This window comes from Bacillus massiliigorillae, assembly GCF_000380245.2.
GTDB lineage: Bacteria > Bacillota > Bacilli > Bacillales > DSM-1321 > Bacillus_AD > Bacillus_AD massiliigorillae.
The window spans coordinates 198,501-251,014 of the sequence record NZ_HG428745.1; the positions used below are offsets into that span (position 1 = coordinate 198,501).

The 52,514-nt window shown below is 35.5% G+C and carries 50 protein-coding genes and 12 tRNA genes (1 of these 62 only partly in view); 17 read left to right on the forward strand and 45 right to left on the reverse strand.

Features of this window, described 5'->3' with window-relative positions; all coding sequences use genetic code 11:
* The 5 genes from TX86_RS22510 to TX86_RS22530 all read left to right on the forward strand — a co-directional run.
* On the forward strand, positions 1-1,703 hold the 3' portion of the coding sequence (locus TX86_RS22510) for an MMPL family transporter (protein ID WP_042352360.1). The gene continues 478 nt to the left of window position 1, outside the view; the window shows 1,703 of its 2,181 coding nt (coding positions 479-2,181); the start codon falls outside the window, past its left edge; it ends in the stop codon at positions 1,701-1,703.
* A gap of 525 nt (positions 1,704-2,228) precedes the next feature.
* A complete protein-coding gene (katA, locus tag TX86_RS22515) occupies positions 2,229-3,698 on the forward strand; it encodes a catalase KatA (RefSeq protein WP_042352361.1) in 1,470 nt (489 codons plus the stop codon).
* A gap of 182 nt (positions 3,699-3,880) precedes the next feature.
* Entirely contained in the window at positions 3,881-4,594 is a 714-nt protein-coding gene (locus TX86_RS22520) for an ABC transporter ATP-binding protein (RefSeq protein WP_052343850.1), read from the forward strand.
* Positions 4,591-5,340, forward strand: coding sequence for an ABC transporter permease (locus tag TX86_RS22525; RefSeq protein ID WP_042352364.1), 750 nt, complete (start codon positions 4,591-4,593; stop codon positions 5,338-5,340). The genes TX86_RS22520 and TX86_RS22525 overlap by 4 nt, the downstream gene beginning before the upstream one ends.
* A 58-nt stretch (positions 5,341-5,398) precedes the next feature.
* Complete coding sequence (locus tag TX86_RS22530; RefSeq protein ID WP_042352366.1) at positions 5,399-5,944, forward strand: PadR family transcriptional regulator; 546 nt, start codon at positions 5,399-5,401, stop codon at positions 5,942-5,944.
* Positions 5,945-6,072: 128 nt separating this feature from the next.
* Here TX86_RS22530 and TX86_RS22535 read toward each other — a convergent pair whose 3' ends face one another.
* The 11 genes from TX86_RS22535 to TX86_RS22585 form a co-directional block, all read right to left on the reverse strand.
* Complete coding sequence (locus tag TX86_RS22535) at positions 6,073-6,849, reverse strand: sulfite exporter TauE/SafE family protein (protein ID WP_042352368.1); 777 nt, start codon at positions 6,847-6,849, stop codon at positions 6,073-6,075.
* Between the two features lie 84 nt (positions 6,850-6,933).
* On the reverse strand, positions 6,934-7,167 hold the full coding sequence (locus TX86_RS22540) for a sulfurtransferase TusA family protein (RefSeq protein WP_081707808.1): 234 nt from the start codon (positions 7,165-7,167) through the stop codon (positions 6,934-6,936).
* A 211-nt stretch (positions 7,168-7,378) separates the two neighbouring features.
* Entirely contained in the window at positions 7,379-8,500 is a 1,122-nt protein-coding gene (locus TX86_RS22545; protein ID WP_042352477.1) for an MBL fold metallo-hydrolase, read from the reverse strand.
* 67 nt (positions 8,501-8,567) lie between these two features.
* A complete protein-coding gene (locus tag TX86_RS22550) occupies positions 8,568-8,963 on the reverse strand; it encodes a DsrE/DsrF/DrsH-like family protein (RefSeq protein ID WP_042352370.1) in 396 nt (131 codons plus the stop codon).
* Between the two features lie 70 nt (positions 8,964-9,033).
* Positions 9,034-9,591, reverse strand: a complete 558-nt coding sequence (locus TX86_RS22555; protein ID WP_042352373.1) for a sulfurtransferase TusA family protein — start codon at positions 9,589-9,591, stop codon at positions 9,034-9,036.
* 30 nt (positions 9,592-9,621) lie between these two features.
* Positions 9,622-9,918, reverse strand: a complete 297-nt coding sequence (locus tag TX86_RS22560; RefSeq protein WP_042352374.1) for a rhodanese-like domain-containing protein — start codon at positions 9,916-9,918, stop codon at positions 9,622-9,624.
* Positions 9,919-9,940: 22 nt separating this feature from the next.
* Positions 9,941-10,300, reverse strand: coding sequence for a rhodanese-like domain-containing protein (locus TX86_RS22565; protein WP_042352375.1), 360 nt, complete (start codon positions 10,298-10,300; stop codon positions 9,941-9,943).
* 22 nt (positions 10,301-10,322) lie between these two features.
* On the reverse strand, positions 10,323-10,802 hold the full coding sequence (locus TX86_RS22570) for a DsrE/DsrF/DrsH-like family protein (RefSeq protein ID WP_042352377.1): 480 nt from the start codon (positions 10,800-10,802) through the stop codon (positions 10,323-10,325).
* 179 nt (positions 10,803-10,981) lie between these two features.
* Positions 10,982-11,242 carry a metal-sensitive transcriptional regulator gene (locus tag TX86_RS22575; protein WP_042352378.1) on the reverse strand — a complete coding sequence of 87 codons (261 nt, stop codon included), beginning with the start codon at positions 11,240-11,242 and terminating at the stop codon, positions 10,982-10,984.
* Positions 11,243-11,264: 22 nt separating this feature from the next.
* On the reverse strand, positions 11,265-11,603 hold the full coding sequence (locus TX86_RS22580) for a rhodanese-like domain-containing protein (RefSeq protein WP_042352379.1): 339 nt from the start codon (positions 11,601-11,603) through the stop codon (positions 11,265-11,267).
* A gap of 194 nt (positions 11,604-11,797) precedes the next feature.
* A complete protein-coding gene (locus TX86_RS22585) occupies positions 11,798-14,953 on the reverse strand; it encodes an efflux RND transporter permease subunit (RefSeq protein ID WP_042352380.1) in 3,156 nt (1,051 codons plus the stop codon).
* Positions 14,954-15,372: 419 nt separating this feature from the next.
* Here TX86_RS22585 and TX86_RS22590 point away from each other — a divergent pair, with 419 nt between their 5' ends.
* The 6 genes from TX86_RS22590 to TX86_RS22615 all read left to right on the forward strand — a co-directional run bounded on the left by TX86_RS22590 (position 15,373) and on the right by TX86_RS22615 (position 21,716).
* A complete protein-coding gene (locus TX86_RS22590; protein ID WP_042352382.1) occupies positions 15,373-16,230 on the forward strand; it encodes a TetR/AcrR family transcriptional regulator in 858 nt (285 codons plus the stop codon).
* Positions 16,231-16,536: 306 nt separating this feature from the next.
* Complete coding sequence (asnB, locus tag TX86_RS22595) at positions 16,537-18,429, forward strand: asparagine synthase (glutamine-hydrolyzing) (RefSeq protein ID WP_042352383.1); 1,893 nt, start codon at positions 16,537-16,539, stop codon at positions 18,427-18,429.
* 149 nt (positions 18,430-18,578) lie between these two features.
* Complete coding sequence (locus tag TX86_RS22600) at positions 18,579-19,625, forward strand: LytTR family transcriptional regulator DNA-binding domain-containing protein (RefSeq protein WP_042352385.1); 1,047 nt, start codon at positions 18,579-18,581, stop codon at positions 19,623-19,625.
* A 154-nt stretch (positions 19,626-19,779) separates the two neighbouring features.
* Positions 19,780-20,628, forward strand: coding sequence for an ABC transporter ATP-binding protein (locus TX86_RS22605; RefSeq protein WP_042352386.1), 849 nt, complete (start codon positions 19,780-19,782; stop codon positions 20,626-20,628).
* Positions 20,625-21,332, forward strand: a complete 708-nt coding sequence (locus TX86_RS22610) for an ABC transporter permease (RefSeq protein ID WP_042352388.1) — start codon at positions 20,625-20,627, stop codon at positions 21,330-21,332. Before TX86_RS22605 ends, TX86_RS22610 begins: the two co-directional genes overlap by 4 nt.
* A gap of 84 nt (positions 21,333-21,416) precedes the next feature.
* Entirely contained in the window at positions 21,417-21,716 is a 300-nt protein-coding gene (locus tag TX86_RS22615) for a TIGR04104 family putative zinc finger protein (RefSeq protein WP_042352389.1), read from the forward strand.
* Positions 21,717-21,851: 135 nt separating this feature from the next.
* On the opposite strand, the gene TX86_RS22620 is transcribed toward TX86_RS22615, so the two are convergent.
* The 3 genes from TX86_RS22620 to TX86_RS22630 all read right to left on the reverse strand — a co-directional run bounded on the left by TX86_RS22620 (position 21,852) and on the right by TX86_RS22630 (position 24,352).
* Positions 21,852-22,712 carry a helix-turn-helix domain-containing protein gene (locus TX86_RS22620; protein ID WP_042352391.1) on the reverse strand — a complete coding sequence of 287 codons (861 nt, stop codon included), beginning with the start codon at positions 22,710-22,712 and terminating at the stop codon, positions 21,852-21,854.
* 111 nt (positions 22,713-22,823) lie between these two features.
* Positions 22,824-23,099 carry a hypothetical protein gene (locus TX86_RS22625; RefSeq protein WP_042352393.1) on the reverse strand — a complete coding sequence of 92 codons (276 nt, stop codon included), beginning with the start codon at positions 23,097-23,099 and terminating at the stop codon, positions 22,824-22,826.
* Positions 23,100-23,371: 272 nt separating this feature from the next.
* Entirely contained in the window at positions 23,372-24,352 is a 981-nt protein-coding gene (locus TX86_RS22630; protein ID WP_042352396.1) for a 2-hydroxyacid dehydrogenase, read from the reverse strand.
* A gap of 418 nt (positions 24,353-24,770) precedes the next feature.
* Between TX86_RS22630 and TX86_RS22635 the strand changes: the two genes are divergently transcribed.
* The 5 genes from TX86_RS22635 to TX86_RS27100 all read left to right on the forward strand — a co-directional run bounded on the left by TX86_RS22635 (position 24,771) and on the right by TX86_RS27100 (position 28,532).
* A complete protein-coding gene (locus TX86_RS22635) occupies positions 24,771-25,571 on the forward strand; it encodes a gluconate 2-dehydrogenase subunit 3 family protein (protein WP_042352398.1) in 801 nt (266 codons plus the stop codon).
* A gap of 19 nt (positions 25,572-25,590) precedes the next feature.
* Positions 25,591-27,309, forward strand: a complete 1,719-nt coding sequence (locus TX86_RS22640; RefSeq protein WP_042352400.1) for a GMC family oxidoreductase — start codon at positions 25,591-25,593, stop codon at positions 27,307-27,309.
* Positions 27,310-27,328: 19 nt separating this feature from the next.
* On the forward strand, positions 27,329-27,523 hold the full coding sequence (locus TX86_RS22645; RefSeq protein ID WP_042352402.1) for a twin-arginine translocase TatA/TatE family subunit: 195 nt from the start codon (positions 27,329-27,331) through the stop codon (positions 27,521-27,523).
* Between the two features lie 5 nt (positions 27,524-27,528).
* Entirely contained in the window at positions 27,529-28,263 is a 735-nt protein-coding gene (tatC, locus tag TX86_RS22650; RefSeq protein WP_042352404.1) for a twin-arginine translocase subunit TatC, read from the forward strand.
* A gap of 131 nt (positions 28,264-28,394) precedes the next feature.
* A complete protein-coding gene (locus TX86_RS27100; RefSeq protein ID WP_195892943.1) occupies positions 28,395-28,532 on the forward strand; it encodes a hypothetical protein in 138 nt (45 codons plus the stop codon).
* Positions 28,533-28,600: 68 nt separating this feature from the next.
* Here TX86_RS27100 and TX86_RS27355 read toward each other — a convergent pair whose 3' ends face one another.
* The 19 genes from TX86_RS27355 to TX86_RS22740 all read right to left on the reverse strand — a co-directional run bounded on the left by TX86_RS27355 (position 28,601) and on the right by TX86_RS22740 (position 49,613).
* On the reverse strand, positions 28,601-28,774 hold the full coding sequence (locus tag TX86_RS27355; RefSeq protein WP_230203708.1) for a hypothetical protein: 174 nt from the start codon (positions 28,772-28,774) through the stop codon (positions 28,601-28,603).
* 170 nt (positions 28,775-28,944) lie between these two features.
* Positions 28,945-30,219 (reverse strand): collagen-like domain-containing protein, encoded by a 1,275-nt coding sequence (locus tag TX86_RS26480; RefSeq protein WP_042352405.1) that lies wholly within the window; start codon positions 30,217-30,219, stop codon positions 28,945-28,947.
* 151 nt (positions 30,220-30,370) lie between these two features.
* Positions 30,371-30,535 carry a Fur-regulated basic protein FbpA gene (locus TX86_RS26485; protein ID WP_154663212.1) on the reverse strand — a complete coding sequence of 55 codons (165 nt, stop codon included), beginning with the start codon at positions 30,533-30,535 and terminating at the stop codon, positions 30,371-30,373.
* A gap of 69 nt (positions 30,536-30,604) precedes the next feature.
* A complete protein-coding gene (ssuE, locus tag TX86_RS22665) occupies positions 30,605-31,156 on the reverse strand; it encodes an NADPH-dependent FMN reductase (RefSeq protein ID WP_042352406.1) in 552 nt (183 codons plus the stop codon).
* Between the two features lie 48 nt (positions 31,157-31,204).
* Positions 31,205-31,462, reverse strand: coding sequence for a glutaredoxin family protein (locus tag TX86_RS22670; protein ID WP_042352408.1), 258 nt, complete (start codon positions 31,460-31,462; stop codon positions 31,205-31,207).
* 200 nt (positions 31,463-31,662) lie between these two features.
* Positions 31,663-33,387 (reverse strand): CotH kinase family protein, encoded by a 1,725-nt coding sequence (locus tag TX86_RS22675; protein WP_052343857.1) that lies wholly within the window; start codon positions 33,385-33,387, stop codon positions 31,663-31,665.
* 50 nt (positions 33,388-33,437) lie between these two features.
* Positions 33,438-34,121: a DUF4956 domain-containing protein gene (locus tag TX86_RS22680; RefSeq protein ID WP_042352412.1), complete on the reverse strand. Its 684-nt coding sequence runs from the start codon at positions 34,119-34,121 to the stop codon at positions 33,438-33,440.
* Positions 34,122-34,145: 24 nt separating this feature from the next.
* Complete coding sequence (locus tag TX86_RS22685) at positions 34,146-34,847, reverse strand: polyphosphate polymerase domain-containing protein (protein ID WP_042352414.1); 702 nt, start codon at positions 34,845-34,847, stop codon at positions 34,146-34,148.
* A 164-nt stretch (positions 34,848-35,011) separates the two neighbouring features.
* Complete coding sequence (locus TX86_RS22690) at positions 35,012-35,818, reverse strand: metallophosphoesterase (protein WP_042352416.1); 807 nt, start codon at positions 35,816-35,818, stop codon at positions 35,012-35,014.
* Positions 35,819-35,857: 39 nt separating this feature from the next.
* Positions 35,858-37,132: a sensor histidine kinase gene (locus TX86_RS22695; RefSeq protein WP_042352418.1), complete on the reverse strand. Its 1,275-nt coding sequence runs from the start codon at positions 37,130-37,132 to the stop codon at positions 35,858-35,860.
* On the reverse strand, positions 37,125-37,811 hold the full coding sequence (locus TX86_RS22700; protein WP_042352420.1) for a response regulator transcription factor: 687 nt from the start codon (positions 37,809-37,811) through the stop codon (positions 37,125-37,127). The genes TX86_RS22695 and TX86_RS22700 overlap by 8 nt, the downstream gene beginning before the upstream one ends.
* An 821-nt stretch (positions 37,812-38,632) precedes the next feature.
* Positions 38,633-39,238, reverse strand: a complete 606-nt coding sequence (locus TX86_RS22705; protein ID WP_052343851.1) for an S-layer homology domain-containing protein — start codon at positions 39,236-39,238, stop codon at positions 38,633-38,635.
* 87 nt (positions 39,239-39,325) lie between these two features.
* Entirely contained in the window at positions 39,326-40,846 is a 1,521-nt protein-coding gene (locus TX86_RS22710; protein ID WP_052343853.1) for a bifunctional metallophosphatase/5'-nucleotidase, read from the reverse strand.
* 225 nt (positions 40,847-41,071) lie between these two features.
* Entirely contained in the window at positions 41,072-42,571 is a 1,500-nt protein-coding gene (xylB, locus tag TX86_RS22715; protein ID WP_042352482.1) for a xylulokinase, read from the reverse strand.
* Positions 42,572-42,708: 137 nt separating this feature from the next.
* Positions 42,709-44,043, reverse strand: coding sequence for a xylose isomerase (xylA, locus tag TX86_RS22720; RefSeq protein WP_042352421.1), 1,335 nt, complete (start codon positions 44,041-44,043; stop codon positions 42,709-42,711).
* 29 nt (positions 44,044-44,072) lie between these two features.
* Positions 44,073-46,382, reverse strand: a complete 2,310-nt coding sequence (gene yicI, locus TX86_RS22725) for an alpha-xylosidase (RefSeq protein ID WP_042352422.1) — start codon at positions 46,380-46,382, stop codon at positions 44,073-44,075.
* Positions 46,383-46,439: 57 nt separating this feature from the next.
* On the reverse strand, positions 46,440-47,258 hold the full coding sequence (locus TX86_RS22730; protein WP_042352424.1) for a carbohydrate ABC transporter permease: 819 nt from the start codon (positions 47,256-47,258) through the stop codon (positions 46,440-46,442).
* 2 nt (positions 47,259-47,260) lie between these two features.
* A complete protein-coding gene (locus tag TX86_RS22735; RefSeq protein WP_042352427.1) occupies positions 47,261-48,148 on the reverse strand; it encodes a carbohydrate ABC transporter permease in 888 nt (295 codons plus the stop codon).
* A gap of 214 nt (positions 48,149-48,362) precedes the next feature.
* A complete protein-coding gene (locus TX86_RS22740; protein WP_042352429.1) occupies positions 48,363-49,613 on the reverse strand; it encodes an ABC transporter substrate-binding protein in 1,251 nt (416 codons plus the stop codon).
* 212 nt (positions 49,614-49,825) lie between these two features.
* On the opposite strand from TX86_RS22740, the gene TX86_RS22745 reads away from it, so the two are divergent.
* Positions 49,826-51,010 (forward strand): ROK family transcriptional regulator, encoded by a 1,185-nt coding sequence (locus TX86_RS22745; protein WP_042352431.1) that lies wholly within the window; start codon positions 49,826-49,828, stop codon positions 51,008-51,010.
* A 184-nt stretch (positions 51,011-51,194) separates the two neighbouring features.
* Here TX86_RS22745 and TX86_RS22750 read toward each other — a convergent pair.
* From TX86_RS22750 to TX86_RS22810, 12 genes are all read right to left on the reverse strand, one after another.
* Positions 51,195-51,285, reverse strand: a tRNA-Ser gene (locus tag TX86_RS22750).
* Positions 51,286-51,296: 11 nt separating this feature from the next.
* Positions 51,297-51,371 (reverse strand) — tRNA-Asn (locus tag TX86_RS22755).
* A 9-nt stretch (positions 51,372-51,380) separates the two neighbouring features.
* Positions 51,381-51,457 (reverse strand) — tRNA-Ile (locus tag TX86_RS22760).
* A gap of 15 nt (positions 51,458-51,472) precedes the next feature.
* Positions 51,473-51,548 (reverse strand) — tRNA-His (locus tag TX86_RS22765).
* A gap of 19 nt (positions 51,549-51,567) precedes the next feature.
* Positions 51,568-51,644 (reverse strand) — tRNA-Asp (locus TX86_RS22770).
* Positions 51,645-51,823: 179 nt separating this feature from the next.
* Positions 51,824-51,897: transfer RNA gene (locus TX86_RS22780), tRNA-Met, on the reverse strand.
* 26 nt (positions 51,898-51,923) lie between these two features.
* Positions 51,924-52,016, reverse strand: a tRNA-Ser gene (locus tag TX86_RS22785).
* Positions 52,017-52,029: 13 nt separating this feature from the next.
* Positions 52,030-52,103 (reverse strand) — tRNA-Met (locus tag TX86_RS22790).
* Between the two features lie 26 nt (positions 52,104-52,129).
* Positions 52,130-52,205, reverse strand: a tRNA-Ala gene (locus tag TX86_RS22795).
* A gap of 26 nt (positions 52,206-52,231) precedes the next feature.
* A tRNA-Arg gene (locus tag TX86_RS22800) sits at positions 52,232-52,308 on the reverse strand.
* 22 nt (positions 52,309-52,330) lie between these two features.
* Positions 52,331-52,419 (reverse strand) — tRNA-Leu (locus TX86_RS22805).
* Between the two features lie 14 nt (positions 52,420-52,433).
* Positions 52,434-52,508 (reverse strand) — tRNA-Gly (locus TX86_RS22810).
* Between the last annotated feature and the right edge of the window lie 6 nt (positions 52,509-52,514).

The window sequence follows — 52,514 nt, forward strand, 5'->3', positions numbered from 1 at the left end:
ACGTTTCAAATTCTGTTCAATACTATATGACAGGTCCTGCAGCTATTGCAGCCGACGCAACAAAGTTATTTGAAAATGCTGATGTCGTTTTAATTTTATCAACAGTAGCGTTAATTTTAGTATTACTTGTAGTCATTTATCGCTCTCCGCTTCTTGCAATTATTCCATTGCTCGCATGTGGAATTGTGTATCAAGTTACCGATAAAATATTAGGTCTAGTTGGAAAAGCTGGTGTCTTCTTAGATTCTCAGACGCTCTCCATCATGTCCATTCTGTTATTTGCAGCAATTACAGACTATTCGCTATTTATCTTCGCACGATTCCGTGAAGAGCTTAAAGCAGGTCACACTAAATACCAAAGCATGCAAAATGCGATGAAACATGTAGCTGAGCCTATTTTCTTTAGCGGAGCAACTGTCATTGTGTCCGTTCTAATCCTATTCTTTGCAAGTGATGCAGCATATCGAAATTTCGCTCCTGTCTTTGCAATCGCTATGTTCATCATCGTCATTGGAGGATTAACACTTGTACCAGCGCTATTCACTTTGTTTGGTAAAATTGCTTTTTGGCCATTCATTCCAAAACCAAATAAAGTACAAAAAGAAAAAATAACTGTGTGGAGTAAATTAGGAACATTTGTAACGAAGCGTCCAGGAATTATTGCCATTGTTATTACAATCATCATGCTTGCATTCTCAGCTAATGTGTTTAACATGCAATTCTCATTCAACTTATTAAAATCTTTCCCTGAAGATTTAGAATCACGTCAAGGCTTTGAAATTCTTGAAGAGAAATATTCACCAGGTAGTTTAGCACCAACTACAGTCTTAATAACGTCTAACGAAAAAATAAATGGTGAACAATTAGCAGAATTAGCCGCTGAACTTGAGAAACAAAAAGGTGTTGAAAGTATTTCACCAACGCCTGAAGCAATAAAACGAGATTTCTCAAGTACCTTATCTGAAAATGGAAAAGCCGCTAAATTACAATTAACGTTAAAGGATAATCCATATTCACAAAAAGCAATGGATGTGGTAAAAAATCTCCAAAAGAATACAGATCAAATGTTAAAAGACAGTGATACAAAAGAAACATTTTCACTTTATTTTTCAGGAGAAACAGCACTACAAGCTGATATCGACAGAGCCAATGACCGAGATACATTACTTGTCGTTTCACTTGTAACAATATTTATTACGATTATGCTAGGTATTTTAACACGTTCCATCATTGCACCAATTTATATGATGGGAACCATTTTACTATCGTTCTTCTCAGCTTTAGGGATCGGAACATTCCTACTTGATGCCATTTTCGGTGTTGATGCCGTCAGCTCTAGGATACCGCTGTATACATTCGTATTCTTAGTAGCACTAGGCGTTGACTATAACATCATGCTGATATCAAGAATTCAAGAAGAAGTTGGTCACTTCTCCATGAAAGAAGCAGTACAACGAGGGGTAACATATACTGGAGGCGTGATTTCGTCAGCTGGATTAATACTTGCTGCTACCTTCGCAGTTCTTACAACACAGCCAATAATGGAACTATTTACATTTGGATTCATTGTTGCTCTTGGCATATTGCTCGATACATTTATCATTCGTTCGATGCTCGTACCAGCCATCGTAGTATTGCTCGGAAATAAAGCATTTTGGCCATTTAAACAAAAGAATAAAAAATTAGAAGATTATCAAGCTTAAAAATGAAAAACCACATCTATTCAGCCAATAGATGTGGTTTTTTTTAATTCTTACCCATTCTCTTCTTGATTCACGAAATGCTGTGCTGTGAAAATAGATGTTGCGATTTGTTCAAATGAAGTACCGGGAGCTGAAGAGGCGACTAGTGCACCTTCTAGTGAATATGTGGATGTTCCTAATCCAGGATGATCTATGGCAGTGAAAATAGTTGTTACAGTATCAATATCCGTATCATTAACAAATCAAATAAAGGTTCCATCATTTCTAGTAATCCTGTAACTTAACAAATTAGCTCGAAGTGGTAAAGCGCTACACTGAAAGAGGAAGATATTGCTTCGATTGGACATTTCTTGTCCTACTTTTACATTTACAATCATATAGTTAAATGAATATTAACACTGTATCCATACGAATAAATATTTTAATTAATAAATTATAATTATTTTAATTTAGGTATTGATTTTTAACTTAAATGCATTTAGTATTACTTTATAATAATTATAATTTACATAAGGGGGATTTCTTATGAGTAATAATAAAAATCATCTAACAACTAGCTGGGGTGCACCTGTTGGTGACAACCAAAATTCGCAAACGGCAGGAGCACATGGCCCTACTTTGCTACAAGATGTTCATTTGCTAGAAAAACTAGCTCATTTCAACAGAGAACGTGTGCCTGAGCGTGTTGTTCACGCAAAAGGTGCTGGTGCACATGGTTACTTCGAAGTTACTAATGATGTAACGCAATATACAAAAGCAGCGTTTCTATCTGAAGTTGGTAAGCGCACTCCTTTATTCGCTCGTTTCTCAACTGTTGCTGGTGAGCTTGGCTCTTCCGATACAGTACGTGACCCACGTGGGTTTGCAGTGAAGTTTTATACAGAGGAAGGAAACTATGATTTAGTTGGTAACAACACACCTGTTTTCTTTATTCGCGATGCTATTAAGTTTCCTGATTTCATTCATACTCAAAAAAGAGATCCTCAAACACATTTAAAAAATCCAACAGCTGTATGGGATTTCTGGTCACTATCACCTGAATCACTACATCAAGTAACCATTCTAATGTCTGATCGTGGTATCCCTGCTACATTCCGTCATATGAACGGGTACGGTAGCCATACTTATCAATGGGTAAATGCAGAAGGTGAAGGTGTATGGGTAAAATTCCACTTCAAAACAGAGCAAGGTATTAAAAATATGGATGTTGATTTAGCTGCTAAAGTGGCGGGTGAGAATCCAGATTTCCATACGGAAGAATTATTCAATGCAATTGAGAATGGTGACTTCCCTTCTTGGAAACTATGTGTTCAAATCATGCCATTTGAAGAAGCTAGCATATACCGCTTTGATCCATTCGATGTAACAAAAGTTTGGTCACAAAAGGATTACCCGTTAATTGAAGTAGGTCGTATGGTGTTAAATCGCAATCCTGAAAACTATTTTGCAGAAGTTGAACAAGCTACATTCTCACCTGGCACACTAGTTCCTGGTATTGATGTATCACCTGATAAAATGCTACAAGGTCGTTTATTCGCTTATGCAGATGCCCATCGTTATCGTGTAGGAGCAAACCATAACGCACTACCAATCAATGCACCGAAATGTCCGTTTAGCACATATCAGCGCGATGGATTCATGCGTCCTGATAACAACGGTGGTAAGTCCGTTTACTATGAACCAAACAGCTTTGGAGGACCGGCAGAAGCACCAGAACATAAACGTCCATCCATGCCTGTTTCAGGTGTAGCAGACAGCGTAGCTTATGATAACGATGACCACTATACACAAGCAGGTGACCTATATCGCCTATTATCACCTGCAGAGCGTACTCGTCTTGTAAATAATATTGTCGGCGCTATGAAACCCGTTACGAAAGACGAAATTAAATTACGTCAAATCGGTCACTTCTATAAAGCAGATCCTGAATATGGAACTCGTATCGCTGAAGGTCTAGGACTAGAAGTACCTAAAGAAGTTATTCGACAAGCTTAAACAAAATTTTCTCAATTATATTCTCGAATTCTCAATTTAAGCATTCACTAAAGTGAATGCTTTTTTTCATTTAGACTAAGTAAAATGAAAAATAAAAGGGGCTTTACAAATATAAAAAAGCAAATTACAACCAAAATAGTCAACGTTGAATAAATAATATTGAATAAAAGGAGGATATAGAAGTGCAAAACCAATTAGTAAATATTATCCATCTAGAAAAAAGCTTCTCTTCTACAAAAGCCGTTCATGATCTTTCATTTAGTATTTCAAAAGGGGAAGTCATTATGATTATAGGTCCAAATGGTTCTGGTAAATCCACTACATTAGATTTAATTCTTGGTATACAACACCCTACAAAAGGTGAAGTGCAATTTTGGTCTACTAATTACCGTTCTTTAGTAGGCGTTCAATTGCAATCTACACCTTTCTTCCCTGGCTTGACTGCCAAAGAAAATTTGTTACTATTCGCTAACTTTTATAAAAGGAAGCTGAGCGAGGGGCAACTAACTCATATTTTACGCTTGTGCTCACTGGAATCTGTCGCAAATACGGAAGTTACAAAACTATCAGGAGGACAGCAAAAAAGATTATCAATTGGGCTTGCTCTCGTCCATCTACCAGAACTCGTTTTTCTTGATGAACCTACAGCAGCACTAGACCCACGTGCAAGAAAAGAAGTCCATCAAACGATTACAGAAATTCAGAAACAAGGAACAACTGTCGTAATCACATCACATGATATGGACGAAGTTACAAAGCTCGCTGACCGTATCCTTTTCTTCCACAGTGGAACAAAAATTGCAGAAGGTACTGCCTCAGAGCTCTGTGCTCAATATGGCGTTCAAAATTTAGAAGAATTATATATAAATTTAACAAAGGATGGTGTTCATGAATGACAATGATTCGTTTAATGCTGAAGGATACTTTGAATGATAAACTTTCTTTATTCTATGCAATTTTCTTTCCAATCGGTTTGTTAATGGGCGGTAGGTATTATATTGACTCCAACTCCTACCAATTAACCTTTCTAACAGGAACCATTAGCTTAAGTATTTTATTTTGGAATCTACAAGGATTAGCTTTTCAAATTTTCCGTCAAAAAAGTAGTGGTGTTTATCGTTTATTGCGAATTACACCTTTAAAAATGAGTACATTTCTTTCATTAATGATTGGGGTTAGAACATTGATTTCTTTCATGATTAACATCACACTTTTACTATTCGGACTCTTTCTATTCGACATTTCATTTACTGCCATATTTCTTTTACAATGTACATTAATTATTCTTCTGGCTTCTTTATGCTTTTCAGCATTAGGGTTTTTGATTAGTAATATCTCGAAGAACGAAGGGCAAATCAACATATTCAGTAATCTCTTATTTTTTCAAATGATTTTCTGTAGCGAAGCATTCTATTCTCTGCAAAGTGCTCCAGACTGGATGTTACTACTTGGGAAGTGCTTCCCATTTCATTACACAACCGAGGCTTTCCGCGTTGCCTTCCAGATCCATGATGGTTCCTTTACGGTCATGGCAACAAGTATCATCGGCTTTTCAATATTATTTTTCTTGCTCAGCCTTGCAACATTCAACAAGTCTTTTACTTTACTTTTTTTCAAACGAAAAATTGCGATGCAAAAATAAAATATGATACATTGTAGACATATATTCAACATTAAATAATCAAGATTGAGGTATCTACATGACAAGATTAATGGTACTAGGACTACTCCGTGTAAAACCTATGTCCGGTTATGAAATTCAACAGTTATTACTAGAAAGCAAAACAGATGTATGGGCTGGTATTCTACCCGGCTCCATCTATCATGCCCTTAAGAAGATGGATAAGGAAGGTTTAGTGACTATTTCCTCTGTCGAAACAACAGGTAATCGTTCAAAAGCTATCTATGCTATTACAGAGCAAGGTGAAGCTGAGTTTAATTCATTATTACTAGAATCTTTCTCATCGTCGTCGCTTAATCTTCCAGCATCGCTTTATACGGGGCTTTCCATGTTAACAATGGGTAACATTTCTGTGCAGAACGAACAGCTTTTAACTGCCATTCAAAGTCAAAAGGCACAATTACAAGCAAAGTATGAAGAAATGAAAACAGGAATGGACATCAAGAAACAACATATTGGAGACTTCGACCCATTTACGGATTTAGTCTATAAAAACTTTAATTCTCAATGTGAGCTACAATTAAACTGCCTAGAACAACTAGAGCAAATATTACAGAGTAAATAGAATAAGAAAAGCGCAAAACGGGCGCTGGAGCTAGACACCACACAAAATTATATACATTCTTATCATTTCAAAAAAAGCGCCCCAAAAGTGATTTTCATTGCAATCACTTTTGGAACGCCTCTTTTTCATTATAAAATATCCATCCAAACCTTAATTGCTGTTGCCATAATTAAAATGGCTAAAACAACTTGTAAAACTTTTGTATTCATCTTTTGCCCAATCTTAGCTCCAATAGGTGAGGCAATTAGACTTGAAACAATTAATACAGCTGCTGGTAAATATGATATTTGCCCAGTTGAAATCTTACCGATTGTTGAGCCAATCGAAGAAATGAAGGCTACAGCAAGAGAAGTAGCTATTGTCATTCGAGTAGGAATCTTTAACACCACAAGCATGATTGGTACTAAAATAAAGGAACCACCTGCTCCAACAATTCCTGCAGCAATCCCAACAATTAAAGCTAAGATTACAGCTAAAATTTTATTATATTTTACTTGATTAGCTGGTACATCATCTAACCCTTTTTTCGGAATGAACATCATAATTGTAGCGATTGTTGCTAATATCGCATAAATGAAATTAACCGCGGTTTCTGGCATTAAGTCTGAACCATATCCACCTGCAAAACTACCAATTAAGATCGCCGTACCCATATAAAGAATTAGGTTTTTATTTAAATAACCACTATTTCTGTATGCCCATACTCCTCCAATTGTCGCAAATACAACTTGAACGGCACTTATACCAGATACATCATGCGCGCTGAAGGCTGTGAAACCTAGTAAAGGAGGTATATATAATAACATCGGATAGTTGATGATTGATCCTCCAATACCGACCATTCCAGAAATGAAAGAACCCACTAACCCAATTAAGAAGATTGTGACGATAAAACCTATATCCATCTAATCCCCTCCCTGTTAATCTTCTGAAACAGCATTAGGAGGGGCTACATACTCCCTCCTAACAAATCTACTATTTACTGAAACTTATTCTCCCTTTTTCACGAAGAACTTAAATACACCATTATCTTCAGAGCTTTCCAATAATTCATGTCCTGTTGATTTCGTCCATGCTGTTAAGTCTGCTAGTGAGCCTTTGTCCGTTGTATGGATTTCTAATACTTCTCCTGCTTCAATTGTATTGATTGCTTTCTTAGTTCTTACAATTGGCATTGGACATGCTAAACCTTTTGCATCTAAAAATTGATCTGCTTTAATCATCTTCATTACCATCCCTTAATATTCATAAATTTATCCCGTTCAAACAGGCGCTAAGACTCCCACTTCAAAATGAGAGCGAATGCAAGGCGTTTAAGTGGGAGCTCAAGCGCCTGTAAGAACCCGATTGGTTCAACTAATGCTCGGTGGGGGATGAATGCCCCCCACCGAGCAAAGTTTCACTTTATCTTTTGAAATCATTATTACTAATTACTTATCTAACTGCACAACGGTTAGGACCGATTTCCATTTCACGTTGCTCTTCTTCATTTGGCGTAATCTTACCCATATTAGTCTTACGAATTTCTTGATATGCATTTGGCTGTGGAGGAAGATTTTTTGATACTAAATTTCTAAATTCTTCTTCATCCTCAATATTTAAACCATGATTTTTAGCAAATAGCGTTCCTAATTTCTCTGAAACACTTCCGTCATCATTTAATTCTTCAATAATCATAAAGTGAGCTGGTAGGACGACTAACTCTTCAGAAAGTTCTTTATAACGGCTATATAATGTTTCTCGTAAATCTCCTACCCAATCATCTGCTAAACCAGCTAGATCAGGGCGACCGATGGAATCAATAAATAAAATATCACCTGTTAGTAGGAACTTCTCATCTACTACGAAAGAAGTCGAACCAATTGTATGACCTGGAGAATATAGGGCATGAATGTTGATTGTTGTATGACCAATTGTTACATCATTACCGCCTTCTAGCTTCTCATAATCAAACTGTACTTCTTCAGCATCTTTTGGTGGTAACCAGTAAGTTGCACCTGTTGCTTCAGCAATATGACGTCCTCCTGAGATGTGATCTGCATGAAGATGCGTATCAAACACATGCTTGATTTCCACACCTTTCTCTTTAGCAAAATCTAAGAAAATATCCTTCATACGCGTTGCATCAATAATAGCCGCTTCTCCATTTGAAATAACCATGTAAGAAAGACACCCCTTACCGATACGAACAAATTGATAAATTTCTCCTCCGTCTTTTAAATCACCAACTTTTACAGGCTCTAAATGCTCACTCCAAGCTTTCATACCTCCTTGAAGATAAGCAACATCAAGTCCTGCTTCATACAGCATTTCAGCTACCATAATAGAAGAACCTTCTTTTGCACACACTACTAATATGTCTTTACCCTTTGGAAGCTGATCCATAATCCCTTCTACACCATCTAATAAATCAAAATAAGGAACATTTAAATATTCGAAGTTTTCGCCTTCAATTTTCCAATCTGCAAATGCATCTTCGTTACGAACGTCTAAAATGAATAATGCATCCTTATTAAAAACTTTCTTCGTCACTTCACTAGCTAACATAACTTTCATCACTAACAATTACCCCCTATGGTATATTAAAGAATAAAAAAATTCAGGAAATTTTGAGCGTCAAAATTTAGAACGTCAATGTTACATCAGCATCTTTTGCAAATTCTAAAAATGTTACTGCTCCCCCTACTTCAATGCCGTCTACAAAATCTTCCTTCGTTAATCCCATTACATCCATAGTCATTTGACAGCCAATAAATGTAACTCCCATTTCTTGAGCCATACTTGTAAGTTCTGGTATTGTTGGCACATTTGCTTTCTGAAAACCTTCTGCAAAATGTTCTTTTCCTGCTGGCATTTCAAGATGTTGATTTCCTTCTTTATGAATTAAATTCAATCCTTCAAATGTAAAGAACACTGCTACTTCTTGATCTGTTGCTGCTGCTGCATTTGCAATATTAAACACTTTGTATGCATCAAATAATCCGCCATTACTTGCGATAATTGCTACTTTTTTACTCATATTACTTTTTACACCCCTATATTCTTTATAACCTGCATAATCTATCTAAGATTATGCAGGTATCATATATTTACTTACCTTCAGTCCACTCACTCATACCTGGTACTACATTCACTACTTTTGCAAAACCATTTGCCGCTAATTTTTGAGCAGCCATATCACTTCTGTTGCCAGAGCGACATACAACATAAATTTCTTCAGCTTTATTTAGTTCATTCATGCGTTCTTCTAATTCACCAAGAGGAATAGATACTGCCCCCGGTATATGATTGAACGCATATTCTGCTGTTTCTCGAACATCCAGCACCACTATTTTATTTTCAGCTTGTAGTTTTTCTTGAAGCTGTTCATTATTTATTACTTGAGAATACTTTCTTTCAGTTGGCTCATCATCAGAAGACTTTCTTAAATAATGTTTAAGTACATCGCCTTCCTCAATTGTTCCAATATACTGATGCCCTGTGCTTTCAGCCCAAGCTTTCATATCGGCCTTTGAGCCTTTATCAGTCGCTTCCACTTCTAAAACTTGACCTGCTTCTAGCGTATTCATCGTTTTCTTTGTTCTTACAATCGGCATTGGACAAGCTAAGCCTTTTGCATCCAAAGTAACGTCCACTTTGATCGCCATCTATATTCCTCCCAAAACCTCAATAATTAATTACTCTGTTTTACCTTCCCAAGACATCATTCCACCAGTCATATTGATAACATTGTATCCTTGACCTTCTAAAAACTGTGTCGCGCTTCCACTTCTACCACCTGAGCGACAAACCATAATATATTCCTTCGATTTATCTAACTCATTCATACGGAATTCTAATAGACCCAGAGGAATATTTACTGCTGTTGGAATCTTTCCAGCTGCTACTTCATCTACTTCTCGAACATCGATAATATTCAATTGTTTGCCTTCATTTAACTGTTGTTCTACTTCTTTTGGCGTAATGTTTTTCATCGTTGTTCCCTCTTTTCTTTTATTATGACCACGTACTCATGCCACCCTTAACATTTGTCACTTGCTGAAATCCCATCTTCTTAAGTAATTTGCTCGCCTTATTACTTCTCATTCCACTTTGACATATAACAATAACCTCTTTTTCCTTAGAAAGTTGAGATGCTTTGGTAGTTAGCTCTTGCAGCGGAATATTTTTAAATCCTTTAATATGGTGAGATTTATATTCTCCGGGTGTTCGTACATCTATATATTGCTTATTTTTTTCATTTAATTGTTTTCTTAAATCAATCGTTGTTATATTCGATACTCCTTTAGTAGGCATCATGCGCCACACTAGAAAAGCTACGATTAATACAATGACAGCAACATTCATCCAATCCATGTGAAATCTCTCCTTATTCTAATTAAATAAACAAGTTCACATTACCATCCTCGGCATCTGCCAAATATGCTGCAACACCTGCATATTCAATATCATCTAGTAATTCTGCTTTATCTAGTCCTAATAAATCCATTGTCATCGTACAAGCAACAAGTTTCACGTCTTGCTCTTGAGCCATTTCAATGAGCTGAGATACTGTTAAAGTATTATGTTTCTTCATAATATCTTTAATCATTTTCGGACCCATACCAGCAAAGTTCATTTTAGAAAGACCCATCTTTTCTGAACCTCTCGGCATCATCTTTGCAAACATTTTTTCCATAAAACCTTTTTTCACTTCTATCACTTCGTCTTTACGTAATGCGTTTAAACCCCAGAAGGTATGAAAGATTGTCACCTCGTGATCGTATGCTGCTGCACCATTTGCAATGATATAAGCAGCCATCGCCTTATCATAATCTCCACTAAACAAAACAATTGTCGTTCTCTTCTTCTCCGTCATTTTGTTCCCCCTGTTATTCTTTGAATTAAATATACCTTAAGGGGTATATTTATGTCTAAAAAAATGCTCATATATAACTCTTATACAATTACTATCTTTTTTATTTTATCATCCTGGTTTTCCTACCCCTACGGGTATTAATATTAATAAAAATAAAAGAGACTGTCAACTCTTTTATCTTATCTGCTTTTTACTAATAAATTAACAGCTTCTTTCACTAATGCTTCTGTATCTTGACCTTTAGATTCAGCATTTTGAACACATTCCACTAAGTTAGAACTAACAATCACTCCAATTGTACGATCTACTGCTGATCTTGTTGCTGAAAGTTGAGTAATTACTTCTTTACAGTCTTTTCCCTCTTCCATCATACGTAGAATACCACGTAATTGTCCTTCAATACGTTTAACTCGATTCTTTACTTGGTTATCATAAATCATTATTTATCCTCCTTCTTGTTGTTTATTTACAAGTACAATTGCTCATTGTATAAGACATCACATTGATACCATTCTTTCGTAAAAGTCTAATACCCATATTCTTCTCAATTTGGTTTTGAGCAATGACATGTACATTTTTGCTAGGTATTTCATGATAATGCCTATTTAAATAGGCTACTGGAATATTAATTGCATTCGATGATAATGGTCTTTTATCTGAAATATTATAATCCCTTAAATCAACTATAACAACAGGTAGTTCTTGCTTAACTTTTGAACACGGCACACCTTGTACAGGGGCAAATCTTTTATACATCATTATTAAAATGATTAAAAATACTGCAATGAGTATATATGTCATTATATCAACTCCTCATACATTTAGGAATATAACTATACCTTTATTTCCATTTATCAGGTAATGATATGCTTGACTACTTCAATATAATATTCCCTTGATTATCTTATACTATACTATAAGGGGTATAATCTATTTTTTTGCTTATAATTTTTTCAATAAAAAAACTGCTCTCAAAATCGAGAGCAGTAATTAAGTTACATATCTTTTGTCATTTCCCTAGAAGATTTTCTAGTAAACTTCTTCGTTAACTTGCTTGTTACTTCATATGCAATTGGAACAATAACAAGTGTTAATAGCGTTGAACTAATTAAACCACCAATTACAGTAACACCTAGACTCTTCGAAATAATTCCGCTTCCTTCAAGACCTAGTGCTAATGGAATTAATGCACCAATTGTCGCAATAGCTGTCATCAGAATTGGACGTAAACGCGTTACTCCCGCTTCCAGAATAGCCTCTCTTGTAGACAATCCTTCTCTTTCTTTATGAATAACACGGTCAATTAACACAATCGCATTTGTTACTACGATACCAATCAACATAAGAGCACCCATCATAGATGATACGCTTAATGTTTCTCCAGAGATTAGTAATGCTAATAATGCACCAATAATCGTAAATGGCAGTGAGAATAGAATAGCAAACGGTGCTAATCCTCCACCAAATGTGATAACAAGAACTAAGTAAACAATTGCAATAGCTGCAAGCATTGCTAAACCTAGTTGCGTAAATGATTCTTGAATGTCCGCTGTAACGCCACCCATCGAAACATCTACTTTAGATGGAATATCTAATTTGTCTATTTTTTTCTGAATCGCTTGTGACGCAGCAGATACATCATCTGTCTTAAGCTCTCCGCTTACACTCACATAGATTTTACCGTTACGACGATTTACCGTATCAGAAGTTGTTGCTTCTTCTACTTTAGCAACATCTTTAATTTTCACAGTCATGCCAAGTGGAGATGTAATCGTTTTGTTTTGTAAATCTTCAAGCGTTGCATACGTTGCTTTTTCTTTTTGAACATATACTTTTAAGTCTTCACCGTCTTTTTCAACAGTTGTTAATACAGGCTGTTCTCTTTCTGGAGCTAATGCCATACTAATTTGTCCGGCCGTTAAACCTAGCTTCGCTAACTTCTCTTGATCGGCTACAAATGTATACTGATCATATGTTTTTGCGATACTAGAATCGACTTTTTTGATATCCTTGTTAGCTTTTAGGATGTCTTCTACTTCTTTAACAACAGGCTCAATGTCTTTCATACGCTCTCCAGATACTTGCATATCAATAGCATTACTTGTTCCTGTCATGCCGAAATCTTGAGACTTCCATTCACCTTTATCTGTTTTAGCTTGAACACCTTTAATAACTTCATCTTTTTCTTTTTCGAAGTTCTTCGTATCCTTATCATAGTTTATAAAGAACATCGCACTTGTTGAATTACCTGGAGTCATTGGATTTGATCCACCAAGTGACATTTGTACCATCTCAACATCTTTACGATCTAAGAAATACTTTTCAGCATCTGTTGTAATCTTCTCAGCCTCTTCCATTGTTACACCTGGCTCTGGCTTAAACGTAACAATCATTGATTTCTCTTCACCCATGTCCATGAAGCTTACGCCAATCAATGGAATTAAGGCAAGACTCCCAACCAATAAGAGTACAGCAATACCGCTAGTAATCCATTTATGATTTAATGCCCAATTTAATATTTTCTTATAACCGCCTGCCATTTTTCCAGGCTTATGGTCTTCATGCTTTATCTTCACACCATTTTTAAACATTGTATGCGCAAGCATTGGAACAATCGTAATCGCTACAAACAATGAAGCTAATAATGAGAAAACCATTGTTAAACCAAAAGGTAAGAATAGTTCACCTACCATGCCACCTACTAAACCTAACGGTAAGAATACCGCGATTGTTACAATCGTTGATGACATAATTGGCATGAACATTTCTTTTGTTGCTTCACGAATTAAAGCGCCACCAGTTAATTTCTCGTTTTTATTGCCCATCCTACGATAAATATTTTCTATAACTACAATGGAATCATCGACAACACGACCAATTGCAACGGTCATGGCACCAAGAGTCATCATATTCAATGTAATATCCATCTGTTTTAGAAGTAGAACCGCAATCAGTAATGATAACGGAATAGATACTACAGAAATAATCGTTGAACGAATATCACGTAAGAACAAAAGAATAATTAGAATCGCAAAACCTGCACCAAATAGTGCTTTACTTAACATCGTTTTAACCGAATCTTCGATAGGAAGTGCTTGGTCAAATGATGTAACAACATCTAAGCCTTCGATATCTTCTTCAAAATCTTTCATTTTATCTTTAACTTTATTTGCTACATCAACTGTATTAGCATCAACGGATTTCACAACCGAAATACCGATTGCTTCTTTACCGTTCGTTCTTGAAATAGACTCGGCTTCGCCTACTTCTTTAATATCTGCTATTTCACTTAATTTAACTGTAGGTATACCTGCCATCCCAGCTTGATTAGCAGCAGGTGCCTGACTCATGCCAGTAGCCCCTTGAGGTCCTTGAGCAGCACCTTGCCCTGCTTCACTATCTGAAGATGGAATAACTGGAATTTGCATATTCTTTAAATCTTCGATAGTTGTAATATTACCGTTTACTTGAACGGCTTTTTCTTTATTTTTAAACGTATATAATCCTAATGGAACATTAATATCTGAACCTTTAATAATTCCTTCAACTGTTTCTTGTGAAAGGCCTAATTGTTTCATTTTGTCTTCTTTATAGACTAGCTGTACTTTATCAATTTGCTGACCTGATACTTGAACAGCAGAAACACCATCAAGTCCTTCTAAAGCTGGAGCAATCTTATCTTCCACAATATTCGTTAATGAAGCAAGAGATTCTTTATCATTTGCCACACTCAAAGCTAGAATCGGGAACGCATTGATATTCATTTTATCAATAGTTGAATCTTCTACACCATCTGGTAAAACTAGAGCTTCAAGTACATCTTCAATATCTTTTTTTGCATCATCCATATTTTTTCCATATTCATACTCCACCTGTACAGATGAAGCATTTTGGTAGGATGTAGAAGCTACCGTTTTTACACTATTTAAATTTCGTATCGCCTTCTCAATTGGCTGTGATACTTGATCATCTACTTGTTCTGGAGTAGCTCCAGGATAAACCGTAGTTACACTTAACACTGGAATACTAATATCTGGAATACTTTCCATTTTCATTTTCAACCCAGAATACAAACCAGCTACGACTACAATAATCGTAATAAGCCAAACGGCTAGCTTATTTTTCAAGGTGAAATTAATAATACTATTCATTGGTTCCCCCTTAATTATTTGTGCTGTTAGCTACATATTATGTATTTCTCTATTCTAGCCATTTATACTATTATTGAAACTAACTGAGCACTCTTTTTAGAATTCTTTGTTAATTGATACTCAAACTATAATTGACTGGTCATCCAATTTCAAATGATAGCACTTGAAATAATGCTAATAAATGTAAATTTTCCGAACTTTTTCGCAAAGTAGTAATACTTCAAGAATCATTACTGGTATAATTATAGTTATTTGTATTTAAAGACTTTCTTCTAAAACTTTTCATATGTATTTCACGATTACAACACTTTCGCATTGACCAACTAGTCATAATCATTAATAATATAACTGACCAGTCATTCACATGTCAATAACTACTGTTCTAATTTATTTTTCTTTTACATTTGGAGGTATATCGTATGAAAGAAAAGGAAAAGTTAATTATGCAGTCATCCATGAAATTATTCGCCCAAAAGGGATTTTCCTCTACTTCAATTCAAGAAATAGCAACTGATGCAGGAATTTCAAAAGGATCTTTTTATCTCTACTACAAATCAAAAGAAGCCTTACTTGTAGCCATTTTTAATTATTTTTCTCATAAATTTAATGAAGATATAGAAGTGATTAAAAAGAAACAACTACCTCCTCGAGAAACTTTTGTTGCAGAGATGATTGCACAATTTCATACATTTCTTGAACATAAAGATTTTATTATCATGCATGCCCGAGAAAGCGTCATTCCAGCCAATGAAGAAATTTCTCATATGATTAACACAACACGAGCAAAGCTGATTCATTCTTTAAGAGGTACACTACTATCCATTTACGGAGAAGAGATTAAACCATACTTATTATCATTAACTATTCTAGTCGAAGGAATTTTCCAATCGCACTTAGAAGTATTGTTATTTAGTAAACCTCAATTAGAATTGAATCAATTAGCGCATTACATGTTAAAACGAACTGATGATGTAGCACAGGGGCTAATGAAGTCTAATGAAGAACCTTTACTAACGGATGCTACTGTAAATTATCCCCCATTTTGTTCTTCTTATTTGGAACAGGTAACTAAAGATACCGTTTTACAATCATTGGAGAAAGCAAAGCATAAATGGCATCACATGGAAGATATTCTTATTACACTTGAGGTTCTAGAAGAAGAAATAAACAAAAGTAATCCGAGAAGTCCCGTTATACAAGGTATGCTCGGTAATTTGAAGAAAGAAAATGATTTCGATGATCTTCATCATCAAATTAGTAAACTATTTCATATATAAGCACTCATTCCTACCCTTTCATAAAATTTTTTTGAAAGGGTTTTTATCATGTAAATAAGAGAACCTTATAATAGAATTCAAATTATTACCTTTCACTTCAATAATTCATCCTGAAAAACACTCTTCTTCAATATTTTTCTAATGAAAAGTTTAGCATTTGTTGTTAGTCTAAAACGGTTATAACATTAGTCCTTATCCGATACATATGTTATAATCAAAAATTGGATACTCATTTTGAGTATTCTATCCTACATTAGACATAACAGAAAAAAGTTCTTAAATATATTATCTAGGTTGGTGACTACTATGTGCGGATTTATTGGCTGCATTCACAATAAAAAAAATACTACTGATGAGCAGTTATTCAAACAAATGAACGCTGTAATTACTCATAGAGGACCTGATGATGAAGGTTACTACTTTGATGAGCATATTAATTTTGGTTTTAGAAGACTAAGCATCATCGACGTTGAAAGTGGACATCAACCACTATCATATGAAAACGAAAGATATTGGATTATCTTCAATGGAGAAGTATACAACTATATTGAATTAAGAAAAGAATTAGAAGAGCAAGGCTATACATTTGCAACAGATTCTGATACGGAAGTAATCATTGCTTTATATAGCGCTCTTAAAGAAGAATCAGTAAAAAAATTAAGAGGTATGTTTGGTTTCCTTATTTGGGACAAGCTAGAAAAGAAATTATTTGGAGCACGTGATCATTTTGGTATCAAACCTTTCTTCTATGTAGAAAAAGGAGATACTACGTATTTTGCTTCTGAGAAAAAGAGCATCTTACTGGCAATGGACGGTGAGCTAGATCATGACTCTCTACAGAACTATTTAAGTTTCCAATATGTACCTGAACCAGATACAATGACTTCGGAAATCCACAAATTAGAGCCAGGACACTATTTCACAAAAAAACCTGGATGCAAAATGCAGATTCAAAGCTATTGGAAGCCTAAGTTCAACGCTACACAAACAGCTGAATCACAAATTATTACAGATATCCGTAATGTTTTAATGGATTCTGTAAATGTGCATATGCGAAGCGATGTTCCAGTTGGATCATTCCTTTCTGGTGGAATTGACTCATCCATCATTGTTTCAATCGCAAAACAGTTCAATCCTAACTTAAAAACATTCTCTGTTGGTTTCGAACGAGATGGCTTTAGCGAAATTAATGTAGCGAAAGAAACAGCTGACGCTCTTGGTTTAGAAAACATTAGCTATGTGATTTCGCCAGAAGAGTACATGAAGGAACTTCCAAAGATTATTTGGCATATGGATGATCCATTAGCAGATCCTGCTGCTATTCCTTTATACTTCGTAGCTCGTGAAGCTCGAAAACACGTTACTGTTGTTCTTTCTGGTGAGGGTGCAGATGAATTATTCGGTGGCTATAACATCTATAGAGAACCTGAATCATTAAAAATGTTCAATCATATCCCAAGACCACTTAAGAGCGTTTTAAAACAATTAAGTGCGATTTTACCAGACGGTGTAAAAGGAAAAAGCTTCATTGAACGTGGTGTTACACCATTAGAAGAACGTTATATCGGTAATGCAAAAATGTTTGAAGAAAAAGAGAAGCAAATTTTATTGAAAAATTATTCTCCAAACCTTGAATATAATAAAATTACCGAATCTATTTACAAACAATCAGCTGGTTATGATCCCGTAGCTAAAATGCAACATTTAGATATGCATACTTGGTTACGTGGTGATATTTTATTAAAAGCTGACAGAATGACAATGGCGAATTCACTTGAATTACGTGTACCATTCTTAGATAAAGAAGTATTTGATGTAGCATCTAAAATCCCTATGGATATGAAGATTGCTAACAACACAACAAAATACATTCTTCGTAGAGCAGCTGAAGGTATCGTACCTGACCATGTATTGAATAGAAAGAAACTTGGCTTCCCTGTTCCAATTCGTCATTGGTTAAAAGACGAGATGAACGAGTGGGCTAAAAATATTATCCGTACTAGTGACACAGATCATATCTTCAATAAGCAAGAAGTACTTAACTTATTAGAAGAACATTGTGCTAATAAGAAAGATAATAGCCGAAAAATCTGGACAATTCTTGTGTTTATGATTTGGCACCAAATCTACATTGAGCGTATTTATGATTTCGAATCAGAATATAATGTGGATCGTAAACAAGTAGTAGCTTCTAAATAATAATGAGTAAGAGACCTTTCCTATTTGGAATGGTCTCTTTTTTTCTCTTATATACAAATCACAACTTCATCGTCACTTGTTAATGTATACTGGAATTAATTTGATTTTTTTAAAATATTATTCCTTATTCCTGATAGGAGCGTTTACAGATGACTTTACTTTCGATTAAACAATTAGAAAAAAGAAATGGAAACAACGTGTTATTTCCTCCCTTTGATTTAGACATCCATAAAGGGGAAATAGTAGCTATTCATTGTAATGCTGAAGTAGGGTTTCAGCTAATCCAAATGATGATAGGTAAATTACCCGTTTCAAATGGGGAAATGATTATGTTTGATCTCCCTTTCAATACAAATTATAAAAAACTATGTAAACATATTGGTATCGTTTTATTGCATGATTCAGCTTATGAGCGACTCACACCTAAAGATTATTTACTATTTTTCCAAGGTTTATATCATTCTTCTACAAATATTGACAGTATTCTACAAAAAGTTGGTCTACATGAAAAACGAAGACAAACGATTAAAAAACTTACATATTCTGAGATAAAACGACTGAATATTGCGCGGGCAATAATTCATCAACCAGAACTTATTATAATGGAAGAACCCGATCAAAATGTGGATTTAGAAACCAAACTGATTATTAAACGATTAATTGATGAACTGGCTTCGAAGAATCATGCTATTCTCATTACCACTAGCAATATGGAAAGTGCCATTTCATTAGCCAATAAAGTTTTTCGTTTAAATGACAGTGGATTAAAACAACAAGATATTGTTGATGAAGAAATAGATACTATGATAGAAACTGAAATTCTTAAAGATCAACCAACAGAGATGATTAGTCAACCACTCCGCTTTGATAAAATCCCGGCTAAAGTAAATGATAAATTGATTCTTTTTGACCCAACTGAAATAGATTATATTGAAAGCCGTGATGGTATTTCTCACCTTTTCATTAAAGGGGACGAGTACCCTTGTACCTTCACTCTTACAGAACTTGATGAGCGCTTGCACGCATTTGGCTTCTTTCGATGCCATCGTTCATACATTGTCAACTTACAAAAAGTACGAGAAGTGATTAGTTGGACACGAAACAGCTATAGTTTAATTTTAGAAGATCCAAAGAAAAGCTCCATACCTTTATCTAAAGGTAAAATGAGTGAACTGAAACACATCATTGGCATGTAAACCTTACTCCATTCAACATAGCATACGATCCATTCATCTTGATTTAATCTCTTTTCACATAGAATATAAGGCACTAACTCCTTACACATCATAAACTTAGGTTAACAAAGCGAGACAGCCTACAAAGGAAACTTGTGAAAAAGGAGTTATGGAGATGGAAAATATCATTGAAGTTAAAGAACTTATGAAAACCTTTCAAAACAAAACAGCATTAAAAGATGTGACCTTTACTATTAAAAAAGGAGAAACATTTGGATTATTAGGGCCAAGTGGTTCTGGAAAAACAACTACCATAAAAATATTAACTGGACAGCTACTTCCAACACATGGAGATGTATCAGTTTTCAATAATAGCTTAAAGTATTTAAATAAGCCCTCTACAATGAAGCGAATTGGCATTTTAACAGATAATAGTAGCTTGTACGAACGTTTGACAATTTTCGACAACTTATCATTATATTGCGATCTTTACGATGTAAATAAAAAGCGGATTGATGAAGTATTAGAAACTGTAAATTTACTAAATGAAAAGAAAACAATCGTGTCCAAATTATCTAAAGGTATGAAGCAACGAGCAATTTTAGCTCGTGCCATCCTCCACAAGCCTGATTTATTATTTTTAGATGAACCAACATCTGCTTTAGATCCGACAAATACGAAACAAATTCATGAGGGACTAAAACGTTTGAATGAGCAAGGTACAACTATTTTTCTTACTACACATGATATGCATGAAGCAGAAACCATTTGTGATCGAATCGCCTTTCTCCATAATGGAGAAATACAACTAATGGATACACCAAAAAATGTACGTGTACACTATGCTAAACCAACAGTGGAATTATTATTAACAAACAATCGACTAGTAACTGTACCTAAAAATCCAGAGGGTGCCCAAGAAATTCAACGCTATATGAATAATGGAGAATTATTAACGATGCATTCTAACGAACCAACATTAGGAGATATATTCGTGCAATTAACAGGGAGGAACTTATCATGACATTTTCAATGAAACGTGTTCAAGCTATATTTACAAAAGATTATAAAGATTTAATGAAGAATTATTATGTACTTTTCAACCCTCTTTTCCCACTTCTTATTGCATTATGGGTAGGAAAAACAGGTAATACAACTTCAACACAAATGGGTTTCTTGTTTAACTTTGCTCTTGTAATGACGGCAATCTATGTTCAAGCTGCAATAGTTGCAGAAGAAAAAGAAAAAAATACATTGCGTGGTTTACTTTTATCACCAGCCAGTACAACTGAAATCATGCTCGGCAAAAGTTTATTAACCACTTTTGTAACATTTATAACGTTAATTGCATCTATCTTTTTATCTGGATATAAAATTACAAATCTATTATGGTTTACTATTGCTATTTTATTATGTTTAATCACTTATATTGCTCTTGGAACAATACTTGGTCTACTTTCAAGAAGCGTCATGGAATCTTCTCTTGTAGGAATTCCTTTTATGTTCATATTCTGTGCTAGTTCTTTAATTATGCCAATGATTGATAATGAAATACTAAAAAAAATTATAGCCAGCTTACCAAACAGTCACTTAGAAGCAGCACTTGATTCCTTAAATGGCAATACAAGCCTCAGTAGCATAAGTGAACATATTATCAACCTACTTATTTGGGGCATTGTTTGTATCGCTATCACACTTGTTATTTATAAAAAACGTCGCTTTGATTAATAAAGTACGTAAACTCTATAACCTTTAACTAAATTGTAATATAATGGAATTATAGTTTGTAGCTTGCATGAAAGGAGAATAACTATGCCTACATGTCAAAATTGTCATTTCAAGTGGAGCTGGGTAACTACTTTCAAAAGGATGTTTACTTTTAAAGCCGGCATAATATGCCCGCATTGCCAACACACACAATATGTAACAACAAAAGCACGAAATAGAACTTCTTTAATTGGAATGAGCCCATTGTTCAGCCTTGTGCCCTTATCATTATTTAATCCATCCATCAGTATTAAACTAACAATTGAAGTTCTATTATTTATCATTGCAATTCTTATAGTGCCTTTATTTTATAAGCTAAGTAATAAAGAAGAACCATTATTTTAGAAAAGCAAAAAAAGGATAGTTTGAGCAGAAATCATCTGCTTCAGCTATCCTTTTTATCCAGCTTGTACTCTTATGTATTATAATATCAGCTGTGATTTAACAACTGAACTCTATCATTATTACTATCGAATTTAATTACTTATAAACCTTCGCAACATTACGATTCTTATTGTTACTAAAATTGCCTATCCAAATAAGTATAATAGCTATTACAACCAATATCCCATACGATAAAAAATCCCATATATTTATTGAAGGCTGTTCGACAAATTGACTTACAACATAATTAATCATGAAAGTAACAGGAATAGCAGATAAAACGACAATAGCAGATGCCATCCATCTTCTTGTTTTCATTAATGAGAATAAAATATAAATGCACCATAAATAGACTATCGCAATAGCAGATACACGAATTCCGATTGGCATCAATAATTCAGCGCTACCGATAATTTTATCCAACACAAAAAGAAAAGGTATGATTATAATACTAAGTACTGCAAGTGATACACGTATCCCTCTTCTTTCATACTGAAATAATGGCATAATAATAAGCCATGCAAAAATAATGGAGCTAATCGGATATAATGACCATGTCAAAGTACCAGTAATCGCAAAATCACAAATGACACAAACAATCATACCAAGTAAAAACATCACTGATATAATATTCTTCCCTATAGTTCGTATGTTTCTAAATTTACTGCGTGTAGATTTATCTGCATAATGCAATGCCTTTTCCACAACTACTTCCGCTTCACGGACAACTTCATGAACTGATGTATTACTCCGTTCACCATTTAACAGCTCATTTGTTGTTACTCCAAATATTTCTGCTAGTGGGGATAAAAGTGATATATCAGGATAACTCAATCCTCGTTCCCATTTCGAAACTGCTTTATCCGTTATATTTAATTTCTCGGCTAATTGTTTCTGTGTCATATTGTGCGACTTTCTGAGTTCTAAAATAAACTTAGCCATTGCCTCATTATTCATCTTAAACACCGTCCTTTCTCTTACTATTTTAGTACTAATACACAAGATAACAATCGACTAATTGTAGAATTTAGCAAAGTAAACGAGTGGTAGAGTCTACTTTATGTCATTTTAACGTAATGTTTTGACACCTAAATACTCTTCATCCTTTTTAACATATATATCGTATTGTGTTTGATCAACAAAACGTTCTGTCCTACTCTCAAAGCCTCTAAATGGAACTTTGACTTTATACTTAACTCCCTTTGCTTTTAATTTTGCAATTATCTTGAAGTATTCTTCATTACCAAATACAGAATAGATTAATACCCAATTTCTATTAGAGAAAAACCGAACTAATGAAATAATCATACATACTAATATAAAAACTGTAATTGCCATATACATTGCAGTGTCACTCCTAAGAGATATATTTATATTAAAATTCTATAATAATCAATAAATTCCTTTTTGGGGATATTATTTCTTAATGATTAGATAAAGGATAATGTTATCCAATCATACTTTTATATGTATGAGAGGTGGTTCGTTTTTATTTATTTTATAGAATGAAACGTAAACTGTGCTCAACTAAAAATACAAAAAGAGGCTATCCAAAAAGTGATTGAAAATCGCTTTTGGAATAGCCTCTTTAAAATAATAAAATTTCTGTTTCGCTATTATGCTTTCGTATATACTTCTCGATTAATCAAAGATGATGGACATTTTCCTTGCAACGCCGCTACTAAGTTTTCAGCTGCCAGCATACTCATATTTAATCGTGTTTCGTGAGTTGCTGATCCAACATGAGGAAGTGTTACGACATTTTTCATTGAAAGTAATGGATGATGATTTTGGATAGGTTCTTGAACAAAAACATCCAAGCCAGCTCCTGCAATTTCCTCTTCTTGTAAAGCCTTCACTAGCGCTTCTTCATCCACCGTCTTACCACGTGAGCCGTTTATGAAAAAGGCTGATTTCTTCATCAGCTTAAATTCTTTCTCTCCCATCAGCTTAGCAGTTTGTGGTGTTAATGGTGTCATAAGCACAACAAAATCAGATTGTTGTAGTAATTCTTCTAAACCGCAATATGTAGCATCATATAATCTTTCCGCTGCTTCGTTATGTGTTCGATTATGATAGAGCACTTTCATATCAAATCCTAGATGAGCCCTTTTCGCAATCGTTGCGCCTATACCACCCATTCCAATAATGCCAATCACTTTATGATGAACATCCACGCCAAACCTTTCTTGTTCAACAGACCCTTTCCACTGCCCTGTTTTCACATACTGATCGAGCTCTGGAAATCTTCTAGCGGTCGCTAAAAGTAAGCCGAAAATAGTATCAGCTGTTGTATCATTTAATATTTCTGGTGTATTGGTAGCTAGGATGCCACGTTTTGATAATTGAGCAATATCTAAATTATCATACCCTACTGCAATATTACTCACGACTTTTAAATGCGGCGCTTGATCTAATAACATTTCATTTACAGCTAATTCATTTCCCATTAAACCATTAGCATCCTGCAATTCAATTAAGAAAGAAGCACGATTATCATCAGTCAATCGTTCATAATAAACAACGTCACAATATTCTTGTATGTACTCTAACACTTGTTGAGGAACTCGCTTATACACAATAACTTTAGGCTTCATTACATGCAGCTCCTTTTTCGAATTTCCACTATTTCTCATAGCATAGCATGGTTTTCATTGTGCTTCTATTGTAATGACTTATGAGTGGTAGTCTTCTTTCGAAATCAAGGTGACTGAATAACCAGTCTCTTTATTTAATTCCAGGTTAGACTCTTTATATATAGTTTATATGAGCTACTTCACTCAAATCGATTATAGGTCAATCGATGTTGTTTAATAGTCTAGAAGCATATCACACTATTTTTTCGCATATTTTTTTAGGACAATCTCAAAACCAATGGAAAAAATCATTTTACTTCTCCTACTCACCACATTTGTAAACGTTTTCTTTCCGATCTCTATTATCTTCACCATTTATTCCATTGGAAACACTCTTAAATATAGAGAGGGGGTAGCCGTTATTAAACGGCGAACATCTATGTCTGAAGAAAAACAATTACCTAAAGAGAACGATAATCATTTAGCAAGACGAAACTTTTTGAAAAGCGCAGGCTTTACGATTGGTGGAATTGCAGTTGGTGGCGGTATTGTAGGTGCTTTAATGAATAATAAGGAGGAAGAAAAAACGAAACAATCTGATCAGCCAAAAGCACATTCAGAACCAACTCCAAACTTTAATCAAGCGTTAATGTACTTTACACCCGAACAATTCAAAGTCATTGAAGCTGCATCAGAAGTCATTTTTCCAAAAACAGATATCGGTCCTGGAGCAAAAGAACTTTTGGTCGCATACTTCATCGATCACCAATTAGCAGGAAACTGGGGTTCTAGTGCTAAGGAATATATGACTGGACCATTTTACCCTACTAAAGCTGTCCCCGAACAAGGATATCAATATCATTTAACACGTTGTGAAATTTTTGACCTTGGAATTGAATTAATGAACAAAGAAGCCTCCAAGCGTTACAATACGGCAGATAAAAAGAATATTCGCTATCATGAGTTAACTGAAGATCAACAAGCTACTATTCTTAAAGATATGGAAGAAAATAAATTAACCTTATCCTCTTCCATTCCAGCAGGTATGTTCTTCAGTCTTCTTCGCCAAGTAACTATTGAAGGAGCCTATGCTGACCCAATGTATGGTGGAAACAAAGACATGGCTGGCTGGAGTATGAAGAATTTCCCTGGTCACCAAATGAATTTAAAAGAAGCCATTATGAAGGATGAATTGGTGAGAATGGCTCCAAAAAGCTTGAATTCTCAACATAATCATTAAGGATAAGGAGGCGAACTAGATGGCCAAAACACTACCAAAAACAAATATTGTTCTTGTCGGAGTTGGCTGGGTTGGAGGTATTATAGCAGCTGAGTTAACAAAAAAAGGCTATAAAGTTGTTGGTTTAGAACGTGGTAAAGAAAAAACATCAGAAGATTATTTTATGGGTCATGATGAACTTCGATATGCGCTGCGTTATGAAATGATGCAAGACTTGTCAAAGGAAACTGTTACATTTAGACACGATAAATCGAAACAAGCATTACCTTACCGTCGCTGGGGATCTTTTTTACTAGGTGAAGGTGTAGGTGGTGCAGGTCTTCATTGGAATGGTCAGCTGTTCCGCTTCTTAGAATATGATTTTCAAATTTACACAAAAACAGTCGAGCGATATGGTAAAAACAAAATTCCTAAAGGAATGATGCTTCAAGATTGGGGTATTACGTATGAGGAACTTGCTCCCTACTTCGATAAATTCGATTTAATGTCTGGTGTATCAGGAGAACAAAATCCTATACCTGGCTATCCAGAAATTAAATACCCTACTCCACCAATGATTGAGACACCTGGTATTAAATTGTTTAAAGAAGCAAGTAAAAAACTAGGCTTACATCCATATCAAATGCCTTCATGTAATCTTTCGGAGAACTACACTAACCCAGATGGAATTAGCCGCTCCGCCTGCCAATATTGTGGGTACTGTGAACGCTTTGGCTGTGAATATGGAGCAAAAGCTGATCCAGCTGTTACTGTCGTACCAGTAGCAAAGAATACAGGGAATTTTGAAATCAAAACGCATTCTGTTGTGCGTAAAGTCCTTCATACAAATGGCAAGGCAACTGGGGTTTTATTCGTTGATATCCGTAGTGGTGAAGAATATATTCAGCCTGCCGATGTAGTTGTTGTTTCCGCTTTTGCATTAAATAACGTTAAAATTCTTTTAAATTCTCAGCTTGGTCGTCCATATGACCCTACTACTGGAAAAGGAGTAGTTGGTAAAAACTACGCTTATCAAGCTTCATTAGGTGGCTCTACAGGTTTCTTTGACGATAAAGAATTTAATACTTATGGCGGTGCTGGTGCATTAGGTGCCACTTTCGATGATTATAACGGTGACTTCTTCGACCATTCAAATTTGGATTTCTTACATGGTGGTATGATTTCATCTACACAAACAGGTAATCGTCCAATTGCCAACAATAATGTACCATCAGGAACACCTAACTGGGGAAAAGAGTTTAAAGACAAATCAATATACTATGCTAATCGAGTTTTACGAGTAGGTTCCCAAGGTGCCTCTCTACCTCATCAAGATAACTTCCTAGACCTTGACCCTACCTATAAAGATACCTTTGGAGACCCTCTTCTTCGTATGACTTTCAACTGGAAAGATCAAGATCGAAACTTAATGAAATTTTTAGGACAAAAAACAGGTGAAGTCATGAAAGAGATGGGTGCTACTGAAGTAAGTATCGGTGGCCAAGAAATAGGAGATTATGATATTCGTAACTATCAATCTACGCATAACACGGGTGGAGCTATTATGGGAGCCGTTCCTGAAACGAGCGTACTAAATAATTATCTACAAATGTGGGATTGTGAGAACGTCTTTGTGCCAGGTGCTAGTGCTTTTGCTCATAATTCTGGTTATAACCCAACTGCAACTGTTGGAGCATTAGCTTATCGCGCTGCCGATGGAATCGAGAAATACTTACAAAAAGGTGGTTCATTAGTTTAAAAAAAGGAGGAGATTTATCATGATGAACATTGGTGTTCCTGGTTTAATTATTATTTTGGTGATTGCTCTCATTATTTTTGGACCAGCAAAGTTACCTCAACTCGGAAAAGCAGTGGGTGAAACATTACGTGAGTTTCGTTCATCAACAAAAGAAATCGTGGATGATATAACAGATGAAGAAGAAACAAACAAGAAACAAGCCACAAAAGGGTGACACCTATGGATGAAAACTGGATTGAACATTTAGAAGAGCTGCGAAAAAGACTTATTTTCATCGCAGTAGCTTTTATCATCAGTTTAATCATTGGTTTTGCTTTTTCAAATAGCTTATTAGAATTTTTAAAAGTTCATTATGTACCTGAACAAATTCAATGGAATGTATTTGGCTTTACTGATGGCTTTTTAATCTATTTTAAACTATCCTTTCTCATCTCTCTAATACTTTCATTTCCCATTGCCATCTATCAAATCTGGGCCTTTGTCAAACCAGGATTAACCGAGAAAGAAGCAAAAGGAACTTTGCTATATGTCCCCCTCTCCTTTTTCCTCTTTATTGTCGGCTTATCCTTTTCTTTCTTTATTGTTTTTCCTATGACATTGAATTTTATGAGCAACGTAAATAGTGCCATTGGAGCAATTGAAACATACGGATTGCAACATTATTTTACATTTATGTTTAATGTGGTCATCCCAATTAGTTTAGTGTTTGAACTACCCGTTGTGATTCTTTTCCTTACAAAGCTAGGTATCATCAATCCTACTAGTTTAAAAAAAGTTCGGAAATACGCATACTTTCTATTAATCGTAATCGGTGTTACTTTAACACCACCTGATTTTATTTCTGATTTTCTTGTGATTATTCCACTCATTTTATTGTATGAAATAAGTATTTGGATTTCTGCAAAAGTTTACAAACAACAAATCAAAAAAGAATTTATCACGGAAAATAGTTGAACTACAATATAAAAACTATTAATAAAAGTTGCTCTACTTCATTTTGCACTCCTTCTGATAGGAGATTATCTTGTGATGAAGAATAAGTAAAAGGATATAAACCTATCATAAACCGAGCAAGGAGAATACTTATGAAAGAATTTGTAGGCAATTGTACATTATGTCAAAAAGAAATCAATTGTTTAGAAGGCTTCCTTAATGGTGTCATTAATGAAAAAGATGGGAGGCTTTATTGTTTCGAGTGTGATGCTGAAAGCACAGAAAACTAACTCCAATGCATTCCATAGAAAAAGACCATTCTGATATTTTTCTCTATCTTCAGAATGGTCTACTTTTCTTAACATCCAACTCGTTGATCATCTATATTTGCATTACTATTTAGTTGAGATAACTGAGCAACATTGTCGTAAGGAGGACCACATGTTGTCCCAACAAGTAAAGCAATATCTGTGAAATTCGCTGGTACTCCCCAAGCGTTTCCTGTTAAAGTTGTCAACGCTCCATCAACCAAAAACCCACCTCGTGTATTGTATACTGTATTATTATTGATCGTACCTGTCACATTAGGATTTATATACATCCCTGTTCGCAAAGAATAGAAATATTCGTAACCGTTATATTCGTGTTGCCTACTTGTGGCACAACAGCTCGATTAACAACCCAATTACTTGAAGGTGGTGGTTATGGAGCAATTCTTTGAATCAATATTGATGCGTTTACATTTGGAACTGTTTGAACTGGTGATGAACCAAGATCAATTGTAAACGTATTCGTTATGTTTCGCACGTTTAGAATTTGGCCAACTACAACTGAGATAATAGTCATGCCTGGATTCGGTTCATTTCCACCTACTGAGCTGTATGCACTCCCTACAACTAACTGATTATCAAGAAACAGACCAAATTGATTATCTGGATCCCCATTAACGATAAACCAAACAGCATAGACACCATCAAGTGTAAATTCAATATCTGCACTTCCTAAACTATGATTAATACCGATCATTGCCCCATTATTACTAAATAAAATATTATCATTTGAAGCAAGAGATTGATCTGCTGTATTAAAAATATACGCAAAAGCAGTAGCAGGTGCCTGACCTGTGGCTCCAGTTGCTCCTGTCTCTCCGGTTGAACCCGTCGCTCCTATTGTTCCAGTTACTCCCGTTGCTCCCGTCTCTCCGGTTGGACCAGTTGCTCCTATTGTTCCAGTTACTCCCGTTGCTCCCGTCTCTCCGGTTGGACCAGTTGCTCCTATTGTTCCAGTTACTCCCGTTGAACCTGTTGCCCCTGTCTCTCCGGTTGAACCCGTCGCTCCTATTGTTCCAGTTACTCCCGTTGCTCCCGTCTCTCCTGTTGGACCAGTTGCTCCTGTGGTTCCAGTTGCTCCTGTAGTTCCAGTTGCTCCTGTAGTTCCAGTTGCTCCTGTTGATCCAGTTACTCCCGTTGAACCTGTTGCCCCTGTCTCTCCGGTTGAACCCGTCGCTCCTATTGTTCCAGTTACTCCCGTTGAGCCCGTTGCTCCCGTTGAGCCCGTCTCTCCTGTTGGACCGGTCGCTCCTATTGTTCCAGTTACTCCCGTTGCTCCCGTCTCTCCTGTTGGACCAGTTGCTCCTGTGGTTCCAGTTGCTCCTGTAGTTCCAGTTACTCCTGTGGTTCCAGTTGCTCCTGTGGTTCCAGTTGCTCCTGTGGTTCCGGTTGCTCCTGTAGTTCCAGTTACTCCTGTTGATCCAGTTGCTCCTGTGGTTCCAGTTGCTCCTGTGGTTCCAGTTACTCCCGTGGTTCCGGTTGCTCCTGTGGTTCCGGTTGCTCCTGTGGTTCCAGTTGCTCCTGTGGTTCCAGTTACTCCCGTGGTTCCAGTCGCACCTGTTGGACCAGTTGCTCCCTGCGGACCAGATGGCCCAGGAATAAACGTATAATCATCACAACCGCTACTTTCATGTCTTCTCTGTACCATACTCTCCCCCCTTGTTATTAATAAATGACTAGTTCCCCCATATTGACACAAATTTTAAATATGCTTCAAAATAAAAAAGTAGCCCCTACGGAATGAAGGAGCTACTACATTATTACTAATCTTTTATTCAGTTTAATACCAAATACATCACTTATTCAGCAATCTTCTTTTTCACTCTTGCATATTCTTCTTCTAGTTCATGCAAAGGATATTCATACAAATGCCTAGAATCACCTTCCATTTTATATACGCCATTGCTATTCAAGAAATCCATAAGTACTTCTTTACGATTTTCAATAGGTTTCGCTAGCTTCATATCATTACCTCCCTCGTACAGTAATCCACTATTAGTTTGTCTCAGCATGATATGTTTAAAACACTTCAATTAACGATTACTATATTGAGTTAGGCTTCTTGTTAATACAAGAAATTCCCTTAATTGCTCATTTACTCTTTCTTCTAACTTTTCATCTGTAATTGGCTTAATCACATTTAATTTATCTATAGTATCATCTGTTAAATACACACCTCGAAGAATAGTCTGTGCTTGTAAAGCCGCTAGCAACGGTTTAAACGAATAATCGATTGCAAGCAAATGGGCCTGACTGCCTCCAACCATCAATGGATAAATCGGTTTGTATTTCAAAATATCTTGCGGTAATAAATCCAATAAAGTCTTTAATGCACCTGTATAAGCAGCTTTATAAACAGGTGATGCGATAATTACCCCTTTTGCTTTTTGAATTGTATCGATAATTTTTACTATTGAAGGATCATCATATTTCCCTTGAATCAGTACAGTTGGATTTATATCTAACACACTAATTTCACTTACAGAAAGCTCTTCTTGCTTTACTTGTTCGCCCAAATAATTTAATACAGCATTTGTTCTAGACTCATATGAAGTCGTTCCAGATATAATAACGATATCACTCATTTTAATCATCCTTTTCTGTTTGGAATTATCTTCTGTGCTAAAATGCGATTAATTATATTTATCTATTACTTTTTCTAAAGCTTGTATTCCCACTTCCGTTATTGCCTCATACGTATTTCCTTCTCCTATTTCAATAACAGGTACATGACGAACACCATACTTTACCTCAAGAATATCTCTAAGCTCATCACGATTGGTAAGATTAATTACTTTATATTCAATTTCCTTTTGATCCAAATATTGTTTCACATCATCACAATAACTACATCTATCTTTGGACCAAACTACTACAGAAAGATTTCTCATCCTCTTTTTCCCTCGTTTACTTCTTTTATAATCACTAACTATTAGTGTCATTTTATACTCACAATCCACATAAGTAAAGTAGGAATTAGAAGAATGCCCTTCACTATTTATAAAGTAACAACAAATAAATTCAGCATAAAAAAAGAGAGCTATCTCATTAATAATAATGAAACAGATCTCTTTCTTCTATAATATAGACATTATCCTCGTCTTCGCTTAAATAAGCTCGCAAGCACAATCATCAAGAGCAACAAAAGCACAAACCCAGCAGTCATCAGTATTGATTGCAGTGAATTACCACTTTCTTCTCTCGATTGCGGCCCATCACCTTCATTAAAGTTAAAAGGATTATTTTGATTATCAAAATTAGGTGGCTGCATTTCTCCCTGTTTAATATTCTCTGGTGGCTGAGGAAGATTTCCATTTCCCTCTGGAGGTTGTGGTCTTTCTCCTTGATTATCATTAGCTCCTCTATTTGGAAGCTGAGGCATATCACCTTGACCTTGTTTCTCACCTGGCATGCCTCCTCCACCAAATCCACCACTCGTGTCAGCTTCTACAACAAGTTCACCAGATAGTTGTTTCAAAATCGAATCTGCTCGCTTAACAGCAAAGGCTACAAGACTTTCATCTCCCGACACACCCTCTAAAAACTGTTCAGTTGTCGTAAACTTTGTAGGATCCTTTTCAACATACTTTAAAATAGTAGCAGAAATTTGATTTGTTAATGTCTGCATATTTTTTTCTGTAAAGAATGTAGTCGCGATTTCTTCAAGGTATTGATTATACTTCTCTCGGTATTTATCTATAGAAAGCAATGCATTCAACAATGGGCGATCTTCTAACGTGGTGCCTGAGACTGGCGTCGTAATGCTAAAGTTAATGCTTTTCTCATTCATGAGATTTCCGCTCATCATGCCACCCATATTACCATCACGATTTTTTTCGTTGTTTTCATCTTGAACATTTTTTTGTTCATTGGCTTGTGGTTTATTTCCTTCACCACCGGCCCCGAACCCACCAAACGACATATTATAATCCCATGGTAAAATAGAAAATATACCGTTTTGTTCATACAAATAATAATTATGCTTCATGCTACCTTGATAATGATCTAAATTCACTAATGCCGTATTTGTCGCAAAATATCGTAGCATTTCATCTACATCCATGACTTCTTCTAAATTACCACCGTTATTAATAACATCTAGCAGCTTCATCATCGCGCTTTGATCGGAACTATCTTTATTTGTTTTTAAATTCAAACCACTATAGTCCTTAATATCATCACTTATCCATTTCAAGTCACTACCTGTACCATCAGGCTTATATAAATCCCCTGTGGAATCTTCATAATTCTGTGCCAAAAATGTTTCATCGATAGCTTCAACTCCTAAATATAGACCCCATTCTTTCCCGTTTATCGTTACATACATATATGAATTAGCTGGAGTTGGGATTCCCATCTTCTCCATTAACTTATATGACAAATACTCTCTGGAAAGTGTTGAATCACTATAATTATTATTTAAAGCTAGCTTCTTTAAACCGTATAAATTTTGACCATCATTATAATAATCAAAATCGATTTTGAAACTATAACGGTCCGAATCTGTCATATTAGCAACAGAACGTAATGTCATATTTCCCTTTGTGCGAAAGCCAACGTCTGCAACTTTCTTTCCATTAATTACGACAGTTGCTGGTACAACTTCCTTCTTCATTGGGTTTTCTAATATGGATGTAAGATCTTTTTCATCCATTGTTATGTCCACAGTTGAAACTTTATTCTGATTGAATACTTTCTTTACATATCCCGTTTCAGCAACTTTTGTTTGCTGTTCGACTTTGGGAAGATATATAACTACTAGTATAAGAAGCGATAGCATCAATACAATGGATAAAACAATATATCGATTCTTCACATTCGATGCCCCTTTCATACTTCCTGCTTCATTTCGGAAAGAGAGCGCTTCTATGCAGTAAAATTACCATCATAGCTAAGCATAACCGCTGACTTCACACCGTTCATTTCCATAATCGTATTAATAAAATTCACATCATTTTCTTTAACTCGTACTTCATAAATAATTTCTAAATCATTGCCTGGCATAGCCGATTTAGATTTCATAGAGTACTTCTTAGATTTTTGTGAAATAATTTGTTTTAATAGTTCCTCAACTTCGACATCGTTGTATTTCACAATGACTAAATACGGATTTTCTATCGTAATCTTATTCACAAAGACTAACAAAACAATTCCAATCAATATAGAACCTATAATGACTAGTGGAATGAATCCCGCTCCACACAAAATCCCAGCAACAATAGACCAGAATATATAAACAATATCCATTGGGTCTTTAATTGGTGTTCTAAAACGAACAATAGATAATGCACCGACCATACCTAGCGATAACAGTACATTTGAAGATATGCCCATAATAATTAAGGCTGTTGCCATCGACATAACAATTAATGAGATGTTAAAGCTATGTGAGTAAATTACACCCGCGAATGTTTTCTTATACACCATATAAATGAATAATCCAACAACAAAAGCTACTAATAACCCAATTAGTGAATCTACTATTGAAAAACTCGTTGTTTTTTCTAAAAAACTAGACTTAAAAATATCATTAAAATTAAAACTATCCATGTTTCCGTCCTCCATCAAAACAAATTAACCATACATTCTACTAATTTGATATTTCGAATATGTTTCTTTCCTACGATCATTTACTTGGAGCAAAAGTTTAATGATATCAGGTAGAAATTCATCATATTTCACTTCTAAGATGACAATATTAGGATCCAGTGTTTCTACCATATTGACATCTGAATTCAAGACATCATTATTCCTCATACTCGTACGTATATGACTATCAAACGTGACTCGAACATTACCAGGCCCATATATGAAAACTTCTCGTTCATAATCAACAATTGTCACAGGTTTTAATTGCAGAAGTTTCATTTGCACATAAAGCTCTTGAATAAGTGACCTTCCATCATTCTCCATCCATTCTAAATCGCCACGTCTTATTTGTTCATATTCCTCTGCTGTAATTCGACATTTTTCTTTAAATGTTAGGTTATTACGCTTACTCTTTTTCTCTAAATTCATATAATCCGTTTTATAGTCGTATAGCCGAACTCTATATTTATCACGCTCATACATGCCTTCCTTCTTCTGAATGAGCACTTTATTATCAAAGTTATCGAAATACACACTTCTGATTACATATTTTCCATCCTGATTCGCATGTGGATCTGTTTTCATTACTGTTCTTAGCTTATTTCGTAAAAGATAACAATCCGCTTTCGTAATAGCATGCTTTAACTCACTTCTACCTTTTTCCACATTGATTCCTAAATTCTTCATACTCTTCACCCTCCTTTGCTGTCATCATTTTCTTGTTTATCAATGTAAAGGACATACCTTAAAGAAACCTTAAAAAAATACATAAATTTAACAATAATAGTATTGAAGAAATATGAACGCAACAAAAAAAGATTGCCTCCAATACACTCGGAAGCAACCTCTTCTCATATATTTATTATAGTAATCGACTTTTCTAACTCTTGCTTAAATGTCTCCACATTTCTTTCTCCAATATAGCCTAGTGGATTACAAATAATTGTCTTTTGTTCATCCTTATATAACGGATACCGCTCATGTGTATGCCCAAAAATAGCATACTTTATATTCGCATATCGATTGATTAGTTCCCCCATCCTAACCGAACCCATAAATGCATTATATACATCCCAATTCATGTATTCATTGCTACGTATTACATATTCTTTATATGGAACAAAATGAGTAACAAAAATCACTTCTTTATCTTTATTTAATCTCAATTGTTCTTCTAATTGATTTAGCATGACTTGATTTAGCTCACCATCATCCATATTCCAATTCGTATACTTATGATCGCCCCAATCTTCTTTCTCAGAAAGTATTTCGTACATTGAACTTGATTCAGCTGCCAACGAATAATCGAACCAACCCATATCGCCAATAATGACATATTCATTATTAACGACAAAAGGCTTGTTGATTATAGATGAAGGATGTTTTTCAAACATCTTATAACTATCCCATGAGCTTTCATTATTCCTTACCCAAATATCATGATTACCAGGAATAAACAATATTTTCACCTTAACATGTTTTTCGATTTCATCCAGCATTGTAATCGTGCTTGTTACATGGTCACTTAAATCTCCCGCTATAACTATTAAATCCGGTTGTTTCTCTACAAAAGTTTCAATTAGTATTGGCAATAAATCTTCACCGACAAAATTCGAATTCATATCCAAATGAAGATCACTAAGTACAGCTATATTCACGTAACATTCTCCTCTAATCCAGTAAATAAGGGGAGGTATTTAAAATCTTGGTAACTTGATTGTAAATGTTGTTCCTTTTTCTAAGGTGCTTTCTACTTTAATCGTGCCTTGGTGACTACCTACAATCCATTGTGCAATCGATAGACCTAATCCTACTCCCCCGTGCTCTCTTGATCTTGCTTGATCCGCTCGATAGAAACGATCAAAAATATGTTTACGGTGTTCTTCGCTAATTCCCATTCCCGTATCACTAACTTGGATCATAACCTTAGCTTCTTCTGCTGTTGTTTTAATACTTATTGTGTCATTCTCTGCTGTATACTTTAATGCGTTATCTAATAGTATGATGATTAATTGATGTATTCTACTTTTATCTGCCGAAATCTCAACATTAGACTGTAAATCAATCTGTAAATGTTTATTCTGTAGTTCAGCAACTTCAATATAAGGTGTACAAACATCTTTAATGAACATATCTAAATCTAGTTTTTCCTTCACAATTTGAGTTTCGGAAGAATCTGCCCTAGCCAATGTTAATAAATCTGTTGTTAATTTCGATAGACGCCTTGTTTCTGATAGACTTAAAGCGATATTATCAAACTTATCTACAATTTTTTCATTAGGAGTAGTAAGTAACAGCTCTAATTTATTTTGAATTATAGTCAGTGGTGTTCGAAGTTCATGCGATGCATTTTCAACGAAAACTAACTGTCTATTCCATGAATTCACGATAGGCTTCATCGATTTTCGAGATAAAATAAAACTCGCTGTAATGGATAATAAAACCGCTACCATAGAACAGATAATAAGGATTTTTTCAAAGTTTCGAATGATACTATTCTCGGAATCCACGTTAATCAACAACTGCGTATACGTATTTGTTTCATTCTTATTTTTAAACAATAGTGAACGGTAATTATACGAATCGTCGATACTAATATTCGTTAAAACATCCAATTTACTTTTATCAAATGAAATATCCTCTGAATATGTTTCGTAAAAAAGACTCCCCATTTGTTCTTGATTAATGATTTTCCCTTTATCATTCCACTTCAAAGCAATAATTCTTGGATTCATCGGTTGCTTTCCCTTTAAAAAAGGCATGTCATCTGGCGAATCCCTCTTTGGAATTCTATCTGGAAAGTTACTTTCTAATTTTTCTTGAAAAGCTTGCAATTCTTTATCAGCCTGAGAATAAAGCGTACTTTGTACAATACTAAAAATAATCAAGCCAAAGATCATGAAAATAAGGGTGAAAGCGATAAAGTTAGACACCATAAATGTAAGTTGTTGCTTTCGTAGCATATCATTCATTTGTAACACCATTTTCAGCTAACATATAACCTAATCCTCGAAAGGTTTTTATATATTGATCGTAATGATATTTCTTTAAATTCTTTCGTAAATGACTCGCGTATACTTCCACTACTGTATTTGATGTTTCTGATTCAAATCCCCACACTCTATCGAAAATTTGCTCCTTTGTAAGAATGGTATTCTTATTATTTATTAAGTACTCCAATAAATCGAATTGCTTACCATTTAATTTAATACTATCATTTCCAATAGTAGCTGTTTTGTTCTTAATATTTAGCTTCAAGTCTTTAAAGGATAAAATATTTTCATTAAATCCACCAACAGAACGTCTTACAATCGCTTCTAATCGTAATAATAGCTCTTCTCTATGAAATGGTTTTACTAAATAGTCATCCGCTCCCACTTTAAATCCATGAATTTTATCATCAATTCCATCTTTCGCTGTTAAGAAAATCACTGGTGTCGTAATATTTTGTTTTCTTAACTCTTTTAATACATCATAACCGTTCATATTTGGTAGCATAATGTCTAAGATGATAGCATCATAAATATTTTGACAAGCTAAGTACAAGCCTTCTTCGCCTTCAAATGCTTGTACCGTCTCAAATAAATCTCCAATTGTTTCAACAATTGTATTAGAAAGATACTGATCATCTTCAATAATTAATATTTTCATTGTAACACCTCATTCTGCTTAAACTATTACTCATATGTTAATGTCATTATCGTAACAAAAATTTATAACAAATCTATGAATGAAAAAAAGATATTACATAAAAGTAACACAAAGCAAAAAAGTGCACGATATTTCGTACACTTTTTTAATATATCTGGAGAAGTAAAGTAATTTATGATTGATTGAGTTCCTTCGCTAGCATCTGTTTTTCCCTCTTCCAATGTTACCACTGAAATACAAACGGCAGATGATCATCACTACTACGAACTCGCCGCCATCCAAGTTAGAATCGACCAGCGCTAACACACCTACTCTAACTGGACTTCAAACGTTCCATTGTTTTGATCCCTTATTTTGATAACCTTAGGTCTCCACTATTCAAGTATGAGAAAGATTAGTTTAATAGCCAAATCTACTAATCTCTAGTACATCATCTCAGATGCATAGACGAATGCTAAACCCTTAGCTATTCCTAGCATTCATTACCTCACCTTGCCTACACATGGATTCGTCACCTAACCATAGCTACCTTTTAAAGAACCCCGCGAAACTTTATTAGTTGATAGTGGAAAGTGGACCGTTGAAAGTTATTTAACTATCAATTATCAACTATAAACTATCAACTAATTTCTACGTCTTCACCTGACTTCATCCCTTCTGTTTGTTAGAACATCACTGGATGCAGGAGGATTAGGCACATATCTTTTGGCTATTCGATATGAATTGGATTTTCACCAATTAATTCAAAACAATAGTTAGAGAATATTTTCTCCACTCTTTTCACTAGCATAGTAGCTTATAAAGTAACGTTTCGTTTATTTTTATTTAAGAGTTTGATCAGCTTTGAATAAGAATCTTGCATAGTCTCCACGTTTTGCTGGATTGTTTGTTCCAAACTGTTTTGCATTAATACCATTTGTAATTTCATTTTTTACAAGAGCTGAAACAGCTTCTTTGTATTGAGAAGCTACGTCAGTAAATTTAACTTCTGAATTACCTTCTAAGTTAAAACCTTTTTGAATCCATACTGCTAATTCACCACGAGTAATTAAATCTTTCGCACCAAATTTAGTAGTTGTTTTACCTGAAGTAATACCAGCTTTTTTAAGAGCATTTACATATGGTACTGCATTTGTAGGAACATCTGTAAATTCAGATGTTGTTTCTGTTTTATCGACATCTAATTCTAGAACTTTAGCTAGAAGAACAGCTGCATCTTGACGGATAATGTTTTCATTAACACCAAATTTTGATGCAGTTAAACCTTGTGCTCCTTTAGAAACAACAAAATCTACTGCCTCTTGATATTGTGGAGCAACATCCGTGAAAGATGCTGCTGATGCTACTGGTGCAACTGCTAATGCAACAGCCGTTGCCGTTACAGCTGTTGCAGTGAATTTACGAGAAGATTTTGATTGATAAGACATTAAGTGAAGCCTCCTGATTAATTGAGTTTTCTATAAAAATGAACAAATACGGTTATTGTCGTGTAATAGATCACAAATTAATAACAATTACTTTTGTGTAGCAACGTCAATAATACGTCCTTCTACTTGAGGAGCAATTGTTTTATTTGGTTGCGCTTCCAAGTGTTCTTTAAACACTTCCCAATCAACATAACCAGGTTGACTTACTCGACCTTCATTGAATGCTTTTTCAAACATTGTGTATCCGTCTCCACCTTTAGCAGTGAAAACATTTGTTGCAACAAAATATGTTTCTTCGTTATTTAATGGCTCATACTTATCACCATTTTGTACTTCGATTGAAAGTACTTTTTCACCTGCTGGTTTGCTGCTATCATATTTAAACTTCATACCAGCAACTTGTAGGAATCGTCCGTTTGGAGTTGGTGCCATTTCAACACTGTATTCAATTGCCTCAGCAATTTCACTACCTTTTAACTCCATAATCCCAAGTGTGTTACTAAATGGAAGAACCTTCAAAATAGAACCCGTTGTAATATCACCAGCTGGAAGTGTTGTACGAACACCTCCACCATTTTGAACAGCCATTACCGTTTTTGGGTTAAGTGATTTTGCTTTTGCAAGCATACCATCAGCAATGAAGTTTCCTAAGTTTGTTTCACCGATACGTGAAGGTGGATTTCCACCAAGTAATTCAACTTCTGATTTACCTACAACTTCTTGTTCCATTTCATCAACAGCTGGCTTATATTTTGTGTTCAAAATTTCTGAAGCTTCTTTGTTTGCAGGAATTACATATTCTCCAGCTTCTGTCTTAGCATTCAAATCGATTAATTGACCAGCATGGCCAATGATTTTACCATCTGCATCAAACGTAACATCTAAAGTACCAAGATATTTATTATATTCATTAGCTTGAACAATGATTGTTGGCTCATCGAATTTCTCAACTAATACAGGTTCAGTTAATCCTCGGTGATCATGACCACCTACAATTACGTCAATACCCTCTACATGGTTTGCTAATTGTGTATCATCATCGATACCACCATCTTTGTAGCCGATATGTGTTAATGCAACGATTTTGTTAACACCTTGCTTTTCAAACTCTGCTACTGCAGATTTAGCTGATTCAATATAATTACTAAATGTTACTGATCCTGGGCTTGCAATGCTAGGTGTTTCTTCAGTTGTTAAACCAAAGATACCCACTTTTTCACCATTAATCGTTTTCACAATTCCATTGTAGATTTCTGCATTGTTTGGTTTTGAAGAATACTTTTGATTAAAGTATTGCTTTAACAAATCATCCTTGCTAAAATCAATATTTGCACTAACAAATGGGAATTGAGCATTTTTAATAAAGTTTCCTAATGTTTCAGAGTCTTTATCAAACTCATGATTACCAAATGTCATAGCATCGTACTTAGCCATATTCATGAATTCTAAGTCTGCTTGTCCTAAAAATTTATTAAAATATAAAGTTCCTGAGAAAACATCTCCTGCACTTAATAACACATTATACGGCTTTTCAGCACGAACTTGTTCAATTGCAGTAATCTTTCTTGGTACACTATCCAAGTTAGCATGTGTATCATTCGTATGCATAATCGTTAATTCAAAGTTTTCATTGCTGCTATTTCCAGCTCACACTGGACCTACACCGCACGGGCGCCTTTCAGCGCATACGGCGTGCCATCAATCAAAGAAATCTTCTACTTCTTCTCCATCTCTACTATAATATGAATTTGTTATTCTAGTATAAAGTTATTATATTTTTATTATTTAGAAATAACTAAATTCTTAATATAAAAGATACCGAAGATTTACCTACTATGATTTAAAAACTTGTAGCGCCTCATTAAGCTCCTTCGTTTGTTTATAAACTCTTTGATAGATCGTAAATAATTGTTGATACTTCTCAACATTATGTTGTATTGGCGTATATTCCTCAGCAACATCTAAAAATGCCTTACTGCATGCCTGCAGTGAATCAAACCAGCCACAGCCATAAGCAGCAAGCATCGCTGCTCCCATACCTGGTCCTTGCTCTGTTGAGAATTTCACTATTTTACTATTAAATATATCTGCCTGCATTTGCAACCATTCTTCATTTTTGGCTCCGCCTCCAATTGAATAAATCGTATCAATTACTTTTCCGTTTTCTCTAAAAATATGTATGCTTTCATTTAGCGAAAAAGTGATTCCTTCCATTACAGCTCGGGCAAAATGTTTACGTGTGTGCGATGCATCCATTCCGATAAAACTACCTCTAATAATCGAATCAGCATGCGGTGTACGTTCGCCAACTAAATAAGGTGTAAATAATAAACCATTTGAACCAATCGGCACTTCAGCTACTCCCTGTAATAATGTTTCGAAATCTTCATTTGGTGCAAATGTATCCTTAAACCAACTTAAGCTATAACCAGCGGCTAAAGTTACGCCCATAGTATAAAAAGCATCTTCTTGGCCATGATTGAAATAGTGAACCTCTCCTTGAAAATCTAAATCTCCACGATTTTCGTAAGAAAGAACAACACCAGAAGTTCCGATACTACACAATGTTTTTCCTTCTGATAAAATACCCGTTCCAATTGCACCGCATGCATTATCAGCACCACCAGCGAATACTTTAACAGTTGATGGCAATCCTGTTTTTTCACTTATAGCAGGAATGAGTGAACCTACATTCTCATGAGATTCTACAAGAGGTGGGCAAAGGCTCATTGGTATACCAAACGCCTCACACATTTCTGCGCTCCATTGCTTCTTGTTCACATCAAGCAATAACGTACCAGCTGCATCCGAATATTCACTATGTATTTTTCCCGTTAAACGATAACGTAAATAATCTTTAGGCAACAAACAAACAGCCGCTTTTTCAAAAAGCTCCAGTTCCTCTTCTTTCACCCAAAGAAGCTTAGGTAGCGTGAATCCTTCAAGTGCTGGGTTTTTCGTAATCTCTAGCAAACGCTCCTGGCCAATCATTTCATAAATCTCCTGGCACTGCTTAGTTGTTCTCGTATCATTCCAAAGAATTGCATTGCGCAATAACTTTTGATTATGGTCAAGTAAAACTAATCCGTGCATTTGTCCAGAAATGCTAATACCTTCTATATCATTCATATTTCCTTCAAATGAATGTACAAGTTCCGCTAATCCATTAATCGTTTTCTCTACCCACTCTTTTGGGTTTTGTTCACTATATCCTGATTTAGAATGAATAAGTGGATATGATTTCGTTACTGTATTACAAACTTCCCCAAGCTTATTCACTAAAAGAATCTTTACAGCACTTGTTCCAAGATCAATCCCGATTACGTATTTCATGCTTTCAACGTCCTTTTCATTATATTTTGCAAGAATACAATTGCTTTCATTAAGACATTCAGAGCTGATGTCATTGCTTACAAAAAATGTGTTGGATTTTATCATTGATCCAACACATTTTTTCATACATCTTCTCTTTATACAGTTGCTGGCTCAGTGATTACTTCCAATAAGTATTGATTCAATAAAGATTTTAATCTTTCTTCACGTCCAGATTGTAATTCTATTTCTCCTAATTGCAATGCATGTGCTTCTAGCGTACGGAAATTGACATTACCGTTCACAATATCTAAGCCGATTCCTTTCGTAAAGCTTTCATATCTTTCATCTATAAAGCTTTCAAAAACACGCTCTTCTAATAATTTATTGGCTACTAATGCACCTATTGCAAAGCTATCCATACCAGCAATATGAGCGTGGAATAAATCTTCTGGATCAAATGAAGCTCTGCGTACTTTAGAATCGAAGTTCAATCCACCTCTTCCAAGTCCACCATTTTTCATAATTTCGTACATAGCTAAAGTTGTTGCATATAAATCTGTAGGGAATTCATCCGTATCCCAACCAATTAATTTATCACCTTGGTTTGCATCGACTGATCCTAACATTCCATTAATCCGTGCTACACATAATTCATGCTCAAACGTATGACCTGCAAGTGTTGCATGATTTGCTTCAATATTGAATTTAAAGTAGTCACTTAAACCATACTTTTGTAAGAAAGCAAGACCCGTTGCTACATCGAAATCATATTGATGCTTTGTCGGCTCTTTAGGTTTTGGTTCAATTAAGAATTGTGCATCAAAACCAATTTCTTTTGCATAATCTACTGCCATATGAAAGAAACGAGCTAAGTTATCTTGTTCAAGTTTCATATTCGTATTCAGCAACGTATCATAGCCTTCACGGCCACCCCAGAAGACATAGTTTTCAGCACCTAATTCTTTACCCACTTCTAAACCTTTTTTTACTTTTGCTGCTGAATAAGCAAATACATCTGCATTACAAGATGTAGCTGCACCATGTACATAACGAGGGTTTGTAAATAGATTAGCCGTATTCCAAAGCAACTTTGTTTTGCTTGTTTTCATATAGTCTTTAATCATATTTACAATCACATCAGTATTATCAAATGATTCTTTCAACGTATTTCCTTCAGGCGCTATATCCACATCGTGAAAAGCAAAGAATGGAACATCCAGTTTTTCAAATAATTCGAATGCTGCTTCTACACGAGCCTTTGCTTGATCCATGCCTGATAAATGATTCCACGGACGACGCATCGTACCAGCTCCAAACGGATCTCCTCCATCAGCATTAAATGTATGCCAATAAGCAACAGAGAATCGCATTAATTCTTCCATTCTTTGCCCATTTATCATTCTTTCTGGGTTGTAATATTTAAACGCCAATGCATTTCTTGATTTAGGACCTTCATACATAATTTTATTTACATTTTGAAAATAACTCATGTTCTCTACTCCTCACCTATGCGCCTGGATTATAGCGTTATTTTGAATTCTTGAACACCTTGCTCTGGTTTTACAACAACACCGACAGCCGATGTTTCAACTTCGCCACTAGTTGTTGCTGTAACTGATTGACGACCGCTAACACAAATCGAATATTGTTCTACATCTGTTTGAATTACTAATGTATCTCCATTACGAGTCACAGCGATGGTACCTGCCAACTCACCTTTCGTATTACGAATAGTTGTTGATATTGTTTGTTCGTCTGCAATTTCATACAGATGGAAACATATATCTTTCGCATATTCATACTCTGTTTCATGCTCATTGAAGCCAATAGGTAAAATTGTATTTTCTTTCACAAACAGTGGAAGGTTCATATAATCGTATGTTTCCGTTCTCCAAGAGCCACCTTTTACAACCTCACCAGTGAATAAATGCGTCCACTTACCTTCAGGTAAATAATATGTAACTTCGCCCGTTTCACTAAATATTGGTGCCACAAGTAACGAATCACCTAACATATATTGACGATCTAACATACTACATGTTAGGTCCTGCGGGAAATCAAATAACATGGCACGCATCATCGGAATACCTGTTACATGATTTTTATACGCTGAATCATATAGATAAGGCATTAAACGATTTTTTAATCGAGTAAAGTGGCTTGCCACATCAACCGCTTCTTCATCATATGCCCAAGGCACACGATAAGAAATACTTCCATGCAGGCGACTATGAGTTGACAATAAACCGAATGCTAACCAACGTTTAAATAAATCTGGTGTTGCGATGTTTTCAAAACCTCCGATATCATGACTCCAATAGCCAAATCCGGATGCTGTTAACGATAATCCACCACGTAAGCTTTCCGCCATAGATTCATATGTTGAATCGCAATCGCCACCCCAATGTACAGGGAATTTTTGTCCACCTGTTGTCGCAGAACGAGCAAATACAGCAGCTTCATGCTCACCCAGTTTTTCTTTTAAAACATTGAAAACAATTTCATTATATTTATAAGAATAATAATTGTGCATTCGATAAGGATCGGAACCATCTGCATAAACTACATCCGTTGGAATTCTTTCACCAAAATCCGTTTTAAACGAGTCAACACCCATGTCCACTAAATCGCGTAACAAGTTCGCATACCATTCACATGCATCTTCATTCGTGAAATCAACAATACCCATTCCAGATTGCCACAGATCCCACTGCCACACATCACCGTTTGCTTTCTTAATAAGATAGCCTTTTTCAACTGCTTCATCGAACAGTTTAGACTTTTGTGCGATATACGGATTTATCCACACGCATATTTTTAACCCTTTTGCTTTTAAACGTTGAATCATACCTTCTGGATCAGGGAAATTGTTGCGGTCCCATTCAAAATTACACCATTCAAACCCTTTCATCCAGAAGCAATCAAAATGAAATACTTTCAATGGGATATTTCGCTCGAACATTCCATCAACAAAATGATTTACTGTCTCCTCGTTATATTCTGTAGAAAACGAAGTCGTTAACCATAAACCGAATGACCAAGCTGGCGGTAAAGCAGGCTTTCCTGTCAGATTTGTATAACGAGTGATGACTTCTTTCGGCGTTTCACCGCTCATAATATAGTAATCAATCATTTCACCAGGAACGCTGAACTGAGATTTGGCTACTGTCTCTGAACCTAATTCAAATTCTACATTCTCTGGATGATTGACAAATACGCCATAACCTTTGTTGCTTAAAAAGAAAGGAACATTTTTATACGCTTGCTCAGAGCTTGTTCCTCCGTCACGGTTCCACATTTCGACTGATTGCCCGTTTTTCACAAATGGTGTAAAACGTTCACCAAGACCATATAATTGCTCACCAACACCTAAATTTAGCTGTGCACGCATATATGCATCTTTATTTGGCCCCTCAATCCAAGCAAGACCTTTTGTATCGCAATGTGTTAATTTGTGCTCCCCATCGTAAAAGTCCATTTTAAATATTTCTTTCGAGATGACAACACGCATGGAACCACTTTGAATAGTCACTTGCTCATCTGTTTGTGTTACCTGTAAATGCGGTGAAGTTTCATTGACTGCAAAGTTCGGATATTTTGGTTTACCACCTTTATGATGCCATGTTTGGACACGAATTATATTTTCTGCAGGAGATGAAATTTCAATTGTTAATTGTGCGATATTTAATGTATCCCCACGATCATTAATATATTGACAAGGTGCAAAAATTGTCACACCGTTAGTTTTTTCATGCACATCGTATACCGTTTTCGGACTATGTATGTTAAATCCTTCACGCACTAACCAATAACCATCTGTAAATTTCATTTCAGCATACACTTCCTTCTTCTAATGGATTGAATATCTTTTAAATCTAGAAAACAATTATTTAATCGAGCCACTTACTAAGCCCTTAATTAAATGTTTTTGAAGTAAAATAAATATGATAATAACCGGTAATACTGAAATAGTCGCGAATGCCATCAAGTCATTCCACTCAATTCCATATCTACCAATCGCATTGTTAATACCTGCCGTTAATGGCCAAAGCTCTTGATTTCGGTTAAAGGTAATACTGTAAATCAAATCACCCCAAGCAAAGAAGAACGAAACCGCTCCACATACAACGATGCTCGGCATAGAAATTGGGATAATTACTCGAATAAACGCTTTTACACGACCACAGCCATCAATAATCGCTGCTTCTTCAATTTCTTTTGGTATGCCAATGAAGAATGTTCGTAAAATCAACACTGAAAAAGGTATTCCAAGTGTGGCTGTTGAAAGAATCGGTCCCCAAAATGTATTCAACATCGAAAATTTATTAAACAATAAGAATAAGGGAGTTAATACAACCGTTGCTGGTAACATTTGCGTAACGAGGAACAAGAGAATCATAGACTTCTTGCCCTTCATATTAAATCTTGCTAAACCATAGGCAGATGGAACAGCTAACAGTAAAACAATAATTGTCGATACTCCCGCGATAATCAAACTGTTTAGAAAGTACTGACCAACGTTATCTTGGAAAATAGAGATGAAACTATCAATTTGAAAATCCTTCGGCCAAAAAGTAGGTGGTGTTTGGAATATTTCAGATTGGCTTTTAAACGCTGTTATGATCATCCAATACACCGGAAACAAGAAAGCACATACAATCAAAATACCCAGAATATTCAAAATCCATTCTTTACGTTTGCCCACAATTACATCACCTCATCATTCTTAATCATTTTCAGGTACACAAGACTTACAACAAATAAGATGACGAACAAGACATTTGCTGCTGCCGCACCTAGACTAAATTGGAATTCATTGAAAGAGAAACGATAAGCAAGAGTTGATAAAACCTCTGTTGAATTGATTGGTCCTCCGCCAGTCATAACAAACACGATATCAAACACTTTAAACGTGTAGATAAAGCCTAACATTAACACGACCAATATGACTGGTTTTAATAACGGTAATGTAATATGAACTAACTTATGATACCAGCTAGCTCCATCAAGGCTCGCGCTTTCATAAACATCCTCTGGAAGTGAGCTTATACCAGTTGATAATAAAAGCATATTGAACGGGATACCAATCCAAATATTCGTAATGATAACACTCCATAATGCAACATTCGGATCTGACAACCAAGCAATTGGACTATCTATGATGCCACTATTTATAAGCATTTGGTTGATAACACCATCACCGCTCATCATAAACTTGAATAGAAGTGCTGTAATCGTCATCGGAATCAACCATGCAATCATCATGAAACCTCTTAAGAATGATGCCAATTTAAATTTCATACTAAAAAATAAAGCTAAAGCAAAACCGATAATTACTTGGAAAAACACGCTTCCGATTGTATAAATAAACGTGTTGACCACAGAGATACTAAATCCTTCTGTTTCAGCTAATGTCTTATAGTTGTCGATTCCTATAAAACTCTTTTCTCCTGAAGCAAGATTACTAATATCTACATCTAAAAAACTGAGGAAAATATTATAGATTAAGGGGTATCCTACTAACAGCAACATAAATAAAACAGCGGGAAGAACGAAGCCATAACCTTCAAACTTTCCAAATCTTTTTTTGTTCATTTCAATTTCTCCTTATCTTCAAATCAATAGTGAACATCGTATTCAATAGATTTCATGGAGATAAAAGCCTTATTTCTGACTTATGTACTCTTTTAAAGTATTTCACTTTCCTTACATACACAAAGGGAACGAGTAACCAATTCCCTTTGTATATGTAAGAACCAATTACAGAACAATGCTCTGTAATCGGCTCTTGCATGATATGGTTACTACATTATTTATTCATGAGAGACTCAACTTTTTTAGCCGCACCTTTCATAGCCTCTTCAGGTGATTTTGTTTCTGTCAAAGCTTCTTGGATAGCAATTTGAATTGCCTCAGAAACTTTTGGCCAATCTGGTGATGGACCACGAGGATCTGCTACATCCATAATTGGTACGAAACCTTTTAAGTATTTATCATTTTTCCAGAAATCAGATCCTTCAAGAACATCTTTTCTTGCTGGGAATACGCCTGTATCAGCTGTGAATTCTTCATAACGTTCTGGTTCAAATAACCATTTTACGAAATCCCAAGCTGGATCAACATTTCCACCTTTGATTAAAGCAATATTTTCCCCACCTAGAACAGATGCGAATTCTTTATCTTTTGGAATTTGTGTAATAGCAAATTTCAAATTTGGATTTTCTTTTTCAATACGAGAAATGTTCCAAGGTCCATTTACCATCATCGCAATTTTTCCTTGAGCAAACTGACGAGCAAGATCATCTTGCGTATTATTTAAAATATCTTTATTCATTGAACCATCATCATAGATATCTTTTAATAAACTTAAAGCATTAATTGGACCTTCAGCAGCAAGGTCTGTATAATCCCCACCACTTGATTTTAAGTATGGATAGAATTGGAATGTACCTTCTTCTGATTTATTAGCAGCGATACCAAGACCTTTAACATCACCTTTTGTCAGCTTTTTCGCTGCTTCTCTGAACTCAGCCCACGTTGTTGGCGGTTCAGTAATGCCTGCTTGTGCAAATAATTCTTCATTATAGAATAAGCCTAGACAGTTACTTGCATATGGTAAGCCATAATATTTGTCTTCATATTTTGCAGAGTTTAAAGGACCTTCAATAAATGTTTCAGTAGCTTCCCATTTTTCTAATTTAGTAGTAAGGTCTTCTAAAACGCCCATTGCCGCAAAAGAAGCATTATCAACATTGTCTAGCAAGATTGCATCAGGTAGAGTTCCACCGGCAATACCGACAGATAGCTGTTTCTTTGTATCCGGAAATGGAACATATTCAGCCTCAACCTTCACTTTATCTTGAGATTTATTATATTCCTTTACTAGATCTTTAAATAAATCTTCTTGTTTACCAGAGAAATAGTACCAAAACTTAACTATTTCAGTGCCATCACTATTAGTGGTTTTCTTCTTATCTGAATCACCAACTGATTCGCCACCACCACAAGCAGTTAACACTAAAACAAATAAAACCATCAGAATGCTGACTAACTTCTTCAAAAGATCTCCTCCTTGATGCATGATAGATAGTTTAATAGTTAAACTAATCAAAAGATTGTTTAATTGACAAACTAAGTATATTGGAGAAATGTAAACGCTGTCAATATTAAAAAATATATTAAAATAGAAATTTTTCCGACTTTATTTGATTGTACATCTTTCACATAATCGTTTATACTAAGTTTATCCAATAAACAAAGTTAGGTGAAAGTATGAATAAAGCACGAACCGGTGATCAATACTTAGTAAAAAAAATAAATAAATCTATCGTATTAAATACAATCCAACAATGCAGCCCTATATCTCGAGCACAAATTGCTAAAGATACAAATTTAAATAAAGCTACTGTCTCTACAATGGTTACAGAACTACTTAATGAATCACTTGTATACGAAATTGGACAAGGCCAATCTAGTGGCGGAAGAAAACCAGTAATGTTATATTTCAATAATAAGGCAGGCTATTCCATTGGCATTGATTTAGGTGTCAATTACATACTAGCAATTCTTACAGACTTACGAGGTGAAATCATTGAAGAGTATACAGAAACACTTCATAGTCGAGAATTTCACACCGTATTACAATCCATCCTACATTTAATAGAAAAACTAATATTGGAAGCACCAGCTAGTCCATATGGAATAGTAGGGATTGGCCTTGGTATTCCTGGATTCGTCGATACAAAAGGTCAAATACTACAAGCATCAGGTCTAGAATGGAAACATGTTGATTTGATACCTTACATAGAAGATAAGTTCAATATTCCTATTACTATTGAGAATGAAGCTAACGCAGGCGCCTTGGGAGAAAAAATCTATGGTTTAGGCAATAAAGCCACTAATTTAATTTATATAAGTATTGGTATGGGTATCGGCACAGGAATAATCATAAATAATAACCTATATAAAGGTTCAACTGGGATCGCAGCAGAAATGGGTCATATGACCATCGAGTTAAAAGGAAAGAAGTGCTTCTGTGGTAACCGTGGCTGTTGGGAATTATATGCATCAGAATACGCACTTATTGAAGAAGCACAAAAACTAAAAGGATTCAAAAATACCACTGTTACTTTAGAAAAGCTATTAGAGGAAGCATATAATGGAAACAAAGAAATTATCAATCTTTTTCATCATATTGGTGAATATCTTGGAATTGGTATAACAAACATTATTAACACGCTGAATCCTGAGATAATTATTATTGGAAATCGAATGGGCCGTTTTGAAAAATGGATTACAAATAGTTTAGAAAGAGTATTAGATGAAAGGTTATCACCTCATCACAGAGAAGCCACACAAATTATCTTTTCAAATCTAGATCATTATTCAATAGCACTTGGTTCATCTTTTCTTGCAATTTCAAACTTTTTTTTACCACATACAATCGAGGTTAAATAATGACGATTTAAAAACTACATATAACAAATATAAAAAGAGTATATCACTAAGCTATGATATGACACTTAGCAATACACTCTTTTTTATTTAATTTGGTTATCAAAAACAAAGGGCTGTATGAAAATAATCATTGATTAGTTCATACAGCCCTTAATATGTATTAATTGATTTTGTAAATAAGAACTGGCGGAGAAGGAGGGATTTGAACCCTCGCGCCGGTTACCCGACCTACACCCTTAGCAGGGGCGCCTCTTCAGCCTCTTGAGTACTTCCCCAGTTTAAAAAATGGCTCCGCAGGTAGGATTCGAACCTACGACCGCTCGGTTAACAGCCGAGTGCTCTACCACTGAGCTACTGCGGAACAACTATATGGTGGGCCTAAGTGGACTCGAACCACCGACCTCACGCTTATCAGGCGTGCGCTCTAACCAGCTGAGCTATAGGCCCATATAAGTATATATATGGGGCGACTGATGGGAATCGAACCCACGAATGTCGGAACCACAATCCGATGCGTTAACCACTTCGCCACAATCGCCACAACTATTTATAATAGATGGCGGTCCGGACGGGACTCGAACCCGCGACCTCCTGCGTGACAGGCAGGCATTCTAACCAGCTGAACTACCGGACCAATTTAATGATGTTTAACCTTACACCTGCCATGCTCAGAAATAAGCCCATCTGTTTTGAAATCCAAAAACAGGATTTCAAGAACCGTTCGTCTTATTTGTGCCGCATGGCTCCTTTTCAAGGAAGTACAGTCAAGAAGTCTGTTTGCTTTTGAAAAGGGCCGGTGACGGTTTTTCTTTATTGCGGGGACAGGATTTGAACCTGCGACCTTCGGGTTATGAGCCCGACGAGCTACCGAACTGCTCCACCCCGCGACGATGGAAATATTAGAAAAAAATAATGGAGGAGGTAGAGGGATTCGAACCCCCGCGAGCCGTTAAGCCCCTGTCGGTTTTCAAGACCGATCCCTTCAGCCGGACTTGGGTATACCTCCATATTATGATAAGTAGCGGCGGAGGGAGTCGAACCCACGACCTTTCGGGTATGAACCGAATGCTCTAGCCAGCTGAGCTACACCGCCATAATACAATTTCATTATTTTTTTAATGGTGGAGCCTAGCGGGATCGAACCGCTGACCTCCTGCGTGCAAGGCAGGCGCTCTCCCAGCTGAGCTAAGGCCCCAAAACATAATTACTTAAAATTTTATATGGCGCGCCCGAAAGGAGTCGAACCCATAACCTTCTGATCCGTAGTCAGACGCTCTATCCAATTGAGCTACGGGCGCATATGTTAGTTTATAGTTTAAATGGTGCCGAGGACCGGAATCGAACCGGTACGGTAGTCACCTACCGCAGGATTTTAAGTCCTGTGCGTCTGCCAGTTCCGCCACCCCGGCATTGGAACTTTTTTTGGAGCGGAAGACGGGATTCGAACCCGCGACCCCAACCTTGGCAAGGTTGTATTCTACCACTGAACTACTTCCGCATATGA

Bases quoted from the DNA above. Each gene is read 5' to 3' on its own strand.
- katA (WP_042352361.1), top strand. From the start codon at position 2,229: ATGAGTAATAATAAAAATCATCTAACAACTAGCTGGGGTGCACCTGTT.
- TX86_RS22525 (WP_042352364.1), top strand. From the start codon at position 4,591: ATGACAATGATTCGTTTAATGCTGAAGGATACTTTGAATGATAAACTT.
- TX86_RS22530 (WP_042352366.1), top strand. From the start codon at position 5,399: ATGACAAGATTAATGGTACTAGGACTACTCCGTGTAAAACCTATGTCC.
- TX86_RS22535 (WP_042352368.1), bottom strand. From the start codon at position 6,849: ATGGATATAGGTTTTATCGTCACAATCTTCTTAATTGGGTTAGTGGGT.
- TX86_RS22540 (WP_081707808.1), bottom strand. From the start codon at position 7,167: ATGATTAAAGCAGATCAATTTTTAGATGCAAAAGGTTTAGCATGTCCA.
- TX86_RS22545 (WP_042352477.1), bottom strand. From the start codon at position 8,500: ATGAAAGTTATGTTAGCTAGTGAAGTGACGAAGAAAGTTTTTAATAAG.
- TX86_RS22550 (WP_042352370.1), bottom strand. From the start codon at position 8,963: ATGAGTAAAAAAGTAGCAATTATCGCAAGTAATGGCGGATTATTTGAT.
- TX86_RS22555 (WP_042352373.1), bottom strand. From the start codon at position 9,591: ATGGCGATCAAAGTGGACGTTACTTTGGATGCAAAAGGCTTAGCTTGT.
- TX86_RS22560 (WP_042352374.1), bottom strand. From the start codon at position 9,918: ATGAAAAACATTACGCCAAAAGAAGTAGAACAACAGTTAAATGAAGGC.
- TX86_RS22565 (WP_042352375.1), bottom strand. From the start codon at position 10,300: ATGGATTGGATGAATGTTGCTGTCATTGTATTAATCGTAGCTTTTCTA.
- TX86_RS22570 (WP_042352377.1), bottom strand. From the start codon at position 10,802: ATGACGGAGAAGAAGAGAACGACAATTGTTTTGTTTAGTGGAGATTAT.
- TX86_RS22575 (WP_042352378.1), bottom strand. From the start codon at position 11,242: ATGATTTATGATAACCAAGTAAAGAATCGAGTTAAACGTATTGAAGGA.
- TX86_RS22580 (WP_042352379.1), bottom strand. From the start codon at position 11,603: ATGACATATATACTCATTGCAGTATTTTTAATCATTTTAATAATGATG.
- TX86_RS22585 (WP_042352380.1), bottom strand. From the start codon at position 14,953: ATGAATAGTATTATTAATTTCACCTTGAAAAATAAGCTAGCCGTTTGG.
- TX86_RS22590 (WP_042352382.1), top strand. From the start codon at position 15,373: ATGAAAGAAAAGGAAAAGTTAATTATGCAGTCATCCATGAAATTATTC.
- asnB (WP_042352383.1), top strand. From the start codon at position 16,537: ATGTGCGGATTTATTGGCTGCATTCACAATAAAAAAAATACTACTGAT.
- TX86_RS22600 (WP_042352385.1), top strand. From the start codon at position 18,579: ATGACTTTACTTTCGATTAAACAATTAGAAAAAAGAAATGGAAACAAC.
- TX86_RS22605 (WP_042352386.1), top strand. From the start codon at position 19,780: ATGGAAAATATCATTGAAGTTAAAGAACTTATGAAAACCTTTCAAAAC.
- TX86_RS22610 (WP_042352388.1), top strand. From the start codon at position 20,625: ATGACATTTTCAATGAAACGTGTTCAAGCTATATTTACAAAAGATTAT.
- TX86_RS22615 (WP_042352389.1), top strand. From the start codon at position 21,417: ATGCCTACATGTCAAAATTGTCATTTCAAGTGGAGCTGGGTAACTACT.
- TX86_RS22620 (WP_042352391.1), bottom strand. From the start codon at position 22,712: ATGAATAATGAGGCAATGGCTAAGTTTATTTTAGAACTCAGAAAGTCG.
- TX86_RS22625 (WP_042352393.1), bottom strand. From the start codon at position 23,099: ATGTATATGGCAATTACAGTTTTTATATTAGTATGTATGATTATTTCA.
- TX86_RS22630 (WP_042352396.1), bottom strand. From the start codon at position 24,352: ATGAAGCCTAAAGTTATTGTGTATAAGCGAGTTCCTCAACAAGTGTTA.
- TX86_RS22635 (WP_042352398.1), top strand. From the start codon at position 24,771: ATGTCTGAAGAAAAACAATTACCTAAAGAGAACGATAATCATTTAGCA.
- TX86_RS22640 (WP_042352400.1), top strand. From the start codon at position 25,591: ATGGCCAAAACACTACCAAAAACAAATATTGTTCTTGTCGGAGTTGGC.
- TX86_RS22645 (WP_042352402.1), top strand. From the start codon at position 27,329: ATGATGAACATTGGTGTTCCTGGTTTAATTATTATTTTGGTGATTGCT.
- tatC (WP_042352404.1), top strand. From the start codon at position 27,529: ATGGATGAAAACTGGATTGAACATTTAGAAGAGCTGCGAAAAAGACTT.
- TX86_RS27100 (WP_195892943.1), top strand. From the start codon at position 28,395: ATGAAAGAATTTGTAGGCAATTGTACATTATGTCAAAAAGAAATCAAT.
- TX86_RS26480 (WP_042352405.1), bottom strand. From the start codon at position 30,219: ATGGTACAGAGAAGACATGAAAGTAGCGGTTGTGATGATTATACGTTT.
- TX86_RS26485 (WP_154663212.1), bottom strand. From the start codon at position 30,535: ATGAAGCTAGCGAAACCTATTGAAAATCGTAAAGAAGTACTTATGGAT.
- ssuE (WP_042352406.1), bottom strand. From the start codon at position 31,156: ATGAGTGATATCGTTATTATATCTGGAACGACTTCATATGAGTCTAGA.
- TX86_RS22670 (WP_042352408.1), bottom strand. From the start codon at position 31,462: ATGAGAAATCTTTCTGTAGTAGTTTGGTCCAAAGATAGATGTAGTTAT.
- TX86_RS22680 (WP_042352412.1), bottom strand. From the start codon at position 34,121: ATGGATAGTTTTAATTTTAATGATATTTTTAAGTCTAGTTTTTTAGAA.
- TX86_RS22685 (WP_042352414.1), bottom strand. From the start codon at position 34,847: ATGAAGAATTTAGGAATCAATGTGGAAAAAGGTAGAAGTGAGTTAAAG.
- TX86_RS22695 (WP_042352418.1), bottom strand. From the start codon at position 37,132: ATGAATGATATGCTACGAAAGCAACAACTTACATTTATGGTGTCTAAC.
- TX86_RS22700 (WP_042352420.1), bottom strand. From the start codon at position 37,811: ATGAAAATATTAATTATTGAAGATGATCAGTATCTTTCTAATACAATT.
- TX86_RS22705 (WP_052343851.1), bottom strand. From the start codon at position 39,238: ATGTCTTATCAATCAAAATCTTCTCGTAAATTCACTGCAACAGCTGTA.
- TX86_RS22710 (WP_052343853.1), bottom strand. From the start codon at position 40,846: ATGCATACGAATGATACACATGCTAACTTGGATAGTGTACCAAGAAAG.
- xylB (WP_042352482.1), bottom strand. From the start codon at position 42,571: ATGAAATACGTAATCGGGATTGATCTTGGAACAAGTGCTGTAAAGATT.
- xylA (WP_042352421.1), bottom strand. From the start codon at position 44,043: ATGAGTTATTTTCAAAATGTAAATAAAATTATGTATGAAGGTCCTAAA.
- yicI (WP_042352422.1), bottom strand. From the start codon at position 46,382: ATGAAATTTACAGATGGTTATTGGTTAGTGCGTGAAGGATTTAACATA.
- TX86_RS22735 (WP_042352427.1), bottom strand. From the start codon at position 48,148: ATGAACAAAAAAAGATTTGGAAAGTTTGAAGGTTATGGCTTCGTTCTT.
- TX86_RS22745 (WP_042352431.1), top strand. From the start codon at position 49,826: ATGAATAAAGCACGAACCGGTGATCAATACTTAGTAAAAAAAATAAAT.